The organism is Streptomyces sp. NPDC046716, assembly GCF_040645755.1.
GTDB lineage: Bacteria > Actinomycetota > Actinomycetes > Streptomycetales > Streptomycetaceae > Streptomyces.
In genome coordinates, this window is sequence record NZ_JBEYYU010000023.1 from 57338 (window position 1) to 114821 (window position 57484).

The 57484-nt window shown below is 70.4% G+C and carries 53 protein-coding genes, 1 pseudogene and 1 riboswitch (2 of these 55 cut by a window edge); of the genes and pseudogenes, 45 read left to right on the forward strand and 9 right to left on the reverse strand.

Features of this window, described 5'->3' with window-relative positions; genetic code table 11:
• Positions 1-1365, reverse strand: the 5' portion of a protein-coding gene (locus ABZ930_RS19015; protein WP_361549109.1) for an HSP90 family protein. It extends 474 nt beyond the left edge of the window; 1365 of the gene's 1839 nt are visible here — the first part of the coding sequence; it begins with the start codon at positions 1363-1365; the stop codon falls past the left edge of the window.
• Positions 1366-1550: 185 nt separating this feature from the next.
• On the opposite strand from ABZ930_RS19015, the gene recG reads away from it, so the two are divergent.
• The 8 genes from recG to mutM all read left to right on the forward strand — a co-directional run bounded on the left by recG (position 1551) and on the right by mutM (position 9025).
• On the forward strand, positions 1551-3773 hold the full coding sequence (gene recG, locus ABZ930_RS19020) for an ATP-dependent DNA helicase RecG (RefSeq protein ID WP_361549111.1): 2223 nt from the start codon (positions 1551-1553) through the stop codon (positions 3771-3773).
• A 122-nt stretch (positions 3774-3895) separates the two neighbouring features.
• A complete protein-coding gene (gene rsmD / locus ABZ930_RS19025; RefSeq protein ID WP_361549113.1) occupies positions 3896-4492 on the forward strand; it encodes a 16S rRNA (guanine(966)-N(2))-methyltransferase RsmD in 597 nt (198 codons plus the stop codon).
• Between the two features lie 26 nt (positions 4493-4518).
• On the forward strand, positions 4519-4998 hold the full coding sequence (gene coaD / locus ABZ930_RS19030; RefSeq protein WP_181512748.1) for a pantetheine-phosphate adenylyltransferase: 480 nt from the start codon (positions 4519-4521) through the stop codon (positions 4996-4998).
• Positions 4999-5089: 91 nt separating this feature from the next.
• Positions 5090-6172: an ATP synthase F0 subunit B gene (locus ABZ930_RS19035; RefSeq protein WP_361549205.1), complete on the forward strand. Its 1083-nt coding sequence runs from the start codon at positions 5090-5092 to the stop codon at positions 6170-6172.
• 192 nt (positions 6173-6364) lie between these two features.
• On the forward strand, positions 6365-7009 hold the full coding sequence (locus ABZ930_RS19040) for a DUF177 domain-containing protein (RefSeq protein ID WP_361549207.1): 645 nt from the start codon (positions 6365-6367) through the stop codon (positions 7007-7009).
• Between the two features lie 2 nt (positions 7010-7011).
• A complete protein-coding gene (rpmF, locus tag ABZ930_RS19045) occupies positions 7012-7185 on the forward strand; it encodes a 50S ribosomal protein L32 (protein WP_030361955.1) in 174 nt (57 codons plus the stop codon).
• A 7-nt stretch (positions 7186-7192) separates the two neighbouring features.
• Positions 7193-7996 carry a ribonuclease III gene (gene rnc / locus ABZ930_RS19050; RefSeq protein WP_361549115.1) on the forward strand — a complete coding sequence of 268 codons (804 nt, stop codon included), beginning with the start codon at positions 7193-7195 and terminating at the stop codon, positions 7994-7996.
• Positions 7997-8164: 168 nt separating this feature from the next.
• Positions 8165-9025: a bifunctional DNA-formamidopyrimidine glycosylase/DNA-(apurinic or apyrimidinic site) lyase gene (mutM, locus tag ABZ930_RS19055; RefSeq protein WP_361549116.1), complete on the forward strand. Its 861-nt coding sequence runs from the start codon at positions 8165-8167 to the stop codon at positions 9023-9025.
• Here the strand turns inward: mutM and ABZ930_RS19060 are convergent.
• Complete coding sequence (locus tag ABZ930_RS19060; RefSeq protein ID WP_361549118.1) at positions 8998-9402, reverse strand: helix-turn-helix domain-containing protein; 405 nt, start codon at positions 9400-9402, stop codon at positions 8998-9000. The genes mutM and ABZ930_RS19060 overlap by 28 nt on opposite strands.
• A gap of 99 nt (positions 9403-9501) precedes the next feature.
• Positions 9502-10650, reverse strand: coding sequence for a CAP domain-containing protein (locus ABZ930_RS19065; RefSeq protein ID WP_361549120.1), 1149 nt, complete (start codon positions 10648-10650; stop codon positions 9502-9504).
• 136 nt (positions 10651-10786) lie between these two features.
• Here ABZ930_RS19065 and ABZ930_RS19070 point away from each other — a divergent pair, with 136 nt between their 5' ends.
• From ABZ930_RS19070 to ABZ930_RS19085, 4 genes are all read left to right on the forward strand, one after another.
• Positions 10787-11068, forward strand: coding sequence for an acylphosphatase (locus ABZ930_RS19070; RefSeq protein WP_361549122.1), 282 nt, complete (start codon positions 10787-10789; stop codon positions 11066-11068).
• Between the two features lie 391 nt (positions 11069-11459).
• Positions 11460-11660, forward strand: a complete 201-nt coding sequence (locus tag ABZ930_RS19075; protein ID WP_111668230.1) for a hypothetical protein — start codon at positions 11460-11462, stop codon at positions 11658-11660.
• A gap of 234 nt (positions 11661-11894) precedes the next feature.
• A complete protein-coding gene (gene smc, locus ABZ930_RS19080; RefSeq protein WP_361549124.1) occupies positions 11895-15482 on the forward strand; it encodes a chromosome segregation protein SMC in 3588 nt (1195 codons plus the stop codon).
• A gap of 232 nt (positions 15483-15714) precedes the next feature.
• A complete protein-coding gene (locus ABZ930_RS19085; protein WP_361549126.1) occupies positions 15715-17130 on the forward strand; it encodes a sugar porter family MFS transporter in 1416 nt (471 codons plus the stop codon).
• 126 nt (positions 17131-17256) lie between these two features.
• On the opposite strand, the gene ABZ930_RS19090 is transcribed toward ABZ930_RS19085, so the two are convergent.
• Together ABZ930_RS19090 and ABZ930_RS19095 are read right to left on the reverse strand one after the other, a co-directional pair.
• Complete coding sequence (locus ABZ930_RS19090; RefSeq protein ID WP_361549128.1) at positions 17257-18231, reverse strand: LLM class flavin-dependent oxidoreductase; 975 nt, start codon at positions 18229-18231, stop codon at positions 17257-17259.
• A 69-nt stretch (positions 18232-18300) separates the two neighbouring features.
• Positions 18301-19758 carry a cytosine permease gene (locus ABZ930_RS19095; protein WP_361549130.1) on the reverse strand — a complete coding sequence of 486 codons (1458 nt, stop codon included), beginning with the start codon at positions 19756-19758 and terminating at the stop codon, positions 18301-18303.
• 214 nt (positions 19759-19972) lie between these two features.
• Here ABZ930_RS19095 and ftsY point away from each other — a divergent pair, with 214 nt between their 5' ends.
• Positions 19973-21184: a signal recognition particle-docking protein FtsY gene (gene ftsY, locus ABZ930_RS19100; protein ID WP_361549132.1), complete on the forward strand. Its 1212-nt coding sequence runs from the start codon at positions 19973-19975 to the stop codon at positions 21182-21184.
• 286 nt (positions 21185-21470) lie between these two features.
• Here the strand turns inward: ftsY and ABZ930_RS19105 are convergent, their stop codons facing one another.
• Positions 21471-22139, reverse strand: a complete 669-nt coding sequence (locus ABZ930_RS19105) for a bifunctional DNA primase/polymerase (protein ID WP_361549134.1) — start codon at positions 22137-22139, stop codon at positions 21471-21473.
• Between the two features lie 554 nt (positions 22140-22693).
• Between ABZ930_RS19105 and ABZ930_RS19110 the strand changes: the two genes are divergently transcribed.
• The 6 genes from ABZ930_RS19110 to ftsH all read left to right on the forward strand — a co-directional run bounded on the left by ABZ930_RS19110 (position 22694) and on the right by ftsH (position 32510).
• Positions 22694-24175 carry a hypothetical protein gene (locus ABZ930_RS19110; protein ID WP_361549136.1) on the forward strand — a complete coding sequence of 494 codons (1482 nt, stop codon included), beginning with the start codon at positions 22694-22696 and terminating at the stop codon, positions 24173-24175.
• Between the two features lie 319 nt (positions 24176-24494).
• Positions 24495-25838, forward strand: a complete 1344-nt coding sequence (locus ABZ930_RS19115; RefSeq protein ID WP_361549138.1) for an ammonium transporter — start codon at positions 24495-24497, stop codon at positions 25836-25838.
• A complete protein-coding gene (locus tag ABZ930_RS19120) occupies positions 25835-26173 on the forward strand; it encodes a P-II family nitrogen regulator (protein ID WP_266596273.1) in 339 nt (112 codons plus the stop codon). The genes ABZ930_RS19115 and ABZ930_RS19120 overlap by 4 nt, the downstream gene beginning before the upstream one ends.
• A gap of 36 nt (positions 26174-26209) precedes the next feature.
• The gene (locus ABZ930_RS19125) at positions 26210-28651 is read left to right on the forward strand and encodes a [protein-PII] uridylyltransferase (protein ID WP_361549140.1); all 2442 of its coding nucleotides are present in this window, start codon (positions 26210-26212) and stop codon (positions 28649-28651) included.
• 215 nt (positions 28652-28866) lie between these two features.
• The gene (ffh, locus tag ABZ930_RS19130; protein WP_361549142.1) at positions 28867-30426 is read left to right on the forward strand and encodes a signal recognition particle protein; all 1560 of its coding nucleotides are present in this window, start codon (positions 28867-28869) and stop codon (positions 30424-30426) included.
• A 140-nt stretch (positions 30427-30566) separates the two neighbouring features.
• Positions 30567-32510 carry an ATP-dependent zinc metalloprotease FtsH gene (gene ftsH, locus ABZ930_RS19135; protein WP_361549144.1) on the forward strand — a complete coding sequence of 648 codons (1944 nt, stop codon included), beginning with the start codon at positions 30567-30569 and terminating at the stop codon, positions 32508-32510.
• A gap of 14 nt (positions 32511-32524) precedes the next feature.
• On the opposite strand, the gene ABZ930_RS19140 is transcribed toward ftsH, so the two are convergent.
• Complete coding sequence (locus ABZ930_RS19140; RefSeq protein ID WP_361549146.1) at positions 32525-33385, reverse strand: SAM-dependent methyltransferase; 861 nt, start codon at positions 33383-33385, stop codon at positions 32525-32527.
• Positions 33386-33649: 264 nt separating this feature from the next.
• On the opposite strand from ABZ930_RS19140, the gene proS reads away from it, so the two are divergent.
• The 18 genes from proS to ABZ930_RS19230 all read left to right on the forward strand — a co-directional run bounded on the left by proS (position 33650) and on the right by ABZ930_RS19230 (position 48415).
• Positions 33650-35065 carry a proline--tRNA ligase gene (gene proS / locus ABZ930_RS19145; protein WP_361549148.1) on the forward strand — a complete coding sequence of 472 codons (1416 nt, stop codon included), beginning with the start codon at positions 33650-33652 and terminating at the stop codon, positions 35063-35065.
• A 245-nt stretch (positions 35066-35310) separates the two neighbouring features.
• Entirely contained in the window at positions 35311-35907 is a 597-nt protein-coding gene (locus ABZ930_RS19150) for a hypothetical protein (protein WP_361549150.1), read from the forward strand.
• Positions 35908-36122: 215 nt separating this feature from the next.
• Positions 36123-36548, forward strand: a complete 426-nt coding sequence (rpsP, locus tag ABZ930_RS19155; RefSeq protein ID WP_111668204.1) for a 30S ribosomal protein S16 — start codon at positions 36123-36125, stop codon at positions 36546-36548.
• 2 nt (positions 36549-36550) lie between these two features.
• Positions 36551-36790 carry an RNA-binding protein gene (locus ABZ930_RS19160; protein WP_005311361.1) on the forward strand — a complete coding sequence of 80 codons (240 nt, stop codon included), beginning with the start codon at positions 36551-36553 and terminating at the stop codon, positions 36788-36790.
• A gap of 80 nt (positions 36791-36870) precedes the next feature.
• A complete protein-coding gene (rimM, locus tag ABZ930_RS19165) occupies positions 36871-37431 on the forward strand; it encodes a ribosome maturation factor RimM (RefSeq protein ID WP_361549152.1) in 561 nt (186 codons plus the stop codon).
• Positions 37428-38249: a tRNA (guanosine(37)-N1)-methyltransferase TrmD gene (gene trmD / locus ABZ930_RS19170; RefSeq protein WP_361549154.1), complete on the forward strand. Its 822-nt coding sequence runs from the start codon at positions 37428-37430 to the stop codon at positions 38247-38249. Before rimM ends, trmD begins: the two co-directional genes overlap by 4 nt.
• A 132-nt stretch (positions 38250-38381) precedes the next feature.
• Positions 38382-38732 (forward strand): 50S ribosomal protein L19, encoded by a 351-nt coding sequence (gene rplS, locus ABZ930_RS19175; protein WP_037886451.1) that lies wholly within the window; start codon positions 38382-38384, stop codon positions 38730-38732.
• Positions 38733-38777: 45 nt separating this feature from the next.
• Entirely contained in the window at positions 38778-39509 is a 732-nt protein-coding gene (gene lepB, locus ABZ930_RS19180) for a signal peptidase I (protein ID WP_361549156.1), read from the forward strand.
• Positions 39502-40614, forward strand: a complete 1113-nt coding sequence (lepB, locus tag ABZ930_RS19185) for a signal peptidase I (protein ID WP_361549158.1) — start codon at positions 39502-39504, stop codon at positions 40612-40614. Before lepB (ABZ930_RS19180) ends, lepB (ABZ930_RS19185) begins: the two co-directional genes overlap by 8 nt.
• On the forward strand, positions 40502-41467 hold the full coding sequence (gene lepB, locus ABZ930_RS19190) for a signal peptidase I (RefSeq protein ID WP_361549160.1): 966 nt from the start codon (positions 40502-40504) through the stop codon (positions 41465-41467). Before lepB (ABZ930_RS19185) ends, lepB (ABZ930_RS19190) begins: the two co-directional genes overlap by 113 nt.
• Positions 41468-41559: 92 nt before the next feature.
• On the forward strand, positions 41560-42297 hold the full coding sequence (gene lepB, locus ABZ930_RS19195; protein ID WP_361549162.1) for a signal peptidase I: 738 nt from the start codon (positions 41560-41562) through the stop codon (positions 42295-42297).
• Entirely contained in the window at positions 42290-42808 is a 519-nt protein-coding gene (locus ABZ930_RS19200) for an NUDIX hydrolase (RefSeq protein ID WP_361549164.1), read from the forward strand. The genes lepB (ABZ930_RS19195) and ABZ930_RS19200 overlap by 8 nt, the downstream gene beginning before the upstream one ends.
• A gap of 55 nt (positions 42809-42863) precedes the next feature.
• Positions 42864-43172, forward strand: a complete 309-nt coding sequence (locus tag ABZ930_RS19205) for a DUF2469 domain-containing protein (protein WP_005311352.1) — start codon at positions 42864-42866, stop codon at positions 43170-43172.
• Positions 43173-43289: 117 nt separating this feature from the next.
• Entirely contained in the window at positions 43290-43673 is a 384-nt protein-coding gene (locus ABZ930_RS19210) for a YraN family protein (protein ID WP_361549166.1), read from the forward strand.
• Entirely contained in the window at positions 43673-45292 is a 1620-nt protein-coding gene (locus ABZ930_RS19215; RefSeq protein WP_361549168.1) for a YifB family Mg chelatase-like AAA ATPase, read from the forward strand. The genes ABZ930_RS19210 and ABZ930_RS19215 overlap by 1 nt, the downstream gene beginning before the upstream one ends.
• On the forward strand, positions 45289-46467 hold the full coding sequence (dprA, locus tag ABZ930_RS19220; protein WP_361549170.1) for a DNA-processing protein DprA: 1179 nt from the start codon (positions 45289-45291) through the stop codon (positions 46465-46467). The genes ABZ930_RS19215 and dprA overlap by 4 nt, the downstream gene beginning before the upstream one ends.
• Positions 46468-46865: 398 nt before the next feature.
• Positions 46866-47705, forward strand: a complete 840-nt coding sequence (whiG, locus tag ABZ930_RS19225) for an RNA polymerase sigma factor WhiG (protein WP_361549172.1) — start codon at positions 46866-46868, stop codon at positions 47703-47705.
• 152 nt (positions 47706-47857) lie between these two features.
• Complete coding sequence (locus tag ABZ930_RS19230) at positions 47858-48415, forward strand: helix-turn-helix domain-containing protein (RefSeq protein WP_361549209.1); 558 nt, start codon at positions 47858-47860, stop codon at positions 48413-48415.
• A gap of 193 nt (positions 48416-48608) precedes the next feature.
• Here the strand turns inward: ABZ930_RS19230 and ABZ930_RS19235 are convergent.
• Positions 48609-49100 (reverse strand): annotated as a pseudogene (locus tag ABZ930_RS19235) (M23 family metallopeptidase); the annotation flags it as partial.
• A 289-nt stretch (positions 49101-49389) separates the two neighbouring features.
• Between ABZ930_RS19235 and rpsB the strand changes: the two are divergent.
• The 5 genes from rpsB to ABZ930_RS19260 all read left to right on the forward strand — a co-directional run bounded on the left by rpsB (position 49390) and on the right by ABZ930_RS19260 (position 54182).
• Positions 49390-50298: a 30S ribosomal protein S2 gene (gene rpsB, locus ABZ930_RS19240; protein ID WP_361549174.1), complete on the forward strand. Its 909-nt coding sequence runs from the start codon at positions 49390-49392 to the stop codon at positions 50296-50298.
• A gap of 130 nt (positions 50299-50428) precedes the next feature.
• Positions 50429-51265, forward strand: a complete 837-nt coding sequence (gene tsf / locus ABZ930_RS19245; RefSeq protein WP_351450249.1) for a translation elongation factor Ts — start codon at positions 50429-50431, stop codon at positions 51263-51265.
• 171 nt (positions 51266-51436) lie between these two features.
• Positions 51437-52210 (forward strand): UMP kinase, encoded by a 774-nt coding sequence (gene pyrH / locus ABZ930_RS19250; protein ID WP_361549177.1) that lies wholly within the window; start codon positions 51437-51439, stop codon positions 52208-52210.
• A gap of 179 nt (positions 52211-52389) precedes the next feature.
• Entirely contained in the window at positions 52390-52947 is a 558-nt protein-coding gene (frr, locus tag ABZ930_RS19255; RefSeq protein ID WP_353944974.1) for a ribosome recycling factor, read from the forward strand.
• A gap of 32 nt (positions 52948-52979) precedes the next feature.
• Positions 52980-54182: a phosphatidate cytidylyltransferase gene (locus ABZ930_RS19260; RefSeq protein ID WP_361549179.1), complete on the forward strand. Its 1203-nt coding sequence runs from the start codon at positions 52980-52982 to the stop codon at positions 54180-54182.
• A 48-nt stretch (positions 54183-54230) separates the two neighbouring features.
• Here the strand turns inward: ABZ930_RS19260 and ABZ930_RS19265 are convergent, their stop codons facing one another.
• Positions 54231-54434 (reverse strand): hypothetical protein, encoded by a 204-nt coding sequence (locus ABZ930_RS19265; protein ID WP_361549181.1) that lies wholly within the window; start codon positions 54432-54434, stop codon positions 54231-54233.
• A 139-nt stretch (positions 54435-54573) separates the two neighbouring features.
• Between ABZ930_RS19265 and rlmN the strand changes: the two genes are divergently transcribed.
• The 3 genes from rlmN to ABZ930_RS19280 form a co-directional block, all read left to right on the forward strand.
• Positions 54574-55680: a 23S rRNA (adenine(2503)-C(2))-methyltransferase RlmN gene (gene rlmN, locus ABZ930_RS19270; protein ID WP_361549183.1), complete on the forward strand. Its 1107-nt coding sequence runs from the start codon at positions 54574-54576 to the stop codon at positions 55678-55680.
• Between the two features lie 43 nt (positions 55681-55723).
• Positions 55724-55842: riboswitch (TPP riboswitch) on the forward strand.
• A gap of 98 nt (positions 55843-55940) precedes the next feature.
• A complete protein-coding gene (locus ABZ930_RS19275) occupies positions 55941-57008 on the forward strand; it encodes a thiamine ABC transporter substrate-binding protein (protein ID WP_361549211.1) in 1068 nt (355 codons plus the stop codon).
• Between the two features lie 41 nt (positions 57009-57049).
• Positions 57050-57484: the 5' portion of an iron ABC transporter permease gene (locus tag ABZ930_RS19280; RefSeq protein WP_361549213.1), read on the forward strand. 1179 nt of this gene lie beyond the right edge of the window; only the first 435 of its 1614 coding nucleotides appear in the window; the start codon lies at positions 57050-57052; the stop codon falls past the right edge of the window.

Consider the following 57484-nt stretch of genomic DNA (forward strand, 5'->3'; position numbering starts at 1 on the left):
GGTGTCCGCGTCCAGCTCCGCCACCGGCGTGCCCGGGCGGACCGAGGGCAGCGCCTCGACCAGATCGGCGTCGTACGTGTAGCCGCCGTTGACGACCCCGATGCCCTGCGCCGAAGCGATCGGCGCGACCTGCCGGAACTCCTCCACGGTCCGCGTGAAGTGCACGACGGGATGGCGCTGCGCGAACTCCTCCAGGGAGAGCCGCCCGTCCGTCGTCTCGAACGGCAGCCACGGAAGCATCGTGCGCAGCATCTCCTTGTCGTGCCGCGCAAGGGACTTCACCCCGAGGTGGTGCACCGACAGGAAGGCGGCGAGACGCTCCGGATCGCCCGCGGCGAGCGTTGTCAGCCACTCCCGGATGCGCTCGCCCAGGGCCTCCCGGACGGCGGCCAGGGTCTCGTCCTCGTACAGGGACTCGCGCGAGGCGGTGGGCCGCAGGCTGTCCGTGTCGATCACGCAGCGCACGAAGAAGGCCCAGTCGGGCAGCAGCTGCTCGGCCCGCTCCGTCAGCAGCATGCCCTTCAGGTGCACTCGGTGGCCCGCGCGCTGGGCCGGGCTGACCGCCTGCGGCAGGACGTGCGCGACGCCCCGGATGCCCGCGAGCGGCACGTCCAGGTCGATGGAGTCCAGCGGCGTGAAGCCGAACAGGTCGTGGCAGTGGCGGGCCAGCGCGACCCGGCGGCCGGCCGGCGTCGGATACGCGCGGTTCCAGACCGCCGGCAGATCCGTCACCGGCGTCCCGCCCACCCGCACGTCGTACGGCAGCAGCGAACCGAAGTCCCGCGCGAGCGACAGCACCCGCTCCTCGGACAGCCAGTCGGCAGCCCCCGCGCGGGCCTCCAGATGCACGGTCGTCCCCGGCTCGGCGCGGGCCGCGTCCGGGAGCGTACGGACCGTGTACGAACCGTCGTCGCGGGCCGTCCACTCGACGGGCGGCGCGTCCGGCGTACGGGCGCTGCGGCTGACCACCCGGATCCGCTCGGCGACCACGAAGCACGCGAGCAGCCCGATGCCGAACTGGCCCAGGAAGTCGGCGCGGGCCGACTCCAGGCCGTCGCCGCGCTTGGAGCTGCGGCCGATCGTCGCGAGCAGGCTGTGCACGTCCGACTCGGTCAGACCGATGCCGGAGTCCTCGACCCGCAGCGCGCCGCCCTCGGCGAACAGCCGCACGGTGGCCGGGGCGTCGGGCTGCTCGGCGCGGCGGGCGGTGATGGCGTCCACCGCGTTCTGCAGCAGCTCACGCAGGTAGACCTTGGGACTGGAGTACAGGTGGTGGGAGAGCAGATCGACGAGACCGCGCAGGTCGACCTGGAACGTGTGCGGCGCCTGGGCGCGCTGGGCATCGTGAGAAGTCTGGGAATCCATCGTCGCTGCGCCGGTGGGGGGACGGGCGACGGCGCGGGTCGGGCGGCCCTGCGTGAGGTGACCGCGAAAAGGGGCGGGAGGCGGTCATCCTAGGGCCGGGAAGCCCCTTCCGACCAGCGGCTTTCGGGGATCCCGGGGCGCGGGTTCCGGGGACCTGCCGAGGATTGTCAGTGGCGTGGTGTGCAATGGATCTCGTGCCCGTGCTCGAAGAACCGCTGAAGAAGGTGCTCGGCCCCGCCACCGCGAAGGTGATGGCCGAGCATCTGGACCTGCACACCGTCGGAGACCTGCTCCACCACTACCCGCGCAGATACGCCGAGCGCGGTGAGCTGACGCGCCTCGCGGAGCTGCCGCTGGACGAGCACGTCACGGTCGTCGCCCAGGTCGCGACCGCCCGCGTCCTGAGGTTCAACGGCGGCAGCGGACAGCGCCTCGAAGTCACCATCACCGACGGCAGCGGCCAGATCCAGCTCGTCTTCTTCGGCAAGGGCATCCACAAGCCGCACAAGGAGCTGCTGCCGGGTACGCGCGCGATGTTCGCCGGCAAGGTCTCGGTGTTCAACCGGAAGATGCAACTGGCGCACCCCGCGTACCAGTTGCTGCGCGCCGATCCCGCTGACGGAACAGACGGCGCCGCCGAAGCGGCTGAGGCCGTCGGCTCCTGGGCCGGCGCCCTCCTGCCGATCTACCCGGCCACCGCCAAGCTGGAGTCCTGGAAGATCGCCAAGGCCGTCGACCTCGCGCTGCCCAGCGCACCGGAGGCGATCGACCCGCTCCCGGAGTCACTGCGCGAGGGCCGTGGTCTCGTGCCGCTCCCCGAGGCGCTGCTCAAGATCCACCGGCCGCACACGAAGGCGGACATCGCCGACGCCCGCGCCCGCCTCAAGTGGGACGAGGCGTTCGTGCTCCAGGTCGCCCTCGCCAGACGCCGGTTCGCGGACACCCAGCTGACCGCCGTCGCCCGCGAGCCGAAGGCGGACGGACTGCTGACGGCCTTCGACGCCAAGCTGCCGTTCACGCTCACCGACGGCCAGCAGAAGGTCTCCAAGGAGATCTTCGACGACCTGGCCACCGAGCATCCGATGCACCGGCTGCTCCAGGGCGAGGTCGGCTCCGGCAAGACGATGGTCGCCCTGCGCGCGATGCTCGCCGTCGTCGACGCGGGCGGTCAGGCCGCCATGCTCGCGCCCACCGAGGTCCTCGCCCAGCAGCACCACCGCTCAATCACCGAGATGATGGGCGAGCTGGCCGAGAGCGGCATGCTCGGCGGCGCCGAGCACTCCACCAAGGTGGTGCTGCTCACCGGCTCCATGGGCACCGCCGCCCGCAAGCAGCCGCTGCTCGACCTCGTCACCGGCGAGGCCGGCATCGTCATCGGCACGCACGCGCTGATCGAGGACAAGGTGCAGTTCCTCGATCTGGGCCTGGTCGTGGTGGACGAGCAGCACCGGTTCGGCGTCGAGCAGCGCGACGCCCTGCGCTCCAAGGGCAAGCAGCCGCCGCACCTGCTGGTCATGACCGCCACACCGATCCCGCGCACGGTCGCCATGACGGTCTTCGGCGACCTGGAGACCTCGGTCCTCGACCAGCTGCCCGCCGGTCGCTCGCCGATCGCCAGCCATGTCGTCCCCGCCGCCGACAAGCCGCACTTCCTCGCTCGCGCGTGGGAGCGCGTGCGAGAGGAAGTGGAGAACGGGCATCAGGCGTACGTCGTCTGCCCGCGCATCGGCGACGACGAGGACGACAAGCCCAAGAAGGGCAAGAAGAAGTCCGCCGAGGACGAGGCGGAGAAGCGGCCGCCGCTCGCGGTGCTCGACATCGCCGACGAGCTGGCGCACGGCGCGCTCCAGGGCCTCAAGGTCGAGGTGCTGCACGGCCGGATGCACCCCGACGACAAGGACGCCGTGATGCGGCGGTTCGCCGCGGGGGAGACCGACGTCCTGGTCGCCACGACCGTCATCGAGGTCGGGGTGAACGTGCCGAACGCCACAGCGATGGTGATCATGGACGCCGATCGCTTCGGTGTCTCCCAGCTCCACCAGCTGCGCGGCCGCGTCGGGCGCGGCTCGGCGGCCGGACTGTGCCTGCTGGTCACCGAGATGCCCGAGGCGAGCCCCGCGCGCGCCCGGCTGGGCGCCGTCGCCTCGACGCTGGACGGGTTCGAGCTGTCCCGGATCGACCTGGAGCAGCGGCGCGAGGGCGATGTGCTCGGGCAGGCCCAGTCCGGCGTCCGGTCCTCGCTGCGGATGCTCACCGTCATCGAGGACGAGGAGATCATCGCCGAGGCGCGGGAGGAGGCGACGAAGGTGGTCGCCGCCGATCCGGAGCTGGAGCGCCTGCCGGGGCTGCGGACGGCGCTGGACGCGTTGCTGGACGCCGAGCGGGAGCAGTACCTGGACAAGGGGTGACGGTCGTCTCCCGGAGGGGCAGGGCTAGGCCGCCCGGGAAGCGGGGTCCGACCCTGCCCTGACACACTGGACCCACACTGACCAGCAGGCCGAACGACAACGGACAAGGACCGGGAACCGAGATGACCCGCGTGATCGCCGGGCGCGCAGGCGGACGCCGCTTGGCCGTGCCGCCGGGGAACGGCACCCGCCCCACCTCCGACCGGGCACGCGAGGGCCTCTTCTCGACCTGGCAGGCCCTGCTCGGCACCCTCGACGGCGCCCGCATCGCCGACCTCTACGCCGGGTCCGGAGCCGTCGGCCTGGAAGCGCTCTCCCGCGGCGCCGCGCACGCGCTGCTCGTCGAGGCCGATGCCCGGGCCGCCCGCACCATCCGGGAGAACATCAGGGCGATCGGCCTCCCGGGAGCGGAAGCACGTACCGGAAAAGCGGAACAAGTCGTCGCGGGCCCGCCGCCGGCCGCACCCTACGACCTGGTCTTTCTCGACCCTCCGTACGCCGTCTCCGACGACGATCTTCGGGAGATCCTGCTCACACTCCGGGCCCAGGGCTGGCTCGCGGACGAAGCGCTCGTCACCGTTGAACGCAGTACAAGAGGCGGCGAATTCCGGTGGCCGGACGGGTTCGAGGGGCTGAGGTCCCGTCGATACGGCGAGGGCACGTTTTGGTACGGTCGCGCCGCCTTGAACACCACCCTCACGTGCGACGACGCACGATGACCGGACCGGAGAGCGAGGGACTTCCCGTGCGCCGCGCAGTCTGTCCCGGGTCGTTCGACCCCATCACCAACGGCCACCTCGACATCATCGCCCGCGCCTCGAAGCTGTACGACGTGGTGCATGTCGCGGTGATGATCAACAAGTCGAAGCAGGGCCTTTTCACCGTCGACGAGCGCATCGAGCTGATCCGCGAGGTCACCGGCGAGTTCGGCAACGTGGAGGTGGAGGCCTTCCACGGCCTCCTCGTCGACTTCTGCAAGCAGCGCGACATTCCGGCCATCGTGAAGGGCCTGCGCGCCGTCAGCGACTTCGACTACGAGCTGCAGATGGCGCAGATGAACATCGGTCTGTCCGGGGTGGAGACGCTCTTCGTCCCCACCAACCCCACCTACAGCTTCCTGTCCTCCTCGCTCGTCAAGGAGGTCGCGGCCTGGGGCGGCGACGTGTCGCACCTGGTCCCGCCGGTCGTGCACGCGTCCCTGACTGAGCGCCTCCCCAAGAAGTGACACGCACGCACCAGTTGGGCTTACAGTCGTCCCGTCCGTCTCCAACACCCCTCACATTCCTGTGAGCAGACGAGAGAGTGGCGAGCACACGGTGGACGTGCAGAAGAAGCTCGACGAGATCGTCGCCGCGGTCGGCAACGCCCGCTCCATGCCCATGTCGGCCTCGTGCGTGGTCAACCGCGCCGACCTTCTCTCGATGCTCGAAGAAGTGCGCCAGGCACTGCCCGGCTCGCTGGCCCAGGCCCAGGAGCTGATCGGCGGCCGCGAGCAGATGGTCGAGCAGGCCCGCGCCGAGGCCGAGCGGATCATCGACACCGCGCACGCCGAGCGCGGCACCCTGATCTCGGACACCGAGATCGCCCGCCGCTCGCAGAACGAGGCGGACCGGATCCTCACCGAGGCCCGGCAGGAGGCCGAGGAGGTGCGCGCGGAGGCCGACGACTACGTCGACTCCAAGCTGGCCAACTTCGAGGTCGTCCTCACCAAGACCCTCGGCTCGGTCGGCCGAGGCCGCGAGAAGCTGCTCGGTACCGGCCCGGGGATCGACGAGCAGGGGTACGAGGACGAGGACGCTCCCGAGCGCAGCCACGACCCCGAGACGCTGCGCCGCGACGCCGACGCCTACGTGGACGTCAAGCTCGGCGCCTTCGAGGCGGTGCTCGCCAAGACCCTGGAGGCCGTCGGCAAGGGCCGCCAGAAGCTGCACGGCCGGCTCGCCAGCGACGACCTGGGCGCACTGCACATGGACGGCGAGGGCGGTGCGCAGGCGCACACCAGCGACGCCGACTACCTCGCGGGCCTCGCGGAGATCGGCGGCCAGGACCTCCAGCCGGCCGCGCAGGAGCCCCAGCAGGCCCCGCAGATCCCCGCACAGCAGCCCGTGTACGCGCAGGACGTGCAGCAGGACCAGTACGGGTACCAGCAGCAGGACCCGTACGCGGCTCAGGCCCAGCAGGACCCCTACGCCATGTACCAGCAGCAGGACCAGTACGGGTACCAGCAGCAGGACCCGTACGCGGCTCAGGCCCAGCAGGACCAGTACCAGTACGGCTACCAGCAGGAAGCCCAGCAGCCGCAGGCCGCCGCACTCGACGAGACCAGCCTCTTCGACACCAGCATGATCAGCATGGATCAGGTGCGGGAGTACGAGCGGCAGTACGACCAGGGCCGCTGAACCCGGGTGTGACCCGGTCGCGCCAAGGTGGCCGGGACCGGATTGGGCCGTGAGCGAATGGTCCAGTATCCTGGCTGTTCGGTCGCGCGTACCCGTGCGTTCCGAGCTGCCCGGAATGATTCTCCGGAACACCGGGCCAGCCGCTCCCCGGAGCCTCCTCATGAGCCTCGTAGATCGAAAGCAGGACCAGCCCTGAATACCCACCTCGACCACCGCAATCCTCTCGTGTTCGACACACACGAGCTGGGTCGGCGTCCTGGTGCCATGCAGCGGCTGTCCCGCACGATCGAGGCTCCCAAGGACTTCGGCATCCAGGGAGTCATCGAGGTGCCGGCAGGCGCCCCGGTGGAGCTCGATCTCCGTCTGGAGTCGGTCATGGAAGGTGTGCTTGTCACAGGCACCGCCCGTGCATCGGCCAAGGGGGAGTGCGTAAGGTGTCTGGAGCCGCTCGACCTTGAGGTCGACGCGGACTTCCAGGAGATGTTCTCGTACCCTGACGCCGACGACCGGGGCCGCGTGAAGGCGGAACCGGGCGACGACGCCGAGGACGACGAGGACAGGCTCTTCATCGAGGACGGCCTGTTCGACCTCGAGCCGGTGCTGCGTGATGCGGTGGTGCTCGCACTGCCGATGCAGCCGGTGTGCCAGGAAGACTGCGAAGGTCTGTGCTCCGAGTGCGGAGTGCGGCTTTCGGACCAGCCGGGCCACCACCACGACGCCGTCGACATCCGTTGGGCGGCATTGCAGGGACTCGCTGGCACCATCCAGGACGGCGAGAAGGACGAGATGAGCGGCGCCGAAGCACAAGCGGGCGTCGACGAGAAGCAGGAGAAGTAGCCGTGGCTGTTCCGAAGCGGAAGATGTCGCGCAGCAACACGCGCCACCGCCGGTCGCAGTGGAAGGCTGCGGTCCCCACCCTGGTTTCGTGTGAGCGTTGCCAGGAGCCCAAGCTGCAGCACATCGCGTGCCCCGCTTGTGGCACCTACAACAAGCGCCAGGTCCTCGAGGTCTGAGCGGCTGGTGAGAGGCACAGTGGCTAGCCATAAATCGGCGGATGACGCCAAGAAAAAGGCGGACACCACAGCCTCGTCCCACACGCTTCTGGAAGGGCGGCTCGGGTACAAACTCGAGTCCGCCCTTCTGGTGCGTGCGTTGACGCATCGCTCGTACGCGTACGAGAACGGTGGCCTGCCGACCAATGAGCGGCTGGAGTTCCTCGGGGACTCGGTGCTCGGTCTGGTCGTCACGGACACCCTCTACCGAACCCACCCCGACCTGCCCGAGGGCCAGCTGGCCAAGCTGCGGGCCGCGGTGGTCAATTCGCGTGCGCTTGCGGAGGTCAGTCGCGGGCTCGACCTGGGCTCCTTCATCCGGCTCGGCCGGGGTGAAGAGGGCACGGGCGGCCGGGACAAGGCGTCCATCCTCGCCGACACCCTTGAAGCGGTGATCGGCGCCGTCTATCTGGACCAGGGTCTGGACGCGGCGGGTGAGCTGGTGCACCGGCTCTTCGACCCGCTGATCGAGAAGTCCTCGAATCTGGGTGCCGGCCTGGACTGGAAGACCAGTCTCCAGGAGCTCACGGCGACCGAGGGGCTCGGTGTTCCCGAGTACCTGGTCTCCGAGACCGGTCCCGATCACGAGAAGACCTTCACTGCTGCCGCCCGCGTCGGAGGCGTCTCGTACGGCACCGGCACCGGCCGCAGCAAGAAGGAAGCGGAGCAGCAGGCCGCGGAGTCCGCCTGGCGGGCCATCCGGGCCGCCGCGGACGAGCGGGCCAAGGCCGCCGCGTCGTCCGAGGGCGCCGACAGCGCCCCCGGGGTGTAGCTCTTCGTTTCCTGGAGCGCCCGTTCTCGCCGGTTTCCGCCGGTGGGGGCGGGCGTTTTCCTATCGTTGTCGTCTGCGGGCCGGTGGGGCTGGTCGCGCCCACGCGGCGGAGCCGCACATCGATACAGTCCCGCGCCCCTTCGGGGCGCAGTACGCCATGGAGGATTTGTGCCGGAACTGCCCGAGGTCGAAGTGGTGCGGCGGGGGCTCGCCCGGTGGGTGGCCCGGCGGACCGTCGCCGATGCCGAGGTGCGGCACCCGCGCGCTGTGCGCCGGCACATCGCGGGTGGCGAGGACTTCGTGCACCGCCTCAAGGGGCAGGTGATCGGGGAGCCGAGCCGTCGCGGCAAGTACCTCTGGCTGCCACTGGAGACGACCCACACCTCCGTGCTCGCGCACCTCGGCATGAGCGGGCAGCTGCTGGTGCAGCCGCACGACGCCCCGGACGAGAAGCATCTGCGGATCCGGGTCCGGTTCGCCGACGACCTCGGCACCGAACTGCGCTTCGTCGACCAGCGCACCTTCGGCGGACTGTCGCTGCACGACACCACCCCCGACGGGCTGCCCGACGTCATCGCGCACATCGCCCGCGATCCGCTCGACCCGCTCTTCGACGACGCGGCGTTCCACGACGCCCTGCGCCGCAAGCGCACCACCATCAAGCGGGCGCTGCTCGACCAGTCGCTCATCAGCGGGGTCGGCAACATCTACGCGGACGAGGCGCTCTGGCGCGCGAAGCTGCACTACGAGCGCCCCACCGCCACGTTCACGCGCCCGCGCACGGCCGAACTCCTCGGCCACATCAGGGACGTGATGAACGCGGCGCTCTCCGTCGGCGGCACCAGCTTCGACTCGCTCTACGTCAATGTGAACGGGGAGTCGGGATACTTCGACCGGTCCCTCGACGCGTACGGCAGGGAGGGACTGCCCTGCCGCAGGTGTGCCACGCCGATGCGGCGCCGCCCCTGGATGAACCGGTCCAGCTACTACTGCCCGCGCTGTCAGCGGCCGCCGCGCGACGCGTCGTAGCGCTCGCGCGACACCAGTACGTCGTCCATGCGGCCCTCGACGAACTCGATGAGGGCCAGCAGCCGGCCGGCCACCTCGCGGCCCAGCGGCGTCAGTTCGTAGTCGACCCGCGGCGGGTTCGTCGGCTGGGCCTCGCGGTGCACCAGGCCGTCGCGCTCCAGCGCCTGCAGGGTCTGGGACAGCATCTTCTCGCTCACCCCGTCGACCCGTCGGCGCAGCTCGTTGAAGCGGAACGAGCCCTCGTGCAGCGCCCCGAGCGTGAGGGCGCCCCAGCGCCCCGTCACGTGCTCCAGCGTGCCGCGCGACGGGCAGGCCCTGGCGAACACGTCGTAGGCGCTGTCCGTGACGCCGGCGGGGGCGCTGTCGGTCGAGGTCATGAACGCAGCATACTCCCGGTTAGCGCTTTCCCAAGGGGTGCGCTAACCAGGAGTAAGTGAGGTGGGTCGGTGCCCGCGGGCCTGTACCCGGAGCGGGTGCTAGTACCCGAAGTCCTGCGTCCACCACGGGCCGCCGGAGCCGAAGTGCACCCCGACGCCGAGGGTCTTGAAGTCGCAGTTGAGGATGTTCGCCTTGTGGCCCTCGCTGTTCATCCAGGCGTCCATCACGGACTGGGCGTTGGCCTGTCCGCGGGCGATGTTCTCGCCGCCCAGATTGGTGATGCCGGCCTTCTTGGCGCGGTCCCACGGCGTCGCGCCGTCCGGGTCCGTGTGGTCGAAGAAGTTCCGCGCGGCCATGTCCTCGCTGAACGCGCTCGCCAGCGAGGCGAGGTCACCGTCCGCGGTCACCGGGGAGCAGCCGACCTTGGCGCGCTCCTGGTTCACGAGCGTGAGCACCTGCGCCGCGGCCGCCGCCTCGTCGGAGGTGGTCGTGGCCTTGTCCGCGGCGGGAGCCGAGGTCTTCGCCGGGGCGGGCGTCGACGGGCTCTCGGTCTTCGGCTTCGTGGCGGTGCCGGCGCTCTTGGTCTTGGCCGGCGCCTTCGACGGCTTCGCCGACGGCTCGGCCGACTCGGTGGACTTCGAGGGCGAGGCGGACGGGGAGGCCGAGCGCTGGTCGTCGCGGCTCGCGGCGGACTCCGAGGCGCGGTCCTCGACCGTGCCGTCGGTGCCGCCCTGCGCCTCGACGCTGGGGGAGCCCGCGGCCTGCACCTTGTTGCCGCCGTGGTCGCCGCCGAGCTTGAGGGCGTCACCGCCCGGGATCAGCCCCGAGGCCACCGCCACCGCGCCCATGGCCACGCACGCCGAGGCGCCGAGGAGCCCGGTGCGCAGCGGGACGCCGTCGCGCTTCTTGCGGCGGCGGTGGGCGTGCCCGCGCGGCGGGTCGTCGGACCCGCCGGCCGCGGACACGGTTCCGTACACGGCCGTGACGGTCTCGTCCTGCGGCGCGTAGGGCGACGTGGGGGCGTACGAGGAGGGCGCCGGCGCGTAGGAGGGCGCCGAGGCGTACGAGGAGTGCGCGGAATGTGAGGAGTAGGAGGAGGTCCGCTCCTCGTACGCCCCAGCGTGATCAACGCCGTACGCTTCGCCGTATCCTTCGGTGTACCAGCCCTCGGAGTGCTGCTCCTCCGGAGTGCCCGCGGCGCGGCCAGTGGCGGCGCGGCCGGCGTCGGAGCGTCGGTGGCGTCCCATGATTGTGGCCTTCCTCGATCCTCGCGGTGGTCGATACGACTCACCCATACGGGTGAGACTCATCGGTCCGCGACGGTACCCCAGAACGCAAGGGGAGGAAGTGCTCAGAGAGCAATTGGCCGGTTAGCGTGCAGCCATGAATGAAGATGTGCGCCTGGTCGCGTGGGTGCGAGGACGCGTCCAACGTGTGGGTTTTCGCTGGTTCACGCGGGCGCGGGCCCTGGAGATCGGCGGCCTGAGTGGTTTTGCTCTCAATTTGGACGACGGTCGCGTGCAAGTGGTCGCGGAGGGATCGCGCACCGCGTGTCAGCAACTGCTCGACTGGCTCCACGGCGACGACACACCCGGCCGCGTCGACGGCGTCACCGAGATCTGGGACACACCCCGTGGCGGCTACGACGGATTTGCCATTCGCTGAACCGTCGTCGCAGGCAGCCCGAGGACGAGGGGCGTGGACGTGCCGTGGGCAACTGCTCCGGGCAGAAACGCCCTGGTGGTTGCCAATGCGGGGGAGTCGTGGCAGGCTCCGGAGGTACGGATGATCTCCACGCCCCCAGGGCCCCGACGGTCCGGCCGCGCCGCACGATCCACGGCGCAGAGCCCCCGGGATGCCCGCCAATACGGGGCGTGATCGTGTTGACCGTCAAACTTTTTGGTGAGACTCTGGAATCCCCGCGCACCTTAGCTGTTTGGCATGTGAGAACAGCCAGCAAGACAAGAAGTGCCAAGCACCGCGGGTGCGTTTTCCCTCTCGACCCTCACGACCCACCTCGCTACGGTCGGTCACTCAGTGTGGAGGACCACTCATCATGGCAAAGGCGCTTCTCGGTTACGTCGGCGGCAGCGACCCGCGACTTCTCGCCGAGATGCGACGGCTCCAGCAGCGTGTCCAGGACCTGGAATCCGAGCTTGGCCGGATCCAGGCGGAGAACGACGCGCTCGCGGCTGCCGCTTCTCACGACGCTCTCATCGAGGTCGACGTACCCCAGGCGGAGCCCGCGCTCACCTGACCGCATTCAACGGCGCACGCGGTTGGGCTGCTCGTAACCACCGCTTGACAGAGCAACGCAACAGATATGCAAGGGACGCTTCGGCGTCCCTTCTTTCTTTCCTCCCGGCCGGCTCCGGTCTGTGAACCCCCGCGCACCGAAGCGCTTTCTTAACGTCTGATGTGCCCTGCACATTGATCGGTGAAACCGTGGGTTCATGGAGTGAGACAGGGGCGCCCGGTAGAGTCCGACGGCGTGCACCTCAAGGCTCTGACCCTGCGCGGGTTCAAATCGTTCGCCTCGGCCACCACGCTGCGGTTCGAGCCGGGCATCACCTGTGTCGTGGGGCCCAACGGCTCGGGCAAGTCCAATGTCGTGGACGCCCTGAGCTGGGTCATGGGCGAGCAGGGTGCCAAGTCGCTGCGCGGCGGCAAGATGGAGGACGTCATCTTCGCCGGCACCACCGGGCGGCCGCCGCTCGGCCGCGCCGAGGTGTCGCTGACCATCGACAACTCCGACGGCGCGCTGCCCATCGAGTACGCCGAGGTCACCATCACGCGGATCATGTTCCGCAACGGCGGCAGCGAGTACCAGATCAACGGCGACACGTGCCGCCTCCTCGACATCCAGGACCTGCTGTCCGACTCCGGCATCGGCCGCGAGATGCACGTCATCGTCGGACAGGGGCAGCTCGACTCCGTGCTGCACGCCGACCCCATGGGCCGCCGCGCCTTCATCGAGGAGGCCGCGGGCGTCCTCAAGCACCGCAAGCGCAAGGAGAAGGCGCTGCGGAAGCTGGACGCGATGCAGGCCAACCTCTCCCGCGTCCAGGACCTCACCGACGAACTGCGGCGCCAGCTCAAACCGCTCGGCCGGCAGGCGGCCGTCGCCCGGCGGGCCGCCGTCATCCAGGCCGACCTGCGCGACGCCCGGCTGCGGCTGCTCGCCGACGATCTCGTACGGCTGCGGGAGGCGCTCAGCGCCGAGGTCGCCGACGAGGCCGAGCTGAAGCGGCGCAAGGAGGCCGCCGAGGACGAGCTGAAGAAGGCCCTCCTGCGCGAGGGGCACCTGGAGGACGAGGTGCGCCAGCTGACCCCGCGGCTCCAGCGGGCGCAGCAGACCTGGGTCGAGCTGTCGCAGCTGGCCGAGCGGGTGCGCGGAACCGTGTCGCTGGCCGACGCGCGGGTGAAGAGCGCACGGTCCGCGCCCGCCGAGGAGCGGCGCGGCCGCGACCCCGAGGACCTGGAGCGCGAGGCCGCCCGGGTGCGCGAGCAGGAGGCCGAGCTGGAGGCCGCCCTGGAGGCGGCGCAGACCGCCCTCGACGAGACGGTGTCCCACCGGGCCGACCTGGAGCGCGAACTGGCGGTCGAGGAGCGCCGGCTCAAGGACGTCGCCCGGGCCATCGCCGACCGCCGGGAGGGCCTGGCCCGCTTGCAGGGGCAGGTCAACGCGGCGCGCTCGCGGGCCGCCTCCGCCCAGGCCGAGATCGACCGGCTGGCCGCCGCGCGGGACGGGGCCGAGCAGCGGGCCGTCGCGGCGCAGGAGGAGTACGAGCAGCTCAAGGCCGAGGTCGACGGGCTCGACGCCGGTGACGAGGAGCTCGGCGCACGGCTGGAGGAGGCCAAGACCGGGCTCTCGGAGGCCGAGTCGGCGCTGTCCGCCGCCCGAGAGGCCGCCACCTCCGCCGAGCGCAAGCGGGCCGCCGTCGCCGCCCGCCACGAGGCGCTTGCGCTCGGACTGCGCCGGAAGGACGGTACGGGGGCGCTGCTCGGGGCGCGGGAGCGGCTGAGCGGGCTGCTCGGGCCCGCCGCCGAACTGCTGTCCGTGGCGCCGGGGTTCGAGGTGCCCGTGGCGGCGGCGTTCGGGGCGGCGGCCGACGCCATCGCCGTGGCCTCCCCGACCGCCGCTGCCGAAGCGATTCGCCTCCTGCGCAAGCAGGACGCGGGACGGGCCGCCCTGCTGCTCGCGGGGGACGCCTCCGGTGAGCGGGAGGACGACGGGGACGCCGGCCAGGAGAGCGAGCCGGGCACCCCGCCGTCCGCCGCCGAACTCGTCCGCGGCCCGTCGGAGTTGCTGCCCGCGGTGCGCCGGCTGCTGCGCGGCATCGTTGTCGTGGGGACGCTGGAGGACGCGGAGGATCTGGTCTACGCCCGGCCGGAGCTGACCGCGGTGACCGCAGAGGGTGATCTGCTCGGGGCGCACTTCGCGCACGGCGGATCCGCCGGGGCGCCCAGCCTCCTCGAGGTGCAGGCCTCCGTGGACGAGGCCGCCGCCGAGCTGGAGCGGTTGGCCGCGCAGTGCGAGGAGCTGGCCGAGGTCCAGCACGCGGCGGGGGAGCGGCGCAAGGAGTGTGCCGCGCTCGTCGAGGAGCTGGGGCAGCGGCAGCGGGCCGTGGAGCGGGAGCGCTCCGGCCGGGCGCAGCAGCTCGGGCGGCTCGCAGGGCAGGCCCGCGGCGCCGCCGGTGAGGCCGAGCGCAGCACCGCCGCCGCGGCCAAGGCTCAGGAGGCGCTGGAGAAGGCCGCCACGGACGCGGAGGAGCTGGCCGAGCGGCTCGCGGTGGCCGAGGAGCAGTCCGCCTACGGCGACGGGGACGAGGAGCCGGACACGTCCGTGCGCGACCGGCTCTCCGCCGACGGTGCCAACGCCCGGCAGACGGAGATGGAGGCCCGCCTCCAGGTGCGTACGCACGAGGAGCGGGTCAAGGGGCTCGCGGGACGCGCCGACTCGCTCGACCGGGCCGCCCGCGCCGAACGCGAGGCACGCGCGCGTGCGGAGCGGCAGCGGGCCCGGCTCCAGTACGAGGCCGCGGTCGCCGAGGCCGTCGCGTCCGGCGCCCGGCAGCTGCTCGCGCACGTCGAGGTCTCGCTCGCGCGCGCCGATGAGGAGCGCGCGCTCGCCGAGCGGGCCAAGGCCGTGCGGGAGCAGGAACTGGTCGCCGAGCGGGGCCGCGGCCGGGATCTCAAGGCGGAACTCGACAAACTCACTGATTCAGTTCACCGCGGCGAGGTACTGGGGGCGGAGAAGCGGCTGCGGATCGAGCAGCTGGAGACCAAGGCGCTGGAGGAACTCGGTGTCGAACCGGCCGGACTCGTCGCGGACTACGGTCCCGGCCGGCTCGTGCCGCCCTCGCTCCCCGCCGAGGGCGAGGAACTGCCGGAGGACCCGGAGCACCCGCGCAACAAGCCGCGCCCGTTCGTCCGTTCGGAGCAGGAGAAGCGGCTCAAGTCCGCCGAGCGCGCCTACCAGCAGCTGGGCAAGGTCAATCCTCTTGCCCTGGAGGAGTTCGCGGCTCTCGAAGAGCGCCACAAGTTCCTCAGTGAGCAGCTGGAGGACCTGAAGAAGACCCGTACCGATCTCCTTCAAGTGGTGAAGGAGGTGGACGAGCGCGTCGAGCAGGTCTTCACCGAGGCGTACCGGGACACGGCCCGGGAGTTCGAGGGCGTCTTCAGCCGGCTGTTCCCGGGCGGCGAGGGACGGCTGATCCTGACCGATCCCGACAACATGCTCACCACGGGCGTGGACGTCGAGGCCCGCCCGCCGGGCAAGAAGGTCAAGCGGCTGAGCCTGCTCTCCGGCGGCGAGCGCTCGCTGACCGCCGTGGCGATGCTGGTCTCCATCTTCAAGGCACGGCCCAGCCCGTTCTACGTGATGGACGAGGTCGAGGCCGCTCTCGACGACACCAATCTGCAGCGCCTGATCCGCATCATGCAGGAGCTGCAGGAGGCCTCGCAGCTCATCGTGATCACGCACCAGAAGCGCACGATGGAGGTCGCCGACGCGCTGTACGGCGTCTCCATGCAGGGCGACGGGGTGTCGAAGGTGATCAGCCAGCGGCTGCGGTAGGCCCGCGCCGCGCGCTATTTCAACGATCCCTACAAGTCTTCAAGACTTGAACGCAACATGCTGTTGTTGTGCCCGAAAATTCACAGCACCCCAGGTATTGACTTCGAAACTTGAACACATAGTCTCTGCAACGTTGCTTTTGCCTTCAGGTGGTCGGCCGCGTCATGTTGTGCGCCACTGGAAGGGCTCGCCCCCACCCCCGGCAGCGAAGCCGGTGGCCCGAGGAGTACACGTGACCGACACAGCGGCACCCAAGTCCGGAGCCCGGGACGCTCATCCCGAGCATCTGGGCCATGTCATCTTCATCGCGGCCGCGGCCGCGATGGGCGGCTTCCTCTTCGGCTACGACAGTTCCGTGATCAACGGCGCCGTCGAGGCCATCCGCGACCGGTACGACATCGGCTCTGCCGCGCTCGCGCAGGTGATCGCCATCGCCCTGATCGGCTGTGCCATCGGCGCCGCCACCGCCGGCCGGATCGCCGACCGCATCGGGCGCATCCGCTGCATGCAGATCGCGGCGGTCCTGTTCACCATCAGCGCCGTCGGTTCGGCGCTGCCCTTCGCTCTGTGGGACCTGGCGTTCTGGCGGATCATCGGCGGCTTCGCCATCGGCATGGCCTCGGTCATCGGCCCGGCCTACATCGCCGAGGTCGCCCCGCCCGCCTACCGCGGCCGGCTGGGCTCCTTCCAGCAGGCGGCGATCGTCGTCGGCATCGCCATCTCCCAGCTCGTCAACTGGGGCCTGCTGAACGCCGCGGACGGCGACCAGCGCGGCAAGCTGATGGGCCTCGAGGCCTGGCAGGTCATGCTCGGCGTCATGGTCATCCCGGCGATCCTCTACGGACTGCTCTCCTTCGCGATCCCCGAGTCGCCGCGCTTCCTGATCTCCGTCGGCAAGACCGAGCGGGCCAAGAAGGTTCTCGAAGAGGTCGAGGGCAACAAGATCGACCTGAACGCGCGCGTGAGCGAGATCGAGAACGCCATGCGCAGCGAGCACAAGTCGACGTTCAAGGACCTGCTCGGCGGCGGCTTCTTCTTCAAGCCGATCGTCTGGATCGGTATCGGCCTCTCGGTCTTCCAGCAGTTCGTCGGCATCAACGTCGCGTTCTACTACTCCTCGACGCTGTGGCAGTCGGTCGGCGTCGACCCGTCGGACTCGTTCTTCTACTCGTTCACGACGTCGATCATCAACATCGTCGGCACCGTGATCGCGATGATCTTCGTGGACCGGATCGGCCGCAAGCCGCTGGCCCTGATCGGTTCCGTCGGTATGGTCATCGGCCTCGCCCTGGAGGCGTGGGCGTTCTCCTACGACCTGGTGGACGGCAAGCTGCCCGCCACCCAGGGCTGGGTGGCCCTGGTCGCGGCCCACGTGTTCGTCCTCTTCTTCGCCCTGTCGTGGGGTGTGGTCGTCTGGGTCTTCCTCGGCGAGATGTTCCCGAACAAGATCCGCGCCGCGGCCCTCGGTGTGGCCGCCTCGGCCCAGTGGATCGCCAACTGGGCGATCACCGCGAGCTTCCCGTCGCTGGCCGACTGGAACCTCTCCGCGACGTACATCATCTACACGGTCTTCGCCGCGCTCTCCATCCCCTTCGTGCTCAAGTTCGTGAAGGAGACCAAGGGCAAGGCCCTGGAGGAGATGGGCTGACCCGCCCGCTCCCCGTATGACCCGGGGAGACGGCTCTTCATCCCCCGCCGCCGTCTCCCCGATGACTCCGCCGCCTCCGGTCTCCCGGAGGCGGCGCCGTCGTGCCGGGGCCGACCGGATCTCCGCTCAGCCGGCGGAGATCGCCGGAATGACCTCCTCCGCGAACAGTCGCAGGCTGCGCCAGCCCTCCTCCAGGGGCATGCCCCCCGACAGCGGGTGCAGTACGTAGTTGTCGAGACCCTGTGCCACGCACTCCTGCGGCGTGAGGATCCGGTAGACGCCCTCCGCGCGCAGTTCCTCGACCGTCGAGGCGGCCGACTTCACCGCCGACTTGATGTCGCCCGACTGCCAGGACGCGTACGTGCGCGCCTCGTGCAGGAAGTGCGCGCCGTACTCGGCCCAGCTGCGGTCCGGGTCCTCGGAGAGGTGCAGCAGCGGAGTGGTCTCGGTGGGCATCATGGTCCAGCCCTCGGTCCCGTACTCGACCAGCTTCTCCTTGTAGTAGGTCTCCAGCTCCGGCAGATGCGCGCTGGGGAAGAGCGGCAGCCCGAGCCGGGCCGCCCGGCGCGCGGCCGCCTGCGAGGAGCCGCCGACCAGGAGCAGGGGATGGGGCTGGGTGAACGGCCGGGGAGTGACCCGGACCCGGCGCCCGCGGAAGGTGAACTCCTCGCCGGACCAGGCCTTCAGCAGCGTCTCCAGGAGCTCGTCCTGGAGCTTGCCGCGCCGCTTCCACTCCACGTCGAACTGCGCGTACTCCTCGGGCCGGTAGCCGATCCCGGCGACCGTCACCAGGCGGCCGCCGCTGAGCAGGTCCAGGACGGCGATGTCCTCGGCGAGGCGCAGCGGGTCGTGCAGCGGGCCGATGATCGCGGAGACCGTGACCGCGATCCGGCGGGTGGCGCCGAGGACCGCTCCGGCGAAGGTGAACGGCGAGGACAGCCAGTTGTTGGCGACGCCGTGGTGCTCCTCGGTCTGAACGGTGTCGATGCCCCGTTCGTCGGCGTACACCGCCATCTCCACGGCCGCCTGGTAGCGGGCGCTGAGCGACTCCGGCGTGCCGTCGGGGTCGACCAGATTGAACCGTACGACGGAGACAGGCATGGAAAAGTCCCCCTTCAGCGGGCTCGGGGCTCGGGGCTCGGGTGAAGGGGGACGTTAGCTGACGGGACGTCAGATAGCCATGGTCTCGGGCTCCCGGGGTGCCTCGTCGGCGGTGTCCGGGGCCGTGGTGGTGTCCGCCGGCTTCGGCAGCGCCAGGTAGAGCAGGCCCGAGACGACGATCGTGACGATCCAGCCCAGTCCGTACTCGCCGATGAAGTTGTTGCCGGCCAGCGGGCCGGAGAACCAGTCCGACGAGGTGAACAGCAGCCCCGCGCCGAGACCGGCCGCCCAGGAGACGACGGCGGCGGGGGAGAAGCCGCCCTTGTACCAGTAGGCGCTGGTGCGGGTGGTGTCGAGCATGGCCGCGGCGTCGTAGTGCTTGCGCGTGAACATGTCCGCGCCGAAGACGCCCACCCAGGCGGAGAAGGCGACCGCGAGCAGCGACAGGAAGGCGATGAACGAGCCCATGAAGCTGGTGGCGACCAGCATCAGGATGCCGCCGAAGATCAGCGAGATGACCGCGTTGACCGAGACGGCCCAGTGGCGCGGGATCTTGAAGCCGAGGGTCTGCGCGGTGAAGCCGGCCGAGTACATCGACATGGCGTTGATCAGCAGCATGCCGACCAGCGAGATCAGCAGGTACGGCACCGCGATCCAGGTCGGCAGCAGCTCACCGAGGAAGGAGACCGGGTCGGAGGCCGAGGCCAGGTCGGGTGTGGAGACCGCCATGACGGCGCCCATCAGGACCATGGGCAGGACGACGATGCCCGCGCCGCCGATGGAGGTGCCGACGATCCCCCGGGAGGAGGCGGTGCGCGGCAGGTACCGGGTGAAGTCGGGGGAGGACGGGATCCAGCTGACGCCGCCGGCGGCGATCATGCCGATGCCCGCGACCATCAGGGAGGTCTGCCCGGCGGGCCGGCCGAAGACCGCGGACCAGTCGGTGTCGATGATCAGGTAGACCAGCACCAGGACCGAGAAGAGGCCGAAGAGGTACGTCGCGTACTTGTTGCACTTCTGCACGGCGTTGATGCCGAGCCCGGAGATCACGAACGTGGCGACCACGAAGGCGAGCAGGGTGACGATCACCAGGACGTTGTTCTTCCCGATGCCGAACAGGATGTCGAGGATCGTCAGGACGGCGTACGCGCCCGTCACCGCGTTGATCGTCTCCCAGCCCCAGCGTGCGATCCAGATGAGCGATCCGGGCAGCAGATTGCCGCGCTGGCCGAAGACCGCGCGGGACAGCGCCATCCCGGGGGCGCCGCCGCGCTTGCCCGCGATGCCGATCAGGCCGACCAGGCCGTACGACACGATGGGCGCCGCGACCGCGACGACGAGGGCCTGCCAGAAGTTGAGCTTGTACGCCACGACGAGGCTCGCGCCCATCGTCAGCAGCAGCACGCTGATGTTGGCGCCGACCCAGGTCGGGAAGAGGTCGCGGGTCTTGGCGGTGCGCTCGGAATCGGGGACGGGCTCGAGGCCGCGCGTTTCCAGGGCGCCTTCGGATGCGGCGGTCTTGCTCATGGCGGGGGGTTCCATGCCTCTCGCTCGGCTCCGACGCGGGGGACGGGAGAGCCGGTGGGGGTGGGGCGAATCGATCTGGAGGGACTCTACGCGCGTTGACGCGACCACTTCCATCGTACTTTAGTCCGAGTCATACCCTCCAGAGCCCTTTGTCCTTTGGAGGAAGCAACGAGAACAGCCCCGGCGAGGGCCCATGACTGATACTGGACGAGTTATGGAAATCGTCATCCTTGCTGTAGTCATCGCCGTGGTCGTGATCGGCGCGGTCAGCGGGCTGGTGGTCAGCGGTCGCAAGAAGAAGCAGCTGCCGCCTCCTCCCCCGTCGGCCCCCGACATCACCGCCGCCCCGCCCGCCGAGCCGCACGTAGGCGACGAGGCCGAGACGCCGCGCGACGAAGCGCGGCGCACGATCGAGGAGGTCGACCTTCCGGTCACCGAGGAGCCCGCGGCTCCTGTGGTGGTCGAGGAGCCCGCCGCTCCCGAGGTCGAGGTACCGGAGCCGACCGCGGGCCGCCTGGTGCGGCTGCGCGCCCGGCTGTCGCGCTCGCAGAACGCGCTGGGCAAGGGGCTGCTCACGCTCCTGTCGCGCGAGCACCTCGACGAGGACACCTGGGAGGAGATCGAGGACACGCTGCTCACCGCCGACGTCGGCGTGCAGCCCACCCAGGAGCTGGTCGAGAACCTGCGCGAGCGCGTGCGGGTGCTCGGTACCCGCACCCCCGAGGAGCTGCGCGGCCTGCTGCGCGAGGAGCTCCTCAAGCTGCTCGTCCCCGAGTTCGACCGTGCCGTGAAGACGGACGGGAACGCCGACGGGACCACTCCGGGCATCGTGATGGTCGTCGGGGTCAACGGCACCGGCAAGACCACCACCACCGGCAAGCTCGCGCGCGTGCTCGTCGCCGACGGCAAGAACGTCGTGCTCGGCGCCGCAGATACGTTCCGCGCCGCCGCCGCCGATCAGCTGCAGACCTGGGGCGAGCGCGTCGGCGCCCGCACCGTGCGCGGCCCCGAGGGCGGCGACCCGGCGTCCATCGCCTTCGACGCCGTGAAGGAGGGCATCGAGGCGGGCGCGGACGTCGTCCTCATCGACACCGCGGGCCGGCTGCACACCAAGACCGGCCTGATGGACGAGCTCGGCAAGGTCAAGCGCGTCGTGGAGAAGCACGCGCCGCTCGACGAGGTGCTGCTCGTGCTCGACGCGACGACGGGGCAGAACGGGCTGGTCCAGGCCCGCGTCTTCGCCGAGGTCGTCGACATCAGCGGCATCGTGCTGACCAAGCTGGACGGCACCGCCAAGGGCGGCATCGTGATCGCGGTCCAGCGCGAGCTGGGCGTACCGGTCAAGCTGATCGGCCTGGGCGAGGGCCCGGACGACCTGGCGCCGTTCGAGGCCGAGGCGTTCGTGGACGCGCTGATCGGGGAGTAATCGATTCGGCGCAGCCGGAACGAGGAGAATCCTCGGCCCGCACAGTCACTGTGCGGGCCGAGGATTCTTTTCGTGCGGGCCGACTGCCGGGGACGGGCCCTAGGGCCTGTCCGGCGGATCTTGTCGCGGGCGCGGGGTCTGGCACGCCGACCTGCGGCGTTGTCGTCGGTTGCCAACGCTCCGCGCTGACGCCCTCCTCTGCCGTGCATCTCGACGCACCAGACCCCGCTCACCAGCACAGAAATGCGCGGGCCGCCCGGCTGCGACCTGATCCGCCGGACAGGCCCTAGGCGCAGGGCGACCGGTGTGCCACGTACGCCAGGGCTCCGAGGAGGAGCCGTGCCTGCGGGGGCTGCATCGCCGTGTCCAGGGACGGGGCGCGCAGCCAGGTCGCGGGTCCGAGGCCCGCGCGGTCCGACGGGGGAGCGGTGATGTGGTCACCGGCTCCGAGCGCGTGCAGGTCGAGGGAGGCGCCGTCCCAGCCCATGCGGTAGAGCAGCGTCGGCAGTTCGGCCGCGGCGCCGGGGGCGACGAAGAAGTGGGCGCGGCCCTCCGGGGTGGCGACGACCGGGCCGAGGGGGACGCCCATGCGCTCCAGCCGGATCAGGGCGCGGCGGCCCGCCGCCTCGGGCACGTCCAGGATGTCGAAGGCGCGGCCCACGGGGAGCAGTACCGCGGCGCCGGGGAACTGTCCCCAGGCCGCCGTCACCTCGTCGAGGGTGGCGCCGGCCGGGATCAGTGCGGCCGGGTCGATCGGGTGGGCACCGGGGGCCCGGCAGTCCGCCTTGCCGCACGAGCAGACGCCGCCCGCGGCGCGCGCGCCGGGAACCACGTCCCAGCCCCAGAGACCGGTGAACTCCGCCACCGTGGTGCAGTCCGAAGTGCGGCCGGACGCGCGGCCCCGGCGTCGTGTGCCGGAACGCATCTCGCGAATGCCGCCGATCGTGAAGCCCATGCCCCCTCCAACAGGTCCCGCGCGCCGGTGGTTACGCGACGGATACGGATCGTGACCCGATGCACTCGCCGCTTGGTCAGGGCGGCGCCGAGCCGCATCCGGGGTGGTGCGCCGCGGGGTCACGCGCCCCGGCGCACTACGCTCCGCCCATCTCCGGCTGTCCTATGTCAAGTGAATCGTGTGTCAGCGCAACTGAGTTCATTCGAAGGGGTGGCGAATGGTGGCGTTTCCGGGTTCGCCCTCGCGAGAGGGGTGATCGTAGGATTACTTTCAGTGCACGAACCCTCGGGGTACATGCACCCGTGGGTATGCCGGAGGCAAGCCGGATTCCTGTTCGAGGAGTGACAACTGCCGGACGGGAAGCCGTAGTTGACGGCATCCTGGTAAGGCTTGCTGACAGCTCGACGACTGCTCGATGACAGCTTGATGGCAAAGAGTGGCCGACCGGGCCTTTGGCGGGGTTCGACAGGGCCTCGGACTTGAGCGCCCCGGACGGCACGGATCGCTCGACGGCAGAGATCGCGTAGACAACTTCAGGGAATGGGGGCGTTCCAGTGGGCGGCAGCGGCGGCAGCGTGGCGAACGCGGAGAAGCGCCCGAACGAACTGCTCAACTCGTGGTTCCTGCGCAGTGGCTGGTCCAAGGGCGAGCTGGCGCGCCAGGTGAACCGCCGGGCCCGCCAGTTGGGGGCGAACCACATCTCGACGGACACCTCACGGGTGCGCCGCTGGCTCGACGGGGAGAACCCGCGCGAGCCGATCCCCAGAATCCTGAGCGAGCTGTTCTCCGAGCGTTTCGGCTGTGTCGTCGCCGTCGAGGACCTCGGCCTGCGCGCCGCGCACCAGGCCCCCTCCGTCTCAGGCGTCGACCTGCCGTGGACCGGACCGCAGACCGTCGCGCTCATCGGCGAGTTCTCGCGCAGCGACCTGATGCTCGCGCGCCGGGGCTTCCTCGGCAGCTCCCTCGCGCTCGCCGCGGGCCCCGCCCTCATCGAGCCGATGCAGCGCTGGCTGGTGCCCACCCCGGGCGCCGCGGCGAGCCGGCCGGACCAGGAGAATGCCGCGCACCGCCGGGCGAACCGGCTGTCGAAGCCGGAGCTTGACCTCCTGGAGTCCACCACCGTCATGTTCCGCCAGTGGGACGCCCAGTGCGGCGGCGGGCTGCGCCGCAAGGCGGTCGTCGGCCAATTGCACGAGGTGACCGACCTCCTCCAGGAGCCGCAGCCCGAGACCACCACCAAGCGCCTGTTCAAGGTCGCCGCCGAACTGGCGGAGCTGGCCGGCTGGATGAGCTACGACGTGGGGCTGCAGCCCACCGCCCAGAAGTACTTCGTGCTCGCCCTGCACGCCGCCAAGGAAGCGGGCGACAAGCCGCTGGGCTCGTACATCCTCAGCAGCATGAGCCGCCAGATGATCCATCTCGGCCGCCCCGACGACGCGTTGGAGCTCATCCACCTCGCCCAGTACGGCAGCCGCGACTGCGCCAGTCCGCGCACCCAGGCCATGCTGTATGCGATGGAGGCCCGCGCCTACGCGAACATGGGACAGCCCGGCAAGTGCAAGCGGGCCGTCCGCATGGCCGAGGACACCTTCACCGACGCCGACGACTGGGACGAGCCGGACCCCGACTGGATCCGCTTCTTCTCCGCGGCCGAACTGCACGGGGAGAACAGCCACTCCTTCCGCGACCTCGCCTATGTCGCCGGCCGCAGCCCCGCCTACGCGTCGATGTCCGAGCCGCTGATGCAGCGGGCCGTCGACCTGTTCGGCCAGGACGCCGAGCACCAGCGCTCGTACGCGCTGAACCTGATCGGGATGGCCACCGTGCACCTGCTCCAGAAGGAGCCGGAGCAGGCGACCGTGATGGCCAAGCAGGCGCTCGGCATCGCCCGCAAGGTCCGCTCCGAGCGGGTCAACACCCGCATCCGCAAGACCGTGGACACCGCGGTCCGCGACTTCGGCGACCTCGCCGAGGTCATCGACCTCACCGACCTGCTCGCCGCACAGCTGCCCGAGACCGCCGAAGCGGCGGTCTGAGCACCTCCGGAACCCCGGCCGCGACCGGCCCGTCCCGAAACAGCCCGACTCGGCTCCCCCGCGCCAGGTCATCGAGGACGGCGGTCGCGGCCGGCCCATGTCCACGCCACGGCCGCGCCGCGAAAACGAGCGGCAAACCCGTCATCCGGCAGTTCATGGACGCGTAACACCCACGACCTCTTCGTCACTGCGGCGAAACATCGAGGGGCACCCACGGAAACCGGCCTGCGCCAATCTCATGGCTCATAACCGGCCCACCCCTCATGTGACCGCTCAGGCTTCGCCCGCACGGGGCCGTACCAACGACGAGGAGACGCCGATGGCACCAGCCGCCATCACGCTCGCCGCAGAAGCGCCCAAGCTCTCTGCCGCGAACACAGGCTTCATGCTGATCTGTTCCGCCCTGGTGATGCTCATGACCCCGGGCCTGGCCTTCTTCTACGGAGGCATGGTCCGCGTCAAGAGCACCCTCAACATGCTGATGATGAGCTTCATCAGCCTCGGGATCATCACGATCCTGTGGGTGCTGTACGGCTTCTCCGTCGCGTTCGGCACGGACAAGGGGTCGCTCTTCGGCTGGGACGGCGACTACGTCGGCCTCAGCGGGATCGGACTGACCCAGCTCTGGGACGGCTACACCATCCCGGTCTACGTCTTCGCCGTCTTCCAGCTGATGTTCGCCATCATCACGCCCGCCCTGATAAGCGGTGCCCTCGCGGACCGTGTGAAGTTCACGGCGTGGGCCCTGTTCATCACCCTGTGGGCCACGATCGTCTACTTCCCCGTCGCGCACTGGGTGTGGGGGACCGGCGGCTGGGCCTTCGACCTCGGCGTGATCGACTTCGCCGGCGGTACGGCCGTGCACATCAACGCGGGTGCCGCGGCGCTCGGCGTGATCCTCGTCATCGGCAAGCGCGTCGGCTTCAAGAAGGACCCGATGCGGCCGCACTCGCTGCCGTGGACGATGCTCGGCGCCGGTCTGCTGTGGTTCGGCTGGTTCGGCTTCAACGCCGGCTCGTGGCTCGGCAACGACGACGGCGTCGGCGCGCTGATGTTCGTCAACACCCAGGTCGCCACCGCCGCCGCGATGCTCGCCTGGCTCATCTACGAGAAGCTCCGCCATGGCGCGTTCACCTCGCTCGGCGCCGCCTCCGGTGCCGTCGCCGGTCTCGTCGCGATCACTCCGTCCGGCGGCGCCGTCTCGCCGCTCGGCGCGATCGCCGTCGGCGCCATCGCCGGTGTGCTCTGCGCCATGGCCGTCGGCCTCAAGTACAAGTTCGGCTACGACGACTCGCTCGACGTCGTCGGCGTCCACCTCGTCGGCGGCATCGTCGGCTCGCTCCTGATCGGCTTCTTCGCCACCGGCGGCGGCCAGTCCGACGCGGCCGGCCTGTTCTACGGCGGCGGCCTCACCCAGTTCTGGAAGCAGTGCGCCGGTGTCGGCGGCGTCCTCGCCTACTCGCTGATCGCCTCCGCGATCCTCGCCTTCCTCATCGACAAGACCATCGGCATGCGGGTCAGCGAGGACGACGAGGTCACGGGCATCGACCAGACCGAGCACGCCGAGACCGCGTACGACTTCAGCGGAGCGGGCGGCGGCGCCGCGGCCCGCACCTCCGTGCCGGCTCCGGTGGCCCAGGAATCGAAGAAGGTGGACGCATGAAGCTCATCACCGCGGTCGTCAAGCCGCACCGGCTCGACGAGATCAAGGAAGCCCTCCAGGCCTTCGGCGTCCAGGGGCTGACCGTGACCGAGGCCAGCGGCTACGGCCGTCAGCGCGGCCACACCGAGGTCTACCGTGGGGCCGAGTACACCGTCGACCTGGTGCCCAAGATCCGGATCGAGGTCCTGGTCGAGGACGACGACGCCGACCAGCTGGTCGATGTCGTGGTGAAGGCGGCCCGCACCGGCAAGATCGGTGACGGCAAGGTCTGGGCGGTCCCCGTCGAGACGGCCGTGAGGGTCAGGACCGGCGAGCGCGGACCGGACGCGCTGTAAAAGCCTTACCGGCTGGCAAAGGACGGGAGTCGCTGGGTGACGAGTGTGAACGACGTACGGACCGAAGCATCGGACGACAAACCCAGCGGCTACGCGGCGGCCCGGCTGCGTCTTCTCCAAGGAGGAGCGCAGTCCGGGCCGCCGCGCCGTTCGGCCCTCGCCGAGCTCACCGACGACTGGCTGACCGAACTGTTCGGCCAGGGCGCCCAGGGAGTCGCGCTGGTGGCCGTCGGCGGCTACGGACGGGGCGAACTCTCCCCGCGCAGCGACCTCGATCTGCTCCTGCTGCACGACGGCACCGCCGACCCCGGTGAGATCGCCGCACTCGCCGACCGCGTCTGGTACCCGGTCTGGGACCTGGGCCTCGCCCTCGACCATTCGGTGCGCACCCCCGCCGAGGCCCGCAAGACCGCGGGCGACGACCTCAAGGTGCACCTGGGCCTCCTCGACGCCCGGCACATCGCGGGAGACCTGGGCCTGACGGCCGGACTGCGCACGGCGATCCTCGCCGACTGGCGCAACCAGGCGCCCAAGCGGCTCCCGGAACTGCGCGAGCTGTGCGAGGAGCGCGGCGAACGCCAGGGCGAACTGCAGTACCTGCTCGAACCCGATCTGAAGGAGGCACGCGGCGGCCTGCGCGACGCGACGGCGCTGCGGGCCGTCGCCGCGTCCTGGCTCGCTGACGCCCCGCGCGAGGGGCTCGCCGACGCCCGGCGCCGGCTGCTCGACGTCCGGGACGCGCTGCATCTCACCACCGGCCGCGCGACCGACCGGCTCGCCCTCCAGGAGCAGGACCAGGTCGCCGCCGAACTGGGCCTGCTGGACGCCGACACCCTGCTCAGACAGGTGTACGAGGCCGCGCGCACCATCTCGTACGCCAGCGATGTCACCTGGCGCGAAGTCGGCCGGGTCCTCCAGTCCCGAGCCGTACGGCCCCGGCTGCGCGCCATGCTCGGCGGCGGGAGGGCGGCGCCGGTGGAACGCTCGCCGCTCGCCGAGGGCGTCGTCGAGATGGACGGCGAGGCCGTGCTCGCGCGGGCCGCCAAACCCGAGCGCGACCCGGTCCTGCCGCTGCGCGCCGCCGCCGCGGCGGCCCAGGCGGGGCTGCCGCTGTCGCTGCACGCGGTGCGCCGGATGGCCGCGGCGGCCCGCCCGCTGCCCACCCCCTGGCCCGCCGAGGCCCGCGAACAACTCGTGACGCTGCTCGGCGCGGGACGCTCCACCGTCGACGTGTGGGAGGCGCTGGAGGCGGAGGGGCTGATCACCCGGCTGCTCCCGGACTGGGAGCGGGTGCGGTGCCGGCCGCAGCGCAACGCCGTGCACACCTGGACCGTCGACCGGCACCTGGTCGAGACGGCGGTCCGCGCGAGCGAGCTGACCCGCCGGGTCGGCCGCCCCGACCTGCTCCTCGTGGCGGCGCTGCTGCACGACATCGGCAAGGGCTGGCCCGGCGACCACTCGGTCGCGGGCGAGATCATCACCCGGGACGTGGCCGCGCGGATCGGCTTCGACCGCGCCGACGTGGCCGTGCTCTCCTCGCTCGTCCGCCATCACCTGCTGCTCATCGAGACCGCGACCCGCAGGGACCTGGAGGACCCGGCGACCGTACGGGCCGTCGCCGACGCGGTCGGCTCGGTCGGCACCCTCGAACTGCTGCACGCACTGACCGAGGCGGACGCCCTCGCCACGGGCCCGGCCGCCTGGTCGTCCTGGCGGGGGTCCCTCGTCGCCGACCTGGTCAAGCGGGTCTCGGCGGTGCTCGCCGGGGACGAACCCCGCGATCCGGACGCGGCCGAGACCACGGCCGAGCAGGAGCGGTTGGCCGTGGAGGCGTTCCGCACCGGCGGGCCCGTGCTCTCCCTGCGTGCCCAGACCGAGGCGGCCGCCGACCCGTCCGACGAGCCCGAACCGCTGGGCGTCGAACTGCTGATCGCCGTACCGGACCAGCCGGGCGTGCTGCCCGCCGTGGCCGGCGTGCTCGCCGTGCACCGGCTGACCGTACGGACGGCCGAGCTGCGGTCCCTGACGCTGCCGGAGGGCGTCGAGGGAGCCGTGCTGCTGCTCGACTGGCGGGTCGCCGCCGAGTACGGCTCCCTGCCGCAGGCCGCCCGGCTGCGCGCCGACCTCGTACGGGCCCTCGACGGGTCCCTCGACGTCGCGGCCCGGCTCGCCGAGCGGGACGCCGCCTATCCGCGGCGCCGGGGCGCTGTGGCGCCGCCGGCCCGGGTCGCCGTGGCCTCGGCCGGATCCCGGCTCGCGACCGTGATCGAGGTGCGGGCCCAGGACGCGCCGGGACTGCTCTACCGGATCGGGCGCGCGCTGGAGACCTCCGGCGTGCGGGTGCGCTCCGCCCATGTGTCGACGCTGGGGGCGAACGCGGTGGACGCGTTCTATGTCACCGGGGCCGACGGGGCGCCGTTGCCCTCGGAGGAGGCCGCGTCGGTGGCGAAGGGGTTGGAGGGGGCACTGCGGGCGTAGGGGCGCCTTCCGAAGAGGGGCGCGCGGCCGGTCGGCGGGATGCGGGAGGTGCGTGGCCGGTCGCGCAGTACCCCGCGCCCCTGGCGGGGCGCTTCGGCCCCGCGCCCCGTCGTGCCCTCGCTCGTGCGACCGGGCCGCAGACCAAGCTCCCGCGGCCCGATACCCTGGAGGGCGACCTGTCCGACCGCCCACCGACCCGAGGATTCGCGACCGCCGTGTTCGACACTCTTTCCGATCGCCTCGCAGCGACATTCAAGAACCTCCGCGGCAAAGGCCGGCTGAGCGAAGCGGACATCGATGCCACGGCCCGCGAGATCCGTATCGCGCTGCTCGAGGCCGACGTCGCCCTGCCCGTCGTCCGCGCCTTCATCAAGCAGGTCAAGGAGCGCGCGGCCGGCGCCGAGGTCTCCCAGGCGCTGAACCCCGCACAGCAGGTCATCAAGATCGTCAACGAGGAGCTCATCGGCATCCTCGGCGGCGAGACCCGCCGGCTGCGCTTCGCCAAGACCGGCCCGACCGTGATCATGCTCGCGGGTCTGCAGGGTGCCGGTAAGACGACGCTCGCGGGCAAGCTGGGCCTCTGGCTGAAGTCCCAGGGCCACTCGCCGCTGCTCGTCGCCTGTGACCTCCAGCGCCCGAACGCGGTGAACCAGCTGAGCGTCGTCGCCGAGCGCGCCGGCGTCGGCATCTACGCCCCGCAGCCGGGCAACGGCGTGGGCGACCCGGTCCAGGTCGCCAAGGACTCCGTCGAGTACGCCAAGTCCAAGGTGTACGACGTGGTCGTCGTCGACACCGCGGGCCGTCTCGGCATCGACCAGGAGCTGATGCAGCAGGCCGCGGACATCCGCGACGCGGTCAGCCCCGACGAGATCCTCTTCGTCGTCGACGCCATGATCGGTCAGGACGCGGTCAACACGGCCGAGGCGTTCCGCGACGGCGTCGGCTTCGACGGCGTGGTGCTCTCCAAGCTGGACGGTGACGCCCGCGGTGGTGCGGCGCTCTCCATCGCGCACGTCACCGGCCGCCAGATCATGTTCGCCTCGAACGGCGAGAAGCTGGACGAGTTCGACGCGTTCCACCCGGACCGCATGGCGTCCCGCATCCTCGGCATGGGCGACATGCTCACGCTGATCGAGAAGGCCGAGCAGACCTTCTCGCAGCAAGAGGCCGAGAAGATGGCCTCGAAGCTGGCCTCCAAGAAGGGCCAGGACTTCACGCTCGACGACTTCCTGGCGCAGATGGAGCAGGTCAGGAAGATGGGCTCCATCTCCAAGCTGCTCGGCATGCTGCCCGGTATGGCGCAGATGAAGGACCAGATCAACAACCTCGACGAGCGCGACGTCGACCGCACCGCCGCCATCATCAAGTCGATGACCCCGGCCGAGCGCGCCGACGCCACGATCATCAACGGCTCGCGCCGCGCCCGCATCGCCCGGGGTTCCGGTGTCGAGGTCAGCGCGGTCAAGAACCTGGTCGAGCGGTTCTTCGAGGCCCGCAAGATGATGTCCCGCATGGCCCAGGGCGGCGGCATGCCGGGGATGCCCGGGATGCCGGGCATGGGCGGCGGCGCCGGCCGGACCAAGAAGCAGCCGAAGAAGGCCAAGGGCAAGCAGCGCTCCGGCAACCCGATGAAGCGCAAGCAGCAGGAGCAGGAGGAGGCGGCCCGTCGCGCGGCCGCCGCCGAGGCCGGCGGCGCGCTCGGTCTGCCCGGTGCGGGCCAGCAGGGCGGCAAGGACTTCGAGCTCCCCGACGAGTTCAAGAAGTTCATGGGCTGACCTGCCCGGACACGCGCGCGAAGGGCCCGGAACCGGATCGGTTCCGGGCCCTTCGCGCTGCTCCTCCCCGGTGGCGGCCCGTCCTGATCTGTGCGCTGATGGGCCCAAGGATCATGGGTAGTCGGCAGGAGGGCCAAGGCGTGGCGAACCCAGTACCCCCGCGCGATCGCACCGATCAGCCCTGGCGTTCGGAGGGCGCGCCGCCCCCGCCACCGCAGCAGCCGCCCAAGCGCAAGATGCCCGGTGGCTGGGGCGGGCTCATCCTGACGGCCCTGATCGTCTACCTCATCGCCAACCTGGTCCTGTCCTTCTTCAACCAGGGCGACGAGCCGACCATCTCGTACACCGAGTTCAGCAAGCAGGTCGCCGACGACAACGTCACCAAGATCTACTCCAAGGGCGACGCGATCCAGGGCCAGCTCAAGAAGGAGCAGCCCACCCCGGACGACAGCGACAGCCGCAGCAAGAACTACACGAAGTTCACCACGCAGCGGCCCTCCTTCGCGGACGACGACCTCTGGGCGAACCTGGAGAAGCACGACGTCACGGTGACCGCCGAACCGGTCGTCCAGGAGCGCAGCTTCCTGTCCAACCTGCTCATCTCGCTCGCCCCGATGCTGCTCCTCGTCGTCCTGTGGATTTTCATCGCGCGGCGGATGAGCCAGGGCATGGGTGGCGGTGCGGGCGGCATGCTCGGCCGCAAACAGCCGCCGAAACCGGTCGAGTTGGAACCCGGCAAGAAGCGCACCACCTTCGACGACGTCGCCGGGATCGACGAGGTCGAGGGCGAGCTCAACGACGTCGTCGACTTCCTGAAGAACCCCGACGAGTACCGCGCCATGGGCGCCAAGATGCCGCGCGGCGTGCTCCTCGCGGGCCCGCCGGGAACCGGAAAGACGCTGCTCGCGCGAGCCGTCGCGGGGGAGGCGGGCGTCCCGTTCTTCTCCGCCTCCGCCTCCGAGTTCATCGAGATGATCGTCGGCGTCGGCGCCTCCCGCGTCCGGGAACTCTTCGCCGAGGCCCGCAAGGTCGCGCCCTCGATCATCTTCATCGACGAGATCGACACCATCGGCCGCGCGCGGGGCGGCGGCAGCGGCATGGGCGGCCACGACGAGCGCGAGCAGACCCTCAACCAGATCCTCACCGAGATGGACGGATTCTCCGGCTCCGAGGGCGTCATCGTCATCGCCGCCACCAACCGCGCCGACGTCCTGGACCCGGCCCTGACCCGGCCCGGACGCTTCGACCGCATCGTCACCGTGTCGCCGCCCGACCGCGGCGGCCGCGAGTCCATCCTCAAGATCCACACGCGGCAGATCCCGCTCGCCGACGACGTGGACCTCGCGCAGGTGGCCCGTACGACACCGGGCATGACCGGCGCCGAACTGTCCAACCTCGCCAACGAGGCGGCCCTCCTCGCGGTCAAGCGCAAGCAGAAGCAGGTCACCCAGACCGATCTCTCCGAGGCGCTGGAGAAGGTCCAGCTGGGCGCCGAGCGGCCGCTGGTGATGCCCGACGAGGAGCGCCGCCGCACCGCCTACCACGAGAGCGGCCACGCCCTCCTCGGCATGCTGCAGCCCGGCGCCGACCCGGTCCGCAAGATCACGATCGTGCCGCGCGGCCGCGCCCTCGGCGTCACGCTGTCCACGCCGGACTCCGACAAATACGCGTACACGGAGGAGTACCTCCGGGGCCGCATCATCGGCGCGCTCGGCGGTATGGCGGCCGAACAGGTCGTCTACGGAGTCATCACGACCGGTGCGGAGAACGACCTGGAACAGGTCACCAACATCGCCCGCGGCATGGTCGCCCGCTGGGGCATGAGCGAGAAGGTCGGCCGCCTCTCCGCGCTGCCGAACGACGCCCAGCAGGCGTACGGGCTCGCCGCCGCCCCCGACACCCTGGACACGATCGACACGGAGATGCGCCGCATCGTGGACGAGTGCTACGACGAGGCGTGCCGCAAACTGCGCGACCACCGCGACCAGTTGGACGCCCTGGCGGCGGCGCTCCTGGAGAACGAGACCCTGGAGGAGGCCGACGCCTACCGGGTCGCCGGCGTCACCCGGCTCACCAAGGACTGACGCGCCCGCGCGCCTCAGACGGTACGGGCGATCAGATACCGGAAGACATTGGGCATCCACACCGTGCCGTCCCTGCGCACATACGGCTGGAGCGCCTCCGTCACCTCCTTGTCGACCTGGGTCGGGTCCGTCGCTCCGACGGCCGCGTCGAACAGACCGGTGGACAGCAGCCCCTTGAGCGCGCTCTCCGTGTCCGCGTAGCCGAAGGGACACGCCACCCGGCCGGACCCGTCGGGCCGCAGCCCGGCCCGCTGGGCGACCTCCTCCAGGTCGTCACGGAGGGCGGGGCGCCAGCCGATCGTGGTGCGCAGCGGGTCGGCCAGCTTCGTCGCCACCCGCAGTACGGACGACGCGGTGCAGCGGTCCGGGGGACCCCAGCCGACCAGCACGACGGCGGAGCCCCGCGCGGCGAGCGGCGCCGCGCTCTCCAGGAGTGCCGAGAGCCCTTCCGAGTCGCCGGCCGTGCAGCCGATCGGCTCGAACGCGGTGATGATGTCGTACGGCTTGCCGCCGGACCCCGCCACGATGCTGTCGTCGCTGCCGTCCGTGAGCCTGGTCCTCGGCCTGCCGCGTCCTGCCCAGGCCTCGGGCACCAGCCGCTCACGGGCGAGCGAGAGCCGCTCGGGTTCGGCGGACTCCACGCCGGTCACGGCCGCGCCGCGGGACGCCGCCATGAGGAGGGCCAGGCCGGAACCGCAGCCGAGACCCAGGAGACGGGTGCCGGAGCCGACCTCAAGCCGCTCGTACACCGCTTCGTAGAGCGGGACCAGCATTCGTTCCTGGATCTCCGCCCAGTCACGCGCGCGTGCGCACAGGTCCGCGCGCGGCACGGACGCCGCGTGGGATGGGTGCCGCTGCACGAGCGTAGGTGTCATGGAAAGTTCCCCAATTCGCCGAGAGATGCCGAGAGTTGTCGCCGATGCGTGTGGTTGTCGTGTCGTCGCGTCCTGCTCGCGCTCCCCCCGTATGCCAGAAAACTCCGCATCGTCCGCCACGTCTAGGGGGTGTCGGGCAGGCGTACGCCCAATGCGCGCATGCTCCGTCGTGCGCCCCCCGAGGGTCATATGACGGGTGCACGCCTGGGCATACGGGCGAAAAGGATTCCCGTGCTCCGCAGCCCTCCCCGTAACATGCGCGCCATGCCCAAAGCACCTGTTCTCACGCCCCAGGCGGAAGATTTCCCGCGCTGGTACCAGGACCTCATCGCCAAGGCGGAACTGGCGGACAACGGACCGGTGCGCGGCACGATGGTCATCCGACCGTACGGCTACGGCCTGTGGGAGCGGATGCAGCAGGACATGGACGCGCGCATCAAGGAGACCGGCACGCAGAACGCGTACTTCCCGCTCCTGATCCCGCAGTCCTACCTCACCAAGGAGGCCGACCACGTCGAGGGCTTCGCGCCCGAACTGGCCGTGGTCACCCACGGCGGCGGCAAGGAGCTGGAGGAGCCCGCCGTCGTCCGCCCCACCTCCGAGATGATCGTCAACGACTACTTCGCGAAGTGGATCCAGAGCTACCGCGACCTGCCCCTGCTCATCAACCAGTGGGCCAACGTGGTCCGCTGGGAACTGCGGCCCCGCCTCTTCCTGCGGACGACGGAATTCCTCTGGCAGGAGGGCCACACCGCGCACGCCACCTATGAGGATGCGCGCGACTTCGCGGCGCGCATCCACCGGCACGTGTACGCCGACTTCATGGAGAACGTGCTCGCCATGGACGTCGTCCTGGGCCGCAAGACCCCGAAGGAGCGTTTCGCGGGCGCCGTCAACACCCTGACCCTCGAAGGGATGATGGGCGACGGCAAGGCCCTCCAGATGGGCACCAGCCACGAACTCGGCCAGAACTTCGCCAAGGCGTTCCACACGCAGTACCTCTCCAAGGAGGGCAGGCAGGAACTCGTCTGGCAGACCTCCTGGGGTTCGACGACCCGCATGATCGGCGCCCTGGTGATGATGCACGGCGACGACAACGGCCTGCGCGTGCCGCCCCGCCTCGCGCCCACCCAGGTGGTCGTCCTCGCCGTCAAGGACGACGCGGCGGTGCTCGCCAAGGTGCGCGAGATCGGCACGTCGCTCGAGGCGGCAGGCATCCGTGCCCACGTCGACGACCGCACGGACACCCCCTTCGGGCGCCGCGCCGTCGACTGGGAGCTGAAGGGCGTGCCGGTCCGCGTCGAGGTGGGCCCGCGCGACCTGGAGAACGGGACCGCGATGCTGGCCCGCCGCATCCCCGGCGGCAAGGAACCGGTCGCGATCGACGGGCTCGCCGCCCTCCTGCCCGACGTGCTCGAAGCGGACCAGGCACTTCTGCTGAGGCAGTCGCGCGAGCGCCGCGAGTCCCGGACGAGCGAGGTCGCCACGGTCGAGGAGGCCGTCGAGGCGGCGACGGCCGGCGGCTGGGCCCGCATCCCCTGGGCCACCCTCGGCGAGGCGGGCGAGGCGAAGCTCGCCGAGCACGGGGTGTCCGTACGGTGCCTGCTGGCCGCGGACGGGGCGGTGCCGGACGCCGACGACGCACCCGGTAACGTCGCGGTCGTGGCGCGCGCCTACTGAGGGCCTCCGAGCTCTGTTGAGGCCGAAACCGCCTCTTGCGCATCCGGCCCCCGGCGCGTAGCTCCGACTACGCGCCGGGGCGTACGTGACGCTACGCACCACCTTGGTGCGGGCTGTGCTTCTTCTCCGCAGATCAGCGCACCCGCCCTCGTCAGGACGCATCAGCGGCAACTGACTGGTACGTGCAAATTATTTGGGATGCCCCGGAATAGGAACACGGAGGCACCCCGGCTCGTTGTCACGACGTGAGCACGACACCACCTGTTCTCGCCGCAGAGCTGGCAGGGGCGTGGGCCGACATTCAGCGGCACCACCCCGAACTGCCGGATCTTGCCGCGCCCGAATCCCTGATCGGGGAGTCGTCGTCCGCCTGCGGACGCGAGCTCTCCTTCGAGCGACTGCTCCACGAGGCAGTCCATGGCATCGCAGCCGCGCGCGGAATCCGCGACACCTCACGCGCCGGCCGGTACCACAACCGCAGATTCCTGGCCATCGCCGAGGAGCTGGGCCTCGACCACCCCGAGGAACCGCACCCGAGCAGTGGTTTCTCGCTGGTCACACTCAACCCGGAGGCGAAGCAGCGGTACCGCCAGACGATCGAGCGGCTCCAGCGCGCCCTGAAGGCCCACACGGTGGCCACGGCCGCGGACACCAAGCGCAGCTTCCGCGGCCCGGCCGCACGGCACGGCTCCTCCGGGGGCGGGGTCCGGGTCAAGGCCGTCTGCGACTGCGGCCGCAATGTCCGCGTCGTTCCCTCGGTGCTCGCCCAGGCGCCGATCGTGTGCGGCGGCTGCGGCAAGCCGTTCCGCATCCCGGAAGTGGTCGGCGCGGCCGCCGGCTGACCGGCGGGTTCCCGCTCCTGGTGGGGCGAGGTGGGGCGACCGTACTCCGGTTCGGTCGCCCTCTCGGCATATGGCACAATGGCTAGCTGTACTCGACAGCCGCACAGGACCCCTCTCTCCTCCGGCTGACGCGTCCATCGGGCACTCGGGTACCGCAACCCCACGCGGCAATCTCGCCGTGCCCACCCACGTCAAGACCAGGAGACACCACTCCCGTGGCAGTCAAGATCAAGCTGAAGCGTCTGGGCAAGATCCGTTCGCCTCACTACCGCATCGTCGTCGCCGACTCCCGTACCCGCCGTGACGGCCGGGCCATCGAGGAGATCGGTCTGTACCACCCGGTGCAGAACCCCTCGCGCATCGAGGTCGACTCGGAGCGCGCGCAGTACTGGCTGGGTGTCGGCGCGCAGCCGACCGAGCCGGTCATGGCCATCCTGAAGCTCACCGGTGACTGGCAGAAGCACAAGGGTCTGCCCGCCCCGGAGCCGCTGAAGGTCGCCGAGCCGAAGTCGGCCCGCCCCTCCTTCGAGGCGCTGGCCACGGCCGACGAGCCCAAGGGTGAGGCCATCACCCAGAAGAAGAAGGCTGAGAAGAAGGACGACACGGCCGAGGCCGCTGCGTCCGAGTCGACCGAGGCCTGAGCATGCTCGAGGAGGCTCTTGAGCACCTCGTGAAGGGCATCGTCGACAACCCCGACGACGTGCAGGTCGCCTCGCGCAACCTGCGTCGTGGGCGCGTACTCGAGGTTCGGGTCCACCCCGACGACCTCGGCAAGGTGATCGGCCGCAACGGCCGCACCGCGCGCGCTCTGCGGACCGTCGTGGGCGCCATCGGCGGCCGCGGTATCCGCGTCGACCTCGTCGACGTGGACCAGGTTCGCTGACAAAGTTGAACACCGGCTCGGGCCGGGGAGGGCTTACGGGCCGTCCCCGGCCCTAGTCGTATGACAGGAGAGTTTCCGACGTGCAGTTGGTAGTCGGGCGCATCGGCCGCGCCCACGGCATCAAGGGTGAAGTCACCGTCGAGGTGCGCACCGACGAGCCCGAGCTGCGGCTCGGTCCCGGTGCGGTGCTCGCCACCGACCCCGCCTCCACCGGACCGCTCACCATCGAGTCCGGCCGGGTGCACTCCGGCCGGCTGCTGCTGCGCTTCGCGGGCGTACGGGACCGGAGCGGGGCGGAGGCGCTGCGCAACACGATCCTGATCGCCGAGGTCGACCCGGAAGAGCTGCCGGAGGACGAGGACGAGTTCTACGACCACCAGCTCATGGACCTCGACGTCGTCACGGTCGACGGCACCGAGGTCGGCCGGATCACCGAGATCTCGCACCTGCCCTCGCAGGACCTGTTCATCGTGGAGCGGCCCGACGGCACCGAGGTCATGATCCCGTTCGTCGAGGAGATCGTCACCGAGATCGACCTCGAGGAGCAGAAGGCGGTCATCGACCCGCCGCCCGGCCTGATCGACGACCGCGCCGAGATCGCGTCGTCGCGCGAGGACTCCGCGGAGGAGGAGTCCGCATGAGGCTCGACGTCGTCACGATCTTCCCCGAGTACCTCGAACCGCTGAACGTCTCCCTGGTCGGCAAGGCACGCGCGCGCGGCCAACTCGACGTCCACGCGCACGATCTGCGGCAGTGGACGTACGACCGACACAACACGGTCGACGACACCCCCTACGGCGGCGGCCCCGGCATGGTCATGAAGACCGACCCGTGGGGCGACTGCCTCGACGAGGTGCTCGCCGAGGGGTACGAGAGCGGGGCCCACGGGCCCGTCCTGGTCGTCCCCACGCCCTCCGGGCGCCCCTTCACCCAGGAACTCGCCGTCGAGCTCTCCGAGCGCCCCTGGCTGGTCTTCACGCCCGCGCGCTACGAGGGCATCGACCGCCGCGTCATCGACGAGTACGCGACCCGTATGCCGGTCTACGAGGTCTCCATCGGCGACTACGTCCTCGCGGGCGGCGAAGCGGCCGTCCTCGTGATCACCGAGGCCGTGGCCCGCCTGCTGCCCGGCGTCCTCGGCAACGCCGCCTCCCACCAGGACGACTCCTTCGCGCCGGGCGACATGGCGAACCTCCTCGAAGGGCCCGTGTACACCAAGCCGCCCGAGTGGCGCGGCCGGGACATCCCCGACGTGCTGCTCAGCGGCCACCACGGCAAGATCGCCCGCTGGCGGCGGGACGAGGCGCTGCGCCGCACCGTGCGCAACCGCCCCGACCTGATCGAGCGCACCGACCCCAAGGCCTTCGACAAGAAGGACCGCGAAATGCTCTCGATCCTGGGCTGGGGCCCGGGCCCCGACGGACGATTTGGGTCCATGGCCCAGGCCGTGGAAGAATAGGCCGCTGCTGTACGTCCAGCCTGCGCCCCTGCCACAGGGGGAACGACGCAAGGCCCGACGCGATCAGCTACCGAAACTCATCGCATACCTCCCGCCGATGACCTGTGGCATCGGTGAAGAAAGCAGACGATCATGTCTCACCTGCTCGACTCCGTCGACTCCGCGTCGCTGCGCAGCGACATCCCGGCCTTCCGCCCGGGTGACACCGTCAACGTCCACGTCCGCGTCATCGAGGGCAACCGCTCCCGTGTGCAGCAGTTCAAGGGCGTAGTCATCCGCCGCCAGGGCGCCGGTGTCCGCGAGACCTTCACGGTCCGCAAGGTCTCCTTCTCCGTCGGCGTGGAGCGCACCTTCCCGGTCCACACCCCGATCGTCGAGAAGATCGAGCTCGTCACCAAGGGTGACGTCCGTCGCGCCAAGCTGTACTACCTGCGCGAGCTGCGCGGCAAGGCCGCGAAGATCAAGGAGAAGCGCGAGAACTGATCTCGCGTTCGGGGTCGTCACGTCGCCGGATAGCATCTGGCCTCGATGGACACCGAAGCACAGCATGTGGAGCGCGACCGCTCCTCCCAGCCCGCGGAACACATCCCGGAGGGCGAGGAGGACCGGTCGCGCTCCTCTTTGCGTTCCGGGAACGCCCTGTCCCGGGGCATCGACGCGGTCGCCGCCTGGCTGCCCGGCGGCCGCGTGACGCTCGCACTGCTCAGCTGCCTGGCGCTCCTGCTCGCCGTCAGCGTCCTGGTGATGCAGCCGTTCCAGATTCCCAGCCGCTCCATGGAGAGCACTTTGAGGGTCGGGGACCGCGTTCTCGTAAATAAGTTGGCGTACCGTTTCGGTGCCGAACCGGAGCGGGGAGACGTGGTCGTCTTCGACGGCGACGGGTACTTCGGTGAGGCCGACTACATCAAGCGGGTCGTGGGTGTGGGGGGAGACCACGTGGTCTGCTGCGACAGCAGGGGGAGGATCGAGGTGAACGGGCAGCCGGTGGACGAGCGCACCCTCCTGTACGCCGGGGACGCGCCCTCCGAGGTGCCGTTCGACATCAAGGTGCCCGACGGAACCCTCTTCCTGCTCGGTGACCACCGCGGCGACTCCCGGGACTCCCGGGAACTCCTGGGCGCGCCCGGCGGCGGTTTCCTCCCCCTCGACCATGTGATCGGCAAGGCCGAGTGGGTCGCCTGGCCGACCGGACACTGGCGCTCTCTGTCGCGGCCGGACGTGTACGCGCGCGTGCCCGCACCCGGCGGTTCCCATGGGTAGGCGGGGCAGGGCGCCCGGCGGCGAGGGCGACGAGCGGCTGCCCACCGGGAGCCGGCCCACCAGCGGGCCCGCGCACCCGGGCCGGGCGGAGCGGCGCAAGCTCGCGCGCAAGGTGAAGCGCAAGCGCAGGCGCTCGGCGCTCAAGGAGATACCGCTCCTCATAGGCGTGGCCCTGCTCATAGCCCTGGTCCTGAAGACGTTCCTCGTCCAGGCCTTCGTGATCCCGTCCGGCTCCATGGAGCAGACGATCAAGATCGGTGACCGGGTCGTGGTGGACAAGCTCACCCCGTGGTTCGGCGCCGAGACGCACCGCGGCGATGTCGTCGTCTTCAAGGACCCCGGCAAGTGGCTGACGGCGGAGACGGGCCAGAAGAAGGATCCGCCGGTCGGCGTCAAGCAGATCAAGGAGGGGCTGACCTGGATCGGTCTGCTGCCCTCCGACAACGACCGCGATCTGATCAAGCGGGTCGTCGGTGTCGGCGGCGACACCGTGAAGTGCTGCGACAAGCAGGGCCGCGTCACCGTGAACGGAACCCCGCTGAACGAGACTTCGTACATCCACCCCGGCAACGCCCCCTCCAAGTTCGATTTTTCGGTGAAGGTTCCCGAAGGCCGGCTGTTCGTCATGGGGGATCACCGCGCCAACTCGGCGGACTCCAGGTACCACCTCACCGAGGCCTTCCACGGCACGGTCTCCGAGGACTCGGTGGTCGGCCGGGCCCGCGCCATCGTCTGGCCGATCGGCAACTGGTCCACCCTCGGCGAGCCCGAGACGTTCTCGGCCGTGGCCGACGCGCAAGGCGACGGATCGACCGCAGCGTCCGGCGCGTCGCATAAGGTGGCCACCACGAACAGCGCCGTCACGAGTTCGAACGCATCGGATTCGGACGGAATGATCCCCCTCCCGACCCCTGCGGAACTCCCGCTCGTTATGGGAGTGGTGGGCCTGCATCGCGTAGGGATCAGGCAGCGGCACGGAGTGAGGAGTGGATGTGGGGGACTTGGCGGTCGGCGCACGGTCAGGGCAGGGGCCCGAAGAGCAGCCCGGGCGTTCCGACGGCGCGGCGAATCCGGCCGTGACGGACCAGGGGCCCGCAGCCGGTGAGGATGCGCAGGCGGACGGCGGGGGCGGTGACGACACCGGCAGGCAGCAGAAGAAGCCCCGTTCCTTCTGGAAGGAGCTGCCGCTGCTCATCGGCATCGCGCTCGTTCTCGCCCTGTTGATCAAGACGTTCCTGGTCCAGGCGTTCTCGATCCCGTCGGCGTCGATGGAGAACACGCTGAAGATCGGCGACCGGGTGCTCGTCGACAAGCTCACGCCCTGGTTCGGCTCGAAGCCCGACCGCGGCGAGGTCATCGTCTTCCACGACCCGGCGGACTGGCTGGAGGGCGAGCCCACCCCGGATCCGAACGCGATCCAGCAGGTGCTCAGCTGGGTCGGTCTGATGCCGTCCGCCGACGAGAAGGACCTCATCAAGCGCGTCATCGGCGTCGAGGGCGACACCGTCGAGTGCTCGGGCACGGGCCCGCTCAAGGTGAACGGCAAGGCGCTCGACGAGACGTCCTACGTGTACGCGGGCAACACCCCGTGCAGCGCGGACAACGGCGGCGGAACATTCAAGGTGAAGGTACCCGCGGGCAAAGTTTGGGTCATGGGTGACCACCGCCAGGACTCGATGGACTCCCGCTACCACCAGAACGACAAGAACGACGGCTTCGTCCCGGTGGACAACGTCGTGGGCCGCGCGATCGTCGTCGCCTGGCCGCCCACGCACTGGTCCACGCTGCCCGTGCCGGACACCTTCGACCAGTCCGGGATCAACGCGGCGGCGAGCGCGGCTCCGGGCGCGCTCGGTCTCGCCGGCGCGGTGCCGCTGGTGATCTGGCGCAGGCGCAAGATCGGCAAGGGCCTTACCGACGGGAACACCAAGGTTTCTGCGACCGGTACCGCCGGGTAGGGTGCCGTCCCAGATCGCCGATCTTCCGTGGTCCGTGCCATTGCGGGGCCGGGCCGCGAGATCGATTTCTCCGACGCGGGGGAGCAACTGGGATGAGCAGGACACGTCGTACGGACGAGGGCCACGGCAAGGCCGGCAGCGTGCTGTCGGGCATAGCCGTGGCCCTCGGCTGTGTGCTGTTCCTCGGCGGATTCGTGTGGGGTGCCTTCGTGTACCAGCCGTACACGGTGCCCACCGAGTCGATGACGCCGACGATCGGCGCGGGCGACCGGGTCCTCGCGCAGCGGATCGACGGCAGTGTGGTCAAGCGCGGGGACGTCGTCGTCTTCCAGGAGGCGACCTGGGGCGACCTGCCGATGGTGAAGCGGGTCGTCGGCATCGGCGGCGACAAGATCGCCTGCTGCACCGACGGCAAGCTGACCGTCAACGGCAAGAAGATCGACGAACCGTATCTGCCGCCCGGCAAGAGCACCTCGCTCACCGGCATCAAGTCCACGACGGTGCCCAAGGGTCGACTCTTCCTGCTCGGTGACGAGCGCAGCGGCTCCCTGGACTCCAGCGTCCACCTCGGCGACTCGGAGAACGGCTCGGTGGAGCGCGGCGCTGTACAGGCCCGGGTGGACGCCGTGGCCTGGCCCCTGAACGGCATGCTGGCCAAGCCCACCGGCTTCGAGGAACTGCCCGGCGGGATCTCACGTCCCGGACCGCTCAAGTGGATGGTGTACGCGGTGGTGGGCGGCGCGGTGCTGGTGCTGGGCGGGGCCGCGTACGGTCCGATCGCGAAGCGCTCCCGCCGATCGAGGACCCGGACGGAGCCGGTCCGTGCCTGAGCCGGGGGACGAACTGCGCAAGGTGGCCCGGGTCGTGCTGCTCGATCCGGAGAACCGCATCCTGCTGCTGCACGGGCACGAGCCGGACGATCCGGCCGACGACTGGTGGTTCACCCCGGGCGGCGGCCTGGAGGGCGACGAGACGCGTGCGGAGGCGGCGCTGCGGGAGCTCGCCGAGGAGACCGGCATGACGGACGTCGAGCTGGGCCCGGTGCTGTGGGAGCGCTCGTGCTCCTTCCCGTTCGACGGGCGGCGCTGGGATCAGGACGAGTGGTACTTCCTGGCCCGTACCCGTGGGCCGGCGGCCTCGGAGGCGGGGTCGATGATCAATGAAACGGGCCTGACCGACCTGGAACGACGCAGCGTCGCGGGAGCGCGCTGGTGGACGTACCGGGAACTGGCCGAAGCGCATGAGACGGTGTATCCGACCAGACTCGCCGAGCTGCTGCATCGGCTGTTCGACGAAGGTCCCCCGAGCCGGCCGCTGGTCCTCGACACGGAAATCGTCTAGAGGCCCCAGAGACTGGCGCACAATAGGGGGACGCACGGCTGAAGGGGAACATGCCATGAGCGCCGAGGACCTCGAGAAGTACGAGACCGAGATGGAGCTGAAGCTCTACCGGGAGTACCGCGACGTCGTCGGTCTGTTCAAATATGTGATCGAGACCGAGCGGCGTTTTTACCTCACCAATGACTACGAGATGCAGGTGCACTCGGTCCAGGGTGAGGTGTTCTTCGAGGTGTCGATGGCGGACGCCTGGGTGTGGGACATGTATCGGCCCGCCAGGTTCGTGAAGCAGGTCCGCGTTCTCACGTTCAAGGATGTGAACATCGAAGAGCTGAACAAGAGCGACCTGGAGCTGCCGGGGAGCTGAGCCCGGCGCGCTGCCCCTCGGACGGGTGACGGAGTTCTCCACAACCTGCCGGTAGTTCACCAAGATCCACTTCCTTGTCGCCCCTGCGTCAGCGTGGGCGTCGGAGGTGGTGCCGACGTGAACGCACAGAGCGCACTGGGGAAGTACGGCGAGGACCTGGCCGCGAGGCGGCTGGCCGAGGCCGGAATGACGGTGCTCGCACGCAATTGGCGTGCGGGCCGGTCGGGCGAGATCGACATCGTGGCCCGGGACGGCGACGCGATCGTCGTGTGCGAGGTCAAGACCCGCCGGGCCGTGGGCGGCGCCGGCCGGGGCCGGGCCTTCGAGGATCCGATGGCCTCCATCACGCCGGTCAAGGCGCGGCGGCTGCGGGATCTCGCCGAGCGATGGGTGCAGGAGCACGGTGGGGCGCCACCCGGCGGGGTACGCATCGACCTCGTCGGCGTCCTGCTGCCGGAGCGCGGCGCGCCCCGCGTCGAGCATGCGCGGGGGGTGTCCTGATGGGATTCGCGCGTACGTGTTCCGTGGCTCTGGTGGGGGTCGAGGGCGTCGTCGTCGAGGTGCAGGCCGACCTGGAGCCGGGCGTCGCCGCCTTCACCCTCGTGGGGCTGCCCGACAAGAGCCTGGTGGAGAGCCGGGACCGGGTCAGGGCCGCGGTGGTCAACTCGGGATCGGACTGGCCGCAGAAGAAGCTCACCGTCGGGCTCAGCCCGGCCTCCGTGCCCAAGAGCGGCTCGGGCTTCGATCTCGCTGTGGCCTGTGCGGTGCTCGGCGCGGCCGAGCGGATCGACCCGCGGATCCTCGCCGACATCGTGATGATCGGGGAGTTGGGGCTCGACGGCCGGGTGCGACCGGTGCGCGGAGTGCTCCCGGCCGTGCTCGCCGCGGCCGACGCGGGCTATGAGCAGGTGGTGGTCCCGGAGTCCACGGCGGGCGAGGCCGCACTCGTGCCGGGCATCTCCGTCCTCGGCGTGCGCAGCCTGCGCCAGCTCATCGCGGTGCTGGCGGACGAGCCGGTGCCCGACGAGGAGCCGGAGACGCACGGCCGCCCCGATCCGCTGCTCGCCGGACTGAGCATGCCCGGCAGCGGAGCCGGCACCGGAATCGGCGGCCTGCCGCACGACGGGCCGGGACTCGATCTCGCCGACGTCGTCGGACAGCTGTCGGCCCGCACCGCGATCGAGGTCGCCGCCGCGGGCGGCCATCACGTGATGCTGTCGGGACCGCCGGGCGCGGGCAAGACCATGCTCGCCGAGCGGCTGCCCGCGATCCTGCCCCCGCTCACCCGCGAGGAGTCGCTGGAGGTCACCGCGATCCACTCGGTGGCGGGCATGCTGCCACCGGGCAAGTCGATGATCGACGTCGCGCCGTACTGCGCGCCGCACCACTCGGCGACCATGCAGTCCCTGGTCGGCGGCGGACCCGGCATGGCACGGCCGGGAGCCGTCTCGCTGTCCCACCGCGGAGTGCTCTTCCTCGACGAGGCCCCGGAGTTCAGCGGACAGGCCCTCGACGCCCTGCGCCAGCCCCTGGAAGCTGGCCATGTCGTCATCGCCCGCAGCGCGGGAGTGGTGCGACTGCCCGCCCGCTTTCTGATGGCGCTCGCCGCGAACCCCTGCCCGTGCGGACAGTTCCGGGTCCACGGCGGCGAGTGCGACTGCCCGCCCGCCGCGGTCCGGCGCTATCAGGCCCGGCTCTCCGGACCGCTGCTCGACCGGGTCGACCTGCGCGTCGAGGTGGACCCCGTCACGCGCAACGAACTGGCCGGGTACGGGCCGCGCGGCGACTCCACCCAGCTTGTCGCCGACCGGGTGCGCCAGGCCAGGGAGCGGGCGGCGGCACGGTTCGCGGAGTCCCCGTGGCGGACCAACAGCGAAGTGCCGGGGCACGCGCTGCGCACCCGCTGGCCTGCCGCCCCGGGCGCCCTGGACGAGGCCGAGCTGGACCTGGAGCGCGGCTTTCTGACCGCACGCGGACTCGACCGGGTGCTGCGGGTGGCCTGGACCGTGGCCGACCTCGCCGGACGCGACCGGCCCTGCGCCCAGGACGTGGCGCTCGCCCTGCAACTGCGCACGGGCATCTCGCGCGGGGCGCCCATGACGATCGGGTCCGGCGCATGACCGGGCGGAGCGTCCCGGACGAGGTGCGGCTCGCGCGGGCCCGGCTGACCCGGATCGTCGAGCCCGGATGGGAGCCGGCCGGCCGGTGGCTGCGGGAGTTCGGGGCGGTGGAGACGGTGCGGCGCATCGACGAGGCGGACGAGGGGGCGACGGATCCCGCGCTGCCCGGAGTGCGCGAGGCACGCTGGGCGGGCCTCGTCGCGCGGGCTCGTGAAGCGCCGCCCGCCGACCTCGACCTGGCGCGCGCCGGCCGGCTCGGAGCGCGCTTCGTGTGCCCCGGGGATCCCGAGTGGCCGGGGCAGCTGGACGACCTGGGGGGCGCGCGGCCCCTCGGGCTGTGGGTGCGGGGCGGCCCCTCCCTGCGGATGTGGGCGCTGCGCTCGGTCGCCGTCGTGGGAGCGCGGGCCTGCACGGACTACGGGGTGCGGATGGGCGCGAGCCTCGGCGCCGGGCTCGCCGAGCGCGGCTGGGTGGTCGTCTCGGGCGGCGCGTACGGGATCGATGCCGCGGCCCATCGCGGAGCCCTCGGCGCCACCGGGGCCACGGTGGCCGTCCTCGCCTGCGGCATCGATCGCACCTACCCGCGCGGGCACGAGCAGTTGATCGACCGCGTCGCGGAACAGGGACTGGTGGTGGGTGAGTTGCCGCCCGGGGCCCACCCCACGCCCAGCCGCTTCATTCTGCGGAACCGGGTGATCGCCGCGCTGACCAGAGGCACGGTCGTGGTCGAGGCGGCCTACCGCAGCGGAGCGCTCGGCACGGCCCGCTGGGCGCTTCGGATGGGGCGGCACGCGATGGGGGTGCCGGGCCCCGCGACCAGCGCCGTCTCCGCCGGCGTCCACGAACTGCTGCGCAAGGAGGGCACGCTGGTGACGGACGCCGAGGAAATCGTCGAGCTGGTCGGTGAGATGGGGGAGCTCGCCCCGGAGCGGCGTGGACCCGTGGTGCCGCGCGATCTGCTGGACCCGGAGACCGCGCGCGTGCTCGCTGCCCTGCCGGCGCGCGGGACCCGGACGTTCGCCGAGATCGGCCGGGAGGCCGGTGCGACCGACGACGAGACGACCGGTCGGTTGTACGAACTGCGCTCGTTGGGGTTCGTCGAACGACACGGCGATGGCTGGAAGTTGACACGCCAGGCGATCCGGTCGGTCTTCGCGGACGGAGGCGCGTCCTGAGCCACGGTGTTGCGCCGTCCGGATGACCCCTCGATGACCTTGGCAATTCCGGCAGTTGACGCTCCGTCCTGATCGCGTTCGGTACCGGAACCGTCCGCGCAAGTCGCCCAAGGGAACGTATCTGCGCGCGTATGACCCCCTACCCTTCGCACACTGCGACGCTGCAGTCACGCTACGCTCACCAGGATTCGGGTTCGTCACCTCAATCCGTAATCAGGCAGGCAGCTCGGCACCAGTCATCACTAGACGGGCAAGACTCCATCTTCACCAGCAAAGAGATCCCAGCGGCTCCCACGACCCGGACCACGGGCACTCAGGTCCAGGCCCCGGCCCCGGCCCCGGCCCGGGGCACCCTCTCCGACTCACTCGGCAAGCAGCAGAACGGCACAAGGCGACGCATGCCACAGCACACCTCCGGATCCGACCGGGCGGCGGTTCCCCCCGCAGCCCGCGGCTCCAGCGTGCGGCCTCCGGCCCCCTCCTCGCTCGAAGAGCTGTGGAGGTCGTACAAGGCGACGGGCGACGAGCGCCTGCGGGAGCAGTTGATCCTGCACTACTCGCCGCTGGTGAAGTACGTCGCGGGCCGGGTGAGCGTCGGGCTGCCGCCCAATGTCGAGCAGGCCGACTTCGTCTCGTCCGGAGTGTTCGGACTGATCGACGCGATCGAGAAGTTCGACATCGAGCGGGAGATCAAGTTCGAGACGTACGCGATCACCCGGATCCGCGGCGCCATGATCGACGAACTGCGGGCCCTGGACTGGATTCCCCGCTCGGTGCGGCAGAAGGCGCGCAATGTGGAGCGCGCCTACGCCACGTTGGAGGCCAAGCTGCGGCGCTCGCCCTCGGAGAGCGAGGTGGCCGAGGAGATGGGCGTGGCGCTGGAGGAACTGCACGCCGTTTTCAGCCAGTTGTCGCTGGCGAACGTGGTGGCGCTGGAGGAGTTGCTGCACGTCGGCGGCGAGGGCGGCGACCGGCTCAGCCTCATGGACACCCTGGAGGACCAGGCCGCCGACAATCCGGTGGAGGTCGCCGAGGACCGTGAGCTGCGGAGGTTCCTGGCACGGGCGATCAATACCCTGCCGGACCGGGAGAAGACCGTCGTCACGCTCTACTACTACGAGGGGCTGACCCTCGCCGAGATCGGCAACGTGCTGGGGGTGACCGAGAGCCGGGTCAGTCAGATCCACACGAAGTCGGTGCTGCAGCTGCGGGCGAAGCTGGCGAGTTTCGGACGCTGAGGGTGCTCTGGAGATCGGCGCTGGTGAATCGTCCCTGCCGTGATCCATGGCCCGCGACGGGTGGGCTGCGGGGGCCGCCGTGCTCGCCGAGACTCCCGTAGTGGGCGACGCGTCCGTACAGTGGATGTGTGCCAAGGATTCGAGCGGCCTCTGTGGCCGAGCACCGGTCGATGCAGCGCGCGGCTCTTCTTGATGCCGCGCGTTCCCTGCTGTCCGAGGGTGGGACGGAGGCGCTGACGTTCCCCGCGCTCGCGGAGCGGACGGGGCTCGCGCGGTCGTCCGTGTACGAGTACTTCAAGTCCCGCGCGGGCGTGGTCGAGGAGCTGTGCGCCGTCGACTTCCCGGTGTGGGCCGCCGAGGTCGAGGCCGGTATGGCGCGGGCCGCGACGCCCGAGGGCAAGGTCGAGGCGTATGTGCGGGAGCAGCTGGCGCTGGTCGGGGACCGGCGGCACCGGGCTGTCGTCGCCATCTCCGCGAGCGAGCTGGACGCGGGGGCCCGGGAGAAGATCCGGGCCGCGCACGGGGGGCTCGTCGCGATGATCGTCGAGGCGCTCGGGGAGATGGGGCACGGGCAGCCGCGGCTGGCGGCGATGCTGGTGCAGGGGGTCGTCGACGCCGCGGTGCGGCGGATCGAGCTCGGGGCCGCCGAGGAGCCGGATGTGATCGTGGATGCCGCCGTGGGCATGGTGCTGCGGGGGGTTCAGGGCTGAGGCCCTGCTCGGCGCTTCCGTACTGGAGCGCTGTGGCCGGGCCCTGCTGGAGCGCTCACCCCGCGCCGTGGTGCCGCCTTGCCCACCCTGCCGCCCTTGGCGGCAGATTGCCCAAGGCGGGGGCGCTCGCCGAGGCAGGGATGCTCTCCAGGGCGGCCGTGTTGCCGGAGGTCAGGGTGCTGTCCAAGTCTGGAGGGATGCCCCAAACGGGGAGCAGGCGCGGCGGGGTGGGGTGCAACAGGGCGGGGTCGAGGAGGGACAGCGGGTCCAGGTACACCGGGCCCCTCAGCAGTCCCCAGTGCAGGCAGGACGGTGCCGCGGGCGGGCAGTGGCCCGTCGGGAGTTCCAGGGCGCCGATCACCTGGCCCGGCGTGACCTCGTCGCCCTGCGCCACCGTCGCCGCCACCGGCTCGTACGTCGTCCGCAGGGGCGGATCCCCGGTGCCCGTCAGTTCCACGGACACCACGCCCCGGCCCGCCACCCGGCCCGCGAAGGCGATCCGGCCGGCGGCCTGCGCTCGCACCGGGGCGCCGATCGGGGCCGCGAGGTCCACACCGCGGTGGCCCGGGCCGTAGGGCGACGCCGGTGGGGCCCAGGCGCGTACCACCGCGGGGCGGTCGCCCACCGGCCAGAGATCGGCCGCGTGCACCGGGGTTCCGGCGGACAGCGCCGCCAGCAGAATCATCACGCACAGTAGTCGTCGCATGGCGGAGATGATCCGCTTCCGGGCTCGTCCCGGGGGATCTTGGCCGGGAAACGTGGACTACCGGGCGGTTGTGGACAGCGGCGTCACCCGGTACCTCCAGGGTCCCGTACACTTCATGTGGCGATCCGGGCCACCGGATCGACTTCGCACGCCCCGACACCGGGTCCCTTCGGGCCCGTGTCAGCGCCTTTCGGTCCCGTGCTCACGCACGAGGCAGGCGCGCTCGGGACGTCAGGAAACAACCGAGAACACTCAGAGGAGTACGGCCATGGCCGTCGTCACGATGCGGGAGCTGCTGGAGAGCGGCGTCCACTTCGGTCACCAGACCCGTCGTTGGAACCCGAAGATGAAGCGCTTCATCTTCACGGAGCGCAACGGCATCTACATCATCGACCTGCTCCAGTCGCTGTCGTACATCGACCGCGCCTACGAGTTCGTCAAGGAGACCGTCGCCCACGGCGGCACGGTCATGTTCGTCGGCACGAAGAAGCAGGCGCAGGAAGCCATCGCCGAGCAGGCGACCCGCGTCGGCATGCCCTACGTGAACCAGCGCTGGCTGGGCGGCATGCTCACCAACTTCTCGACCGTCTACAAGCGTCTGCAGCGCCTCAAGGAGCTCGAGCAGATCGACTTCGAGGACGTCGCCGCGTCCGGTCTCACCAAGAAGGAGCTTCTCGTGCTCTCGCGCGAGAAGGCCAAGCTGGAGAAGACCCTCGGCGGTATCCGCGAGATGTCCAAGGTTCCCAGCGCCGTCTGGATCGTGGACACCAAGAAGGAGCACATCGCTGTCGGCGAGGCCCGGAAGCTCAACATCCCGGTCGTCGCGATCCTCGACACGAACTGTGACCCCGACGAGGTCGACTACAAGATCCCGGGCAACGACGACGCGATCCGCTCCGTCACCCTGCTCACCCGCGTGATCGCCGACGCCGTCGCCGAGGGCCTCATCGCCCGTTCCGGCGTGGCCACCGGTGACTCGAAGCCGGGCGAGAAGGCCCAGGGCGAGCCGCTGGCCGAGTGGGAGCGCGACCTGCTCGAGGGCGAGAAGAAGGCCGACGAGAAGGCCGACGAGAAGGCTGAGGAGGCCCCGGCCGCTGCCGAGGCCCCCGCCACGGAGGCGCCGGCCGCCGAGGCCCCCGCCGCCGAGGCCCCGGCCGCGGACGCCGAGCAGGCCTGACCCGTACGGAATCCGGTTTCATGAGGTGACGGCGGGGGCCCACAAGGCCCCCGCCGTTCACCCGTGACCGTCCTCCGTACGACCCTTTCGTCGTCAGACACTTCAGACTTCGTAGAGAGAAACCAGGATCATGGCGAACTACACCGCCGCTGACGTCAAGAAGCTCCGTGAGCTCACGGGCGCCGGCATGATGGACTGCAAGAAGGCGCTCGACGAGGCCGAGGGCAACGTCGACAAGGCCGTCGAGGCGCTGCGCATCAAGGGCCAGAAGGGCGTCGCCAAGCGCGAGGGCCGCTCCGCCGAGAACGGCGCTGTCGTCTCCCTCATCGCCGACGACAACTCCACCGGCGTCATCGTCGAGCTGAAGTGCGAGACGGACTTCGTCGCCAAGGGCGAGAAGTTCCAGGCCGTGGCGAACGAGCTGGCCGCGCACATCGCCAAGACGTCGCCCGCCGACATCGACGCCCTGCTCGCCTCCGAGATCGAGGCCGGCAAGACCGTCCAGGCGTACGTCGACGAGGCCAACGCCACCCTGGGCGAGAAGATCGTCCTGGAGCGTTTCGCCCAGTTCTCCGGCGCGTACGTCACGGCCTACATGCACCGCACCATGCCCGACCTGCCCCCGCAGATCGGTGTTCTGGTCGAGCTGGACAAGGCCGACGCCGACCTCGCCAAGGGTGTCGCGCAGCACATCGCCGCCTTCGCGCCGAAGTACCTCACCAAGGACGACGTCCCGGCCGAGGTCGTCGAGTCCGAGCGTCGCGTCGCCGAGGAGACCACCCGCGCCGAGGGCAAGCCCGAGGCCGCGCTCCCGAAGATCGTCGAGGGTCGCGTCAACGGCTTCTTCAAGGAGGCCACCCTCCTCGGTCAGCCGTACGCGCTCGACAACAAGAAGTCGGTCGAGAAGGTCCTCCAGGAGGCCGGTGTCACCCTGAAGCGCTTCTCGCGCATCAAGGTCGGCATCTGAGTCCGTACCGCGCCCGACGCGAGACCCCGCTAGGGTCGACAGCAGTCGTCCGGGCACGCACCGGACGACCGCAGATGTGACGAGGAGGCCATTGCCGCACATGGGTTGCGAAACACCCCATCGGCAATGGCCTTCTTCGTATGTGTGCCAAGCAAGAAGAGGCGAGAATCCATGACCAGCACCCAGGCTGCAGACAAGGGCGACAAGAGCGACGTCGGCAAAGGCGCGGGGCGCTTTCTGCTGAAGCTCTCCGGTGAGGCGTTCGCCGGGGGTGGGGGTCTGGGTGTCGACCCCGACGTGGTGCACGCCATCGCCCGTGAGATCGCGGCCGTGGTCCGGGACGGGTGGCAGATCGCCGTCGTCATCGGCGGCGGCAACTTCTTCCGCGGTGCCGAGCTCCAGCAGCGCGGCATGGACCGGGCCCGCTCCGACTACATGGGCATGCTCGGCACGGTCATGAACTGCCTGGCCCTCCAGGACTTCCTGGAGAAGGAGGGCATCGACAGCCGCGTCCAGACCGCCATCACGATGGGCCAGGTCGCCGAGCCGTACATCCCGCTGCGCGCCGTGCGCCACCTCGAGAAGGGCCGCGTCGTGATCTTCGGCGCCGGCATGGGCATGCCGTACTTCTCCACCGACACCACCGCCGCGCAGCGCGCCCTGGAGATCGACGCCGAGGCGCTGCTCATGGGCAAGAACGGTGTCGACGGTGTCTACGACTCCGACCCGAAGACCAACCCCGGGGCCGTGAAGTTCGACGCGCTCGGCTACGGCGAAGTCATCACGCGCGACCTGAAGGTCGCCGACATGACCGCCATCACCCTGTGCCGCGACAACAAGCTGCCGATCCTCGTCTTCGAGCTCCTCACGTCGGGCAATATCGCGCGCGCCGTCAAGGGTGAGAAGATCGGGACGCTGGTGGGCGAGCAGGGCACCCGCGCCTGACCCTCAGGTCCGTGGCACCCCGCGGGGGATGGACAATGTCCTGCCGGTCGGACACCGTGCAAGGACACCGCAGGACACCGCAGGAAGCCGCGCGGGCACACCGCGCGGGAGCAACAGACGCGACGCAGCCGGCCGCCCCGTGCACGCCGGGCCTCACTCAAGACACGCAGGAGCAAGTGGTGATCGAAGAGACCCTCCTCGAGGCCGAGGAAAAGATGGAGAAGGCCGTCGTGGTCGCCAAGGAGGACTTCGCCGCGATCCGCACCGGTCGTGCGCACCCGGCGATGTTCAACAAGATCGTGGCCGACTACTACGGCGCGCTGACGCCGATCAACCAGCTGGCTTCCTTCTCGGTGCCGGAGCCGCGGATGGCCGTCGTGACCCCGTTCGACAAGAGCGCGCTGCGCAACATCGAGCAGGCGATCCGCGACTCGGACCTGGGCGTCAACCCGAGCAACGACGGCAACATCATTCGTGTGACGTTCCCGGAGCTCACCGAGGAGCGCCGCCGCGACTACATCAAGGTCGCCAAGAGCAAGGCGGAGGACAGCAAGGTGTCCATCCGTTCCGTCCGTCGCAAGGCGAAGGAAGCCATCGACAAGGCGATCAAGGACGGCGACATCGGCGAGGACGAGGGCCGTCGCGGCGAGAAGGAGCTGGACGACACCACCGCCAAGTACGTCGCCCAGGTGGACGAGCTGCTCAAGCACAAGGAAGCCGAGCTGCTCGAAGTCTGAGGCAGCGCGGAACATCGAGGTTCGAGGAATCCGTGAACGACTCTTCCTGGGGGGCGCCGCAGACCGGGCCCGGGTACTGGGGGCCCGCTGATCAGGACCGGGCCCCGGCAGGTCCCGCGTACGGTCAGGGCCCCTCGTACGACCAGGGACGCGCTCCGGCGGGTCCCGCGTACGAACGGCACGCGGTTGAGGAGACTCGGCCCATGCCCATCGTGCCCGATATGCCCGACGTGCCCACCGGTGGCGGTGACAACCAGGACGACCGGGGGGCTGCTCGGCTGAGCGGTCCCCTGTTCCGCGACGAGGCCGCACCGCAGACCGAGCGGCCGGCGCCGCCGTCGTCGCAGACCCCGCAGGAGCCCATGACCGGCGCAGCACCGCAGCCCCAGCCCGAGCCGCAGCCCCAGCCTCGGCAGAAGAAGAGCGCGGGGCGGGATCTCGGCGCGGCCATAGGGGTCGGCGTCGGACTCGGTGCCGTGATCATCGCGTCGCTGTTCATCGTCAAGGCGGTGTTCGTCGGCGTGATAGCGGTCGCCGTCGTGGTGGGCCTGTGGGAGCTGACCTCGCGGCTCGACGAGCGCAAGGGCATCAAGGCGCCGCTCGTGCCGCTGGCCGTCGGCGGCGCGGCGATGGTCGTCGCCGGGTACGTCCGCGGGCCCGAGGGCGCGTGGGTGGCGATGGCGCTGACCGCGCTCGCCGTCCTGGTGTGGCGGATGACCGAGCCGCCCGAGGGCTATCTGAAGGACGTGACGGCCGGAGTCTTCGCCGCCTTCTACGTCCCCTTCCTCGCGACGTTCGTGGCGATGATGCTCACCGCGGACGACGGTGCCTGGCGGGTCCTGACCTTCCTGATCCTGACGGTGGTCAGCGACACCGGCGCGTACGCGATCGGCTGGCGCTTCGGCAAGCACAAGCTGGCGCCGCGCATCAGCCCCGGAAAGACCCGCGAGGGGCTCTTCGGCGCGGTGCTGTTCGCGATGGTGGCGGGCGTGCTGTGCATGCAGTTCCTGATCGACGACGGGACCTGGTGGCAGGGCCTGGTGATCGGCGCCTGCGTCGCGGCCAGCGCCACCCTGGGCGATCTCGGCGAGTCCATGATCAAGCGGGACCTCGGCATCAAGGACATGGGAACCCTGCTCCCGGGCCACGGCGGCATCATGGACCGCCTGGACTCCCTGCTGCCGACCGCTCCTGTGGTGTGGCTGCTGCTGGTGCTGTTCGTCGGATCGGCCTGAGCCGAGCGAACCGACTGAAGGGGCGGGCGCCTGCGGGGCGCCCGCCCCTTATTCCTGCGCGGGTACGGACTCGGTCGCTCTCAGATGACGGAGCCACACCACCCGCTGATTGATCAGCAGCAACACCCAGACCAGTACCTGGCCCGAAGCGATCACGATCTGCCCGGCCCGGGCACCGTCGACGATCCTTGACGCCAGAAGGGCCACGGACACGACGAGCATCGGCCAGTACAGCCAGGGGGCCCACCGCACGATGCGTACCGCACGAGGTGGGAGAACTCCGGTCGACGCTGCTCTGCTGCGGTCTGCCACTCCGCCTCCCTACCCCGGATCGACCGCGATGCGAGCTGATCCCGGGCCACCCCCGATTGTCTGCGACACTGGTACAGCCATGCCTAAGCCCGGAGAACTCACCTTTGTCGCCCCCCGCGGAGCCAAGAAGCCGCCGCGGCACCTTGCCGATATGACTCCTGCGGAGCGGAAGGAGGCTGTCGCCGCCGTCGGCGAGAAGCCGTTCCGTGCCAAGCAGCTGTCGACGCACTACTTCGCGCGGTACGCGCACGACCCCGAGCAGTGGACCGACATCCCCGCCGCGTCGCGCGAGAAGCTGCGCGAGGCGCTGCTGCCCGAGCTGATGTCCGTCGTGCGGCACCTCTCGACCGACCAGGACACCACGCGCAAGACCCTGTGGCGGCTGTTCGACGGGACGCTCGTCGAGTCGGTCCTCATGCGGTATCCGGACCGGGTGACGATGTGCATCTCGTCGCAGGCCGGGTGCGGGATGAACTGCCCGTTCTGCGCCACCGGGCAGGCCGGTCTCGACCGGAACCTGTCGACCGGTGAGATCGTGCACCAGATCGTGGACGGGATGCGGGCTCTCCGGGACGGGGAGATCCCCGGCGGTCCCGCCCGGCTGTCCAACATCGTGTTCATGGGGATGGGGGAGCCGCTCGCCAACTACAAGCGGGTCGTCCAGTCCATCCGTGCGCTCACCGACCCCGAGCCGGACGGCCTCGGGCTGAGCCAGCGCGGCATCACCGTGTCGACCGTGGGTCTCGTGCCCGCCATCCACCGGTTCGCCGACGAGGGCTTCAAGTGCCGGCTCGCCATCTCGCTGCACGCGCCGGACGACGAGCTGCGCGACACCCTCGTACCGGTCAACACCCGGTGGAAGGTGCGGGAGGTGCTCGACGCCGGATGGGAGTACGCCGCCAAGTCCGGGCGCCGGCTCTCCATCGAGTACGCGCTCATCCGGGACATCAACGACCAGGCGTGGCGCGGTGACCGGCTCGGCCGGCTGCTCCGGGGCAAGCCGGTGCACGTCAATCTCATTCCGCTGAACCCGACGCCCGGGTCGAAGTGGACGGCGTCGCGGCCCGAGGACGAGAAGGCGTTCGTCGAGGCGATCGCCGCTCACGGTGTGCCCGTGACCGTGCGCGACACCCGTGGTCAGGAGATCGACGGGGCGTGTGGTCAGCTCGCGGCGACCGAGCGGTAGCCTGGCAGCCGTACGACGTACGTACACTCGTACAGACATCTTCATATTCCGACAGGGGAGCGCCACAGCGCTGAGAGTGCGGTAGCCAGACACATGGTGGGCCGCAGACCCTCTGAACCTTGCCCAGGTCATTCTGGGTAGGAAGTTCGGTCACCACTCAAGCTGTTGCGCCCTGCCCTGAGGCCGTCGAGGCCCCGGGGCAGGGCCGCGTCTCTTCCTGGACACCCCCAGGAGGAAAACAAGTGAGCAAGAAGACACGCATGGCCGTGGCCGTGTCGGTGGGGCTCGGTCTGGTCACGCTGTCCGCGTGCGGGTCGTCCTCGGACGGCGCGGGCTCCGGCGGCGACTCCAAGACCGTCACGCTCGTCAGCCACGACTCGTGGGTCGTCTCCAAGAGCGTCCTCGCCGACTTCGAGAAGACGTCCGGGTACCAGGTCAAGGTCCTCAAGGACGGCGACGCCGGAGAGGCCGTCAACAAGGCCATCCTGTCCAAGGGCAACCCGCAGGGCGACGTCTTCTTCGGCGTCGACAACACCCTGCTCTCCCGCGCCCTCGACAACGGCGTCTTCGCCTCCTACAAGGCGAAGGGCCTCGACCAGGTGGAGAGCCGCTACCAGCTCGACGCCGGCAAGAACCGGGTCACGCCGATCGACACCGGCGACATCTGCGTCAACTACGACAAGAAGTACTTCGAGCGCCACCACATGACCCCGCCGGCGTCCTTCGCCGACCTGGCCGAGCCCGCGTACAAGGACCTCCTCGTCACCGAGAACGCGTCCACCTCCTCGCCCGGCCTCGGCTTCCTGCTCGGGACGGCCGCGAGCTACGGCGACGACGGCTGGCAGGCGTACTGGAAGAAGCTCAAGGCCAACGGCGTGAAGGTCGTCGACGGCTGGGAGCAGGCGTACAACGAGGAGTTCAGCGGGAGCGCCGGCGGCAAGAAGGCGGGCGGGGAGCGGCCGCTCGTCGTGTCGTACGCGTCGTCGCCGCCGGCCGAGGCGATCTACTCCGACCCGCAGCCGAAGACCTCGCCGGTCGGCGTGGCGAAGGGGACCTGCTTCCGGCAGATCGAGTTCGCCGGGCTGCTCGACGGCGCGAAGAACGAGAAGGGCGGGCAGGCGCTCGTCGACTTCCTGATCTCCAAGAAGTTCCAGGAGGACATGCCGCTCAACATGTTCGTCGACCCGGTGACGAAGAACGCCACCGCGCCCGCCGAGTACACCAAGTACGCGGTCCCGGTCGACGACCCCGAGACGATGGCGCCGGACAAGATCGCGGACCACCGCGACGACTGGGTCAAGTCGTGGACCTCGCTCGTACTGAAGTAGGCGCGAAGGCGCCCTCGGGGAGCGCGGCGCGGCTCGGCCTGATGGTCCTGCCCGTCGTGTTCTTCGGGGTCTTCTTCGCCTATCCCGTCGTCGCGATCGTCCAGCGCGGGCTGCACGTCGGCGGCGGCTGGCAGTTCGGGCGGATCACCGAGGTGCTCGGGCAGTCCGACATCCGGCACGTGCTGTGGTTCACCGTGTGGCAGGCGCTCGCGTCGACCGCGCTCACGCTGCTGGTCGCGCTGCCCGGCGCCTATGTCTTCGCGCGCCTGGACTTCCCCGGCAAGCAGGTGCTGCGGGCGGTCGTGACCGTGCCGTTCGTGCTGCCGACCGTGGTCGTCGGCACCGCCTTCCTCGCCCTCCTCGGACAGGGCGGGCTGCTCGACGAGCTGTGGGGGGTGCGGCTCGACACCACGGTGTGGGCGATCCTGCTCGCGCACGTCTTCTTCAACTACGCGGTCGTCGTACGGACCGTGGGC

What these genes read in the sequence shown, in the direction of transcription:
- ftsY (WP_361549132.1), top strand. Translation starts at nt 19,973, where the DNA reads ATGGAAATCGTCATCCTTGCTGTAGTCATCGCCGTGGTCGTGATCGGC.
- pyrH (WP_361549177.1), top strand. Translation starts at nt 51,437, where the DNA reads ATGACCAGCACCCAGGCTGCAGACAAGGGCGACAAGAGCGACGTCGGC.
- rsmD (WP_361549113.1), top strand. Translation starts at nt 3,896, where the DNA reads ATGACCCGCGTGATCGCCGGGCGCGCAGGCGGACGCCGCTTGGCCGTG.
- lepB (WP_361549162.1), top strand. Translation starts at nt 41,560, where the DNA reads ATGAGCAGGACACGTCGTACGGACGAGGGCCACGGCAAGGCCGGCAGC.
- rlmN (WP_361549183.1), top strand. Translation starts at nt 54,574, where the DNA reads ATGCCTAAGCCCGGAGAACTCACCTTTGTCGCCCCCCGCGGAGCCAAG.
- ABZ930_RS19215 (WP_361549168.1), top strand. Translation starts at nt 43,673, where the DNA reads ATGGGATTCGCGCGTACGTGTTCCGTGGCTCTGGTGGGGGTCGAGGGC.
- rpsB (WP_361549174.1), top strand. Translation starts at nt 49,390, where the DNA reads ATGGCCGTCGTCACGATGCGGGAGCTGCTGGAGAGCGGCGTCCACTTC.
- rplS (WP_037886451.1), top strand. Translation starts at nt 38,382, where the DNA reads ATGTCTCACCTGCTCGACTCCGTCGACTCCGCGTCGCTGCGCAGCGAC.
- ABZ930_RS19065 (WP_361549120.1), bottom strand. Translation starts at nt 10,650, where the DNA reads ATGGGACGCCACCGACGCTCCGACGCCGGCCGCGCCGCCACTGGCCGC.
- ABZ930_RS19060 (WP_361549118.1), bottom strand. Translation starts at nt 9,402, where the DNA reads ATGACCTCGACCGACAGCGCCCCCGCCGGCGTCACGGACAGCGCCTAC.
- ABZ930_RS19120 (WP_266596273.1), top strand. Translation starts at nt 25,835, where the DNA reads ATGAAGCTCATCACCGCGGTCGTCAAGCCGCACCGGCTCGACGAGATC.
- ABZ930_RS19095 (WP_361549130.1), bottom strand. Translation starts at nt 19,758, where the DNA reads ATGAGCAAGACCGCCGCATCCGAAGGCGCCCTGGAAACGCGCGGCCTC.
- ABZ930_RS19105 (WP_361549134.1), bottom strand. Translation starts at nt 22,139, where the DNA reads ATGGGCTTCACGATCGGCGGCATTCGCGAGATGCGTTCCGGCACACGA.
- ABZ930_RS19090 (WP_361549128.1), bottom strand. Translation starts at nt 18,231, where the DNA reads ATGCCTGTCTCCGTCGTACGGTTCAATCTGGTCGACCCCGACGGCACG.
- ABZ930_RS19205 (WP_005311352.1), top strand. Translation starts at nt 42,864, where the DNA reads ATGAGCGCCGAGGACCTCGAGAAGTACGAGACCGAGATGGAGCTGAAG.
- ABZ930_RS19070 (WP_361549122.1), top strand. Translation starts at nt 10,787, where the DNA reads ATGAATGAAGATGTGCGCCTGGTCGCGTGGGTGCGAGGACGCGTCCAA.
- ABZ930_RS19140 (WP_361549146.1), bottom strand. Translation starts at nt 33,385, where the DNA reads ATGACACCTACGCTCGTGCAGCGGCACCCATCCCACGCGGCGTCCGTG.
- dprA (WP_361549170.1), top strand. Translation starts at nt 45,289, where the DNA reads ATGACCGGGCGGAGCGTCCCGGACGAGGTGCGGCTCGCGCGGGCCCGG.
- ABZ930_RS19275 (WP_361549211.1), top strand. Translation starts at nt 55,941, where the DNA reads ATGGCCGTGGCCGTGTCGGTGGGGCTCGGTCTGGTCACGCTGTCCGCG.
- whiG (WP_361549172.1), top strand. Translation starts at nt 46,866, where the DNA reads ATGCCACAGCACACCTCCGGATCCGACCGGGCGGCGGTTCCCCCCGCA.
- lepB (WP_361549156.1), top strand. Translation starts at nt 38,778, where the DNA reads ATGGACACCGAAGCACAGCATGTGGAGCGCGACCGCTCCTCCCAGCCC.
- ABZ930_RS19160 (WP_005311361.1), top strand. Translation starts at nt 36,551, where the DNA reads ATGCTCGAGGAGGCTCTTGAGCACCTCGTGAAGGGCATCGTCGACAAC.
- ABZ930_RS19075 (WP_111668230.1), top strand. Translation starts at nt 11,460, where the DNA reads ATGGCAAAGGCGCTTCTCGGTTACGTCGGCGGCAGCGACCCGCGACTT.
- proS (WP_361549148.1), top strand. Translation starts at nt 33,650, where the DNA reads ATGCCCAAAGCACCTGTTCTCACGCCCCAGGCGGAAGATTTCCCGCGC.
- ABZ930_RS19115 (WP_361549138.1), top strand. Translation starts at nt 24,495, where the DNA reads ATGGCACCAGCCGCCATCACGCTCGCCGCAGAAGCGCCCAAGCTCTCT.
- tsf (WP_351450249.1), top strand. Translation starts at nt 50,429, where the DNA reads ATGGCGAACTACACCGCCGCTGACGTCAAGAAGCTCCGTGAGCTCACG.
- trmD (WP_361549154.1), top strand. Translation starts at nt 37,428, where the DNA reads ATGAGGCTCGACGTCGTCACGATCTTCCCCGAGTACCTCGAACCGCTG.
- recG (WP_361549111.1), top strand. Translation starts at nt 1,551, where the DNA reads ATGGATCTCGTGCCCGTGCTCGAAGAACCGCTGAAGAAGGTGCTCGGC.
- lepB (WP_361549158.1), top strand. Translation starts at nt 39,502, where the DNA reads ATGGGTAGGCGGGGCAGGGCGCCCGGCGGCGAGGGCGACGAGCGGCTG.